The sequence below is a fragment of the Synechococcus sp. MIT S9220 genome (genome assembly GCF_014304815.1).
Lineage (GTDB): Bacteria > Cyanobacteriota > Cyanobacteriia > PCC-6307 > Cyanobiaceae > Synechococcus_C.
Map to the genome: position 1 here is coordinate 338,263 of NZ_CP047958.1, position 55,528 is coordinate 393,790.

Genomic DNA, 55,528 nt, shown 5'->3' on the forward strand with positions numbered 1-55,528 from the left:
CATCTGGCCGTCCACCTGCTTGCGGGCATAGGCGGCGGCCTTTTTGCGCAGCTTGATCGGTGTGAGCGCTTGGCGCTGATCCTGATCCATCGACTGCAGCACCTTCAGTTCGATCGGTAGGCCATGGCAGTCCCAGCCAGGGATGTAACGAACCTTGCGTCCTCGCAGGATCTGATATTTGTTGATCACATCTTTGAGAACCTTGTTCAAGGCATGGCCCATATGCAGGGGGCCATTGGCGTAAGGCGGTCCGTCGTGCAGGGTGAAGATCGGCCCTGAGTTCTGCAGGCCCAGCTTCAGGTCGATCCCGTTCTCACTCCAGAACGACTGCAGCTCTGGTTCTCGCTTCACGGCATTGGCGCGCATTCCGAAGCTGGTCTGCAGCAGGTTGAGCGTGTCCTTGTAGGAGGGACGTCCTTCGGCGTTGGCGTCGCGCGTCTCCTTGCTCACGGTTGGGCAGCTGCAGACGGAATTATCCGTCCTCGCTGGCCAAGTTGGGTGCCGTTGCTTCCTTGGGCTTCTCCAGGGTTGTTGAAAGTGCGTCCTCCGTGGTGTCTGGCTGATTGGAGTCCTCAGGGCGAACCCAGCGTTTGCCGCTGCGGCTACTGCCCTCTTCACGATTGTCAGCAGGTGGTTCGGGTTTCAGGCTGCCGATAGCAGCCTGCAGATTGGTCAGCAGTGTGGTGACCGACGTGCTGAGCTGTTGCGCGCTCGTCGCCCAACGTTCTTTTGACTGCAGTCGCTGTTGCTCCTCTTGGCTGAGTCGTTGCCAGCGTGATTGGGCCACCTCTGCGCCGAGTCGACTGATCAGCAACGCGCTGCAGATGACGGCGAGCATCGGTGCACCGCGCAGGCGGTCACTACTGGTGACCAAAACCAGGCCGAGCAGCAGCACAATGCCTCCCCAGATCCCGTCTCTGGGCCGACTCAGTTCCGTGGCGAGCAATGGCAGCAGCAGGACCGCCAGGCCCAACAGCAGACAAAGGTCTCCAGCGATTGTGGCCAGCATCAAGGAAGCAGCATGTCTGGGTGCATTCTGGTTGCCTGCCTAGAGTTGCAACCTGCCCATCTGGCGGAATTGGTAGACGCGCTGGTTTTAGGTACCAGTGGCTTCGGTCGTGGGGGTTCAAGTCCCCCGGTGGGCATCCGTTTCCCTAATTTGGTTCCACTTACTGCGGTCAGCCAATCTCCCCTCGTTGATGACACAGGCCCTCGGACAACCTGCAACGCAAGGCGCCCAGACTCGCCTGCGCTCTGTGCCGAGGGAATTCTTGGCACCACCTGCTGCGTTGAACCTCACCGTGGGGTTGTTTCTTGGTGGTTATGTGCTGGCCGCACTGACCATCTGGGGTTGGTTTGCGGCGGGATGGCCCCTACCAGTGTTGTTGGCAACCGGTTTTCTGGCTCTGCACTTAGAGGGCACCGTCATTCATGACGCCTGCCATAAATCAGCGCATCCTGTTCCCTGGATCAATCAGGCCATGGGGCATGGCTCAGCACTGTTGCTCGGCTTCAGTTTCCCTGTTTTCACCAGGGTTCATCTCGAGCATCACGCCCATGTGAATGATCCCAATAATGATCCGGATCACATCGTGAGCACCTTCGGACCTCTGTGGTTAATCGCTCCACGATTTTTCTATCACGAGTGGTTTTTCTTTCAGCGCAGATTGTGGAAGCGCTGGGAATTGATGCAGTGGGGTCTCGAGCGCAGTGTCTTTCTGGTGATTGTTGTTGCTGCGGCCAAATTTCAGTTTCTTCCCTTTGTCTTCAACTGCTGGTTTGCTCCAGCTCTCATGGTTGGAGTGACTCTGGGACTGTTTTTTGATTACTTACCCCACCGACCTTTTACATCGCGTAATCGCTGGAAGAACTCCAGGATCTATCCAGGCCGGCTCATGAATTGGTTGATCATGGGTCAGAACTATCACCTCATCCATCATCTATGGCCATCGATTCCCTGGTTTGATTACAAACCTGCCTATGAGGCAACCAAGCCTTTGTTGGATTCCAAAGGCTCCCCGCAGCGGCTGGGGATTTTTGAAACACGTCGCGATGGATATAACTTTCTCTACGACATTCTTGTTGGTGTTCGTAGCCATAAACGCCGTAGGGGAAAAATGCGCCGTGTCGCCAGATTCATGCCTTTGCGTCGGCTTCAAAGACCCTGGTTGGGATTCGTTAATGAGATTGCGATTAAAACCGAGTCAAAGCGTTCGTCCTCTTCCTCTCGCTGATCATTCGGCCAGGATTTTTGGCACTCGGAAGAAGTCTCCTTCTCTCAAAGGTGCCTGTTCCAGAAGTTCTTCTCGCACCTGGGTGGGTTCCACCTTGTCTGTTCTGGTGGCATTCACCACTTCCACCGCACGGGTGGTGGGAGGAACACCTTCGGTGTCCACGCCTTGGAGCTGATCCACATAATCGAGAATCCGCTCGAGCTGCCCTGTGTAGGTCGTGATTTTCTCCTCAGGCAGATCGAGGCGGGCCAGATGGGCCACCTTGCGCACGTCGTCGGCGGTGATCTTGCTCATGCAGCGGCGAGAAAAGTTTCCAGATCCTCGCGCAACGCCTTCGCTGCCGTGTTCAAGAGCTCCTGGCCGTGTTCTGGTCTGGCCAGAAAAGGGTCTGATCCCATGCGTCCGTCGGGGTAGCGGCGGCGGAAGTCCACAGGCCCATGAATTGATCCGCAGGGTGCTGGATCTGGCAGCGATCTCTGCTTGCTGATCAGGCTGTCGTGGAGATGCAGGGTGACGGCAATCTCGCTGGGGGTGGCGTGCTGTCCTTCGCGGTCGCCGTAGAGCTCACGGGCTCGCCTCATCACCGGACCGGCCATGAACCAGTTCGCCAGCCTGCAGCGCAAACGCGGGGCAACCTCCAGGTTGCGGCTTGCTGCGGTGCCATAGGCCTGAGCGAAGGCTGCCTTGCTTGTGGCGATGTTGCCGCCATGACCGTTCACCACAAGGATCCGCTCGAAGCCGTGGGTGGCCAGTGAGATCACAAGGTCATGCATCACAGCCAGCAAGGTTGCGGGCTGAAGGCTCATGGTGCCTGCAAATCCAAGATGGTGTTCGGCCATGCCGAAAGCTTGCACCGGTGTGACCAGGACGCCGCTCAGCCGTCCGAGCTCAAGTGCTACGGCTTCGGCGGTCAGGGCGTCGGTGCCGATGGCTCCTGTCGGGCCGTGTTGCTCAGTGGATCCAAGCGGAACAATGATTCCTTTGCAGCTCTGCAGGTACTGATCAACGTCAGGCCAGCTCTGCAGGGCCAGGCGAATGGCGTCGTTGTTAGCGGCCGGGCCGGGGAGGATGGATGGCATGCCGAACGTGGCGTTGGCTTGATGATCGATCGTGAGAGCTGGCTTTAGATCGGTTTCTCCAAGCCTGACAGCGGATTGGTGCTTGTCATCACTTGCATGCAGGGATCGTCATCGCCCCCGATCTCACTGCCGCTGTGGGGGATCTCAAGCCACTGTCTCAGTCGACCAGTGATCCAGATGAATGGCAGGGTGTCCGCTAGTGCAGCGGCCGACTTGAACAAATAGCCGCTGGCGATGAACGAGATCAGTTGCGGAGCCACCGGTTCGCCCGGACGCACGGGGAGAACGCCCGAGGCGTAATGGCTGATCAGCACCACAGCGCTGGTGTCCACCAACTGGCTCACCAGCGTGGAGCCGTTGTTGCGCAGCCACAGTGCCTTGCCTTTGCTCACCCTTTTCCAGAAATGGAACATGCGCACATCCACGAACTGAGCCGTCAGATAGGCAGCCATGGAGGCGATGACTGATCCGAAGGCCAGGCGTTGGATGTCGAAGAAGGTGGCATCAGGCGCGCCTTCCACTCCGGGCAAAACTCCTCCCAGCCAAAGGATCAGCACGACCCAGCCATTGAGCAGCAGGCCAACCCAAACCACCTGCGCGGCCCTCTTCTCGCCCCAGAGCTCACTGATCAGATCCGTGCAGAGAAAGGTGATCGGGTAAGGCAGAGCACCCACGGCCACCACAACTGGCCAGGAACCAATGTGCCCTAGTTCAAGGAAACGGGTCAGGCCAAGAATGTTGAGCATGCCCAGCGTCCCTAGAAACAGCCCGGCGAGCACCAGAAAGCAGAACTCACGCCGTTGCTGAAGCGCAGGATTCATCCGTGACATTGACCAATGCTTTCAGGCTGCCAGGTTCTGCGCGCGCTTGCTGTTGCCCTGACGTCTTGGTCGGGGGCCATCATGCTGCCAATCGCCAATTGTTTCGGAATTTTTGCAATCGGCCTAAGCACCTGAATCTCCACTGCGAAGCTGCAGGAAGCGCATTGACGCTGTTGCTCAAAGAACACTCATCGTCACTCAGCTCATTACTTCCAATTGCCCAGTGCTGCCCCAGACCTTCTTCTGCCGCCCTGCTGAGGTAGTGGGACCTGAGCTGGTGGGCTGCCGGCTGGTGAAACGTCAGGCAGATGGATGTTTGCTTTGGGGCGTGATTGTGGAAACGGAGGCGTATTCGCAGGATGAGCCTGCCTGTCACGGTTACCGCCGCCGTTCACCGCAGAACGAAACGCTGTTTGGTGAGCCTGGTCGGTTCTACGTGTACGTGAGCTATGGCATTCACCACTGCGTGAATGTGGTGACCGACCGTCCTGACTGGGCGAATGGAGTCTTGTTGAGGGCTGTGGCGCTTCCCGATGAACCCGAGCGGGTTGCGGCCGGACCGGGCCTGTTGGCCCGCCGTTTCGGAATCGATCGCCGTTGTGATGCTTTGTCGGTCTGTGGAGGCGGTGATCTCTGGTTGGCCTCTCGCCCCGCCGAGCTGAGTGAACCTGCTGTGGTCACCACCACCCGGATCGGGATCAGTCAGGGCGAAGAGCTGCCTTTGCGCTGGTACCTGCAGGCCAGTCGCAGCGTTAGCAAACGGGCTCGCGGGGATCGTTCCCCGAAACCCAGTGAAGCCTTGCGACCCAACCCACGCTGGGCAGCTGAGCTGTGCGCCTCTACGATGGGTTCCAGTGAGGTGAGGCCAGTTGAGCGCCTGGACACACCGACACATCCTTGATCTCGCGGCCTTTTCGTTAGAGGACTTCGCGACTGTTCTGGAGTTGGCCCATCGCTTCAGATCGATGCCGGCCACAGGTGCTCGTCGCCTGCCTGCGCTGCAGGGTCGCTTGGTGGCCACCCTCTTTTTTGAGCCCAGCACGCGGACCCGCAGCAGTTTCGAGCTGGCTGCCAAGCGCCTTTCTGCAGACGTCTCCAGTTTTTCGCCTTCCAGTAGTTCGCTCAGCAAGGGGGAATCACTGCTCGATACCGCCCGCACCTATGTGGCGATGGGCGCCGACATGCTGGTGGTGAGGCACCGCTGTACTGGTGTGCCTCGGCAGCTGGCTGAAGCTTTGGAGCGCACGGGTGAGCGCACCGTGATCCTCAATGCCGGTGATGGCCTGCACAGCCACCCCAGTCAAGGACTGCTGGATCTCTATACGCTTGCTCATCACTTTGATGCCAGCAATCCGCGCCCCGAGGCTTTGCGAGGTCGTCGGATTGTGATCGTGGGAGACATCCTGCACTCACGTGTGGCGCGCTCGAATCTCTGGGCTTTGACGGCTTGTGGCGCAGAGGTCGTGCTCTGCGGTCCGCCCACTTTGCTGCCAGATGCGTTCGCCGATTTCCTCGCTGAACCACCTCCAGGCCAGGCCAGCGATCCTGTTGACAAACGCGGGTCGCTGACGATCTGCCGCGACCTAGATGCCGCACTCAAGGGGGCGGATGCGGTGATGACCCTGCGCTTGCAGAAGGAACGCATGCGTCAGCACCTGCTCAGTGGGCTTGATCGTTACCACCGTGATTACGGTCTCAGCCATGAGCGATTGGCTCGATGCGGAGCCTCAATCCCGGTACTGCACCCTGGCCCGGTCAACCGGGGGGTCGAGATGAGTGGGGCCCTGCTTGATGACCTGAACGCCAACCTGGTGGAGAGTCAGGTGAGCAATGGAATCCCAATCAGGATGGCCTTGCTTTATTTGATGGCAGCGGCTGAATCCTCTGTGGACTCTCCTGCTTTGGGTTGAGGCGAAAGACCGGAAACCTGATTGGAGTAGTAGTCCATCGCTGCCCTCAGTGCTGCTCCGGGCTCTGAGATGGATGGGCCTACTCCTGGTGCCATCGGGAACGCAGCATCCGGTGCGTCCAAGCCCATGTGCTGACTAGGCATGCCCGTCAGCAACATCGAAGCTCTGGCCTGAGAGACCACCGCAAAGATCCATTTCAGGAGCAATGAGAAGCGATTCTCCTCATTGGGCATGAAGGCGAGGTGAGCAGCGGCCCAAAGCAGCCAGCCAAGACCGCCCTTGAATTTGAATCCACGCAAGTCTGCGACCGCATCGACACGATCCAGTACGGCCATGCTGCCGAAATCAAACCAGCTGAAGTTCGGCCGTGAACCTCCGGCCACAATTGCGGCGATGTCTTTGCCCACAAACCCTCCGGCCTGGGTTGCAGGTCCTGCCATTCCAGGCAGCTGATTTCCATCTCGAGTGTGCTTGTAGCAGCAGAGATCGCCCACCACCCGGATCTCGGGATGATCCTTCATGGAGAAATCTGGCTCCACAATCACGCGGCCAGCACGGTCCGTCTTGCAGCCCACGGAATCCGCCAACTTGCGGCCGAGATGAGATGGCCGTACTCCGGCGGTCCAGATCACGGTTGCTGCCTGCAGCTTGAGCTCACCATCCGGCGTTCCCACAATCACTTCACCGGGTTGCATGCTCTGCACACGCCCTTTGAACAGAAACTCCACACCGAGAGCCGACAGAGTTTTCTGTGCAGCCTGAGATAGCTCTTCCGGCATCGCTCTCAGTACGCGGTCGCCTGGGTCGACCACAACGATCCTGGTGTCTTCCAGATTCAGCTGGCGGAATTCCTTGCGCATGGCATTGCGCATCAGCTCCGAAGCGGCCCCAGCCATTTCGCAACCGGAGGGCCCTCCTCCAACGATCACGACGGTCTGCAGGAAACGACGTGCCTCAGGGTCAGGAGTCTGTTCGGCCTGCTCCATGGCCATCAGCAGACGCCGCCGAATCTCCTCGGCGTGTTCAAGAATTTTCATCGGTGGGGCAAAGGTCCGCCACTCTTCATGGCCGAAGAAGGTGCTTCCCGATCCTGTTGCCAGCACAAGGTGGTCATAGCTGTAGGCCTTGCCGCTGAAGATGATCTGCTTGTCTTCAGCCTTGATCTCAGTGACTTCACCAAGCAACACCTGCACATTGCTTTGGCGTCCAACCAGCTGCCGCAGCGGAGTCGCTACATCACCACTGGAGACCAGTCCCGTCGCAACCTGATAGAGCAGAGGTTGGAACAGATTGAAGTTGCGTTTGTCGATCAGGGTGATGCGAACGTCTGCCTTGGCCAGAGCCTTGCAGGCACGAACACCCGCAAATCCGCCGCCCACAATGACGACGTGGGGCGCGTGTCTCAGACGCTCTTCGGGTGGATCCAGCTCGAGGTAGTAATGCTCTCCAGCCATGGATACAACCTTGACAATCTGAATTCAGCGTATGGATGCCAAACAGTTTTGTCTGCGCCTTCAATCACTTGAAGCGGATTAAAGCAACTTGAATCCCTCTAGTAGGAGGCCATAAAGCAGCCCAATTCGTGTCATGTCGAGCAATTGTCGACCTAAGTGACTGCCGCGATCTTTGGCCCAGTGCCTTCTCGCTCTCACCATCAGTTCCATCAGCCCCACGGTCAGCATCGCTGCCACAGGGTCCATCAGATTGAGAGCACCAGAGACGGAAGCAACGCCGTTCCCGATCATGAAACTTCCTGTTAGCGCGATGAGCAGGAGTGATGTTCGTCTCCATGGATTCGTCGCCCACAGGTCCAGCCTGGTCGCAGCTTCTCCGAATGTTCGCTGAAGTCGAGTTGCTTGAAGACGCGCTGTCAACTTTGCAACCTCTTCAAAGAGAGGCAGGGACAACCACCGATGATCCCCATCACCCGGCCCGAACCCTGCACTTCAATGTATACACCATCTATGGGGTGTTTGCCTCTATCAACCGCTACATATTGAGGCTTTTGATGCAAAAAGCCCAAAATTGTCCGGTTGATGACCTGGTTGTTTTCGCAGAAAAGCCTGAACAGCTCTGCTTGGCAAGTGGAAACTTGAAGATTCAGTTGGATTCAGCTTTTGCTTTGCGAGAGCTTTTGCCTTCGAGTAGTTCAAGTAGCGCTTCCATTTGGGCCATGACGCCTCGCACTTCACCGGCTTCTGGCAGCAGGCCGTCTTCCATGACGCCCTGATGCATTTCGCGGAGTTCCTGGCGGATGTAGCGCAGATGGCTCACTACCTGTTCTCTTTTCGACTGAGACATCAATCGTGGCTTTCTCAGCCTCTCTTTTACCGCATGGCCTGAATGAACGCTCTCAAGTGCGTTAATCAGCGGCGGGAAAGGCCACCTGCCAAAAGAATCAGACCGTAGGTCAAAAGAGCGGAAGGTCTGACGAGCACTGAAAGACAGGCCGTGATGCTGAGCGCCAGCAGCAGTGAAGGCCTGATCGCCTGTCGATAGCCAAGCGTGGGCCTGATCATGATTCAGCGCTTCGCAAATTTCGCCCTGGCTTCGGCGTAAAACGCTGAATCGATGAAGTCGAGCTGGCACTCCTGTGCCATTGATTCAATTCTGCGGCGAACGGCTGGTCGCACAAAAAAAGGAACTTCCTTGAGCGACTGTTCCGCATCAGCACTCCAATTCAACCTTGATCTCATAAGACCTCGATGGAGAATAGGGGATTTGAACCCCTGACCTCTGCGGTGCGATCGCAGCGCTCTACCAGCTGAGCTAATTCCCCGGACAGAGCAACTTAGCGCCGGTTTTCCAACGCACTCGAAGGCAAAATGATCATCAGTGCTTCATGCCTGCATGCTGATCACTCCGGAGCGACTGGCTTCATTTGATGAGGCAGCTGTTGCGACACTGGCGCGCCGTTTGGAGTACGACGACTACCCAACCCCCTTTGAAGGTCTGAATGACTGGCATCTCTTGAGAGCCCTCGCCATTCATCGACCGGAGCTCACCGCTCCATACGTCCATTTGATCGATCAGGAACCCTTCGACGAGGACTGAGCCAATGCCGGGGCTACTCAAAGGACGACGGGTGCTGGTCGCTGCCTCTGGGAGTATTGCGGCTGTCAAGACTCCGCTGTTGGTCAGTGCGCTTGTGCAGGCCGGGGCTCAGGTCCGCTGTGTGCTCACTGAAAGTGCTGCCCGTTTGGTGAGCCCGGTGGCTCTGGCAACGCTCAGTCGTCAACCCTGCCTGCAGGACGCCGACCAGTGGGACCCTGCGTGCCCTCGCCCACTGCATATCGAACTGGCTGAATGGGCGGATCTCGTGGTGGTGGCCCCGCTCAGTGCAACATCACTGTCCCGCTGGGTGCAGGGTGATGGTGAGGGATTGCTGGCCAGCCTTCTTCTGGCTTGTGAGTGCCCAGTTGTGGCGGCGCCAGCGATGAACACAGCCATGTGGACACACCCAGCTGTGCAGCGCAACTGGGGCCTTCTGCTAGACGATCCTCGAGTGCTGCCCCTGGCGCCTGAGGGGGGTCTGCTCGCCTGTGATCGTCTGGGTACGGGCCGTATGGCTGATCCCGTCAGGATTGAACTGGCTGCCGCCAGCGCCCTCTTGCAAGCCGATGCTGAGGGCCACCTCAAATCCGACTGGCGCGGGAGACATGTGCTGGTGAGCGCCGGGCCAACTCTGGAAGCTTTGGACCGTGTCCGCGTTCTCTCTAACCGCAGCAGTGGCCGCATGGGTGTTTTGTTGGCTCAGGCCGCTCATCTGCGCGGTGCCACCGTTGATTTGGTGCATGGCCCGCTGCAAGTTCCACCGTCCTGGTTGGAAGGTCTGCAGTGTCATGCAGTGGTGGGAAGTGCCGCCATGGACGACAGGATCCAACAGCTGCAGCCGAAAGCAGATGCGGTGTTGATGTGCGCTGCTGTCGCCGATTTGCGCCGTACCAGTCCCACTGATGTTGAGAAGCTGCCGAAAGACCAGCTGATTGAGTCGCTGGAGGGTGGTTGGGAGCCAGTGCCTGATCTGCTTCAGTCACTGGTGAGCAGGCGCCCCGCGGGTCAGTCTGTGCTGGGTTTTGCCGCCCTGACAGGAACCGATGAGCAACTGCTTGAGCTCGGCCGCCGAAAGTTTCAGGCCAAGGGCTGTGATCTGTTGATGGTCAATCCTGTCGACCGAATCGGTCAGGGGCTCGACAGTGATCAGAACGCCGGCTGGCTTTTGGGTCCAGGCGATCGCCATCAGGTCTGTCCCCTCGAAGACAAGCTCGTGTTGTCTCATCGCTTGCTGGACCGACTGTCAGAGATCAAGCAGCCCTCTTGATCAAGCATCCCTCTTGACCAAGCAGCCATATCGGCGGGATCCTGCTCAAGAAGGTCGATGCATGTGCGCAGTTGCAGGCGGGCGATAGAGGGCCAGCCGCTGCTGCGATCCATCGTTTTAAGCAATGCGAACAGCTTTGGGCGGTTCCTGAAGGCTTGCCCGAAACGCATCGTCCTGGATGGTTTCACTGCCGTTGTGTTGCATGGAGAACACTTCACGTTGTTGAGACGTGCAAAAGGCAAGCCGGTGCGGCCGTTTGACACCTGTAAGATCCGCCTGTCCGGTGGACTTCGTCTACAGCCGGCGTTTCGGCTTTTCCTCCATGCGCATCCGTCCTCTGCTGGCCCTTGTGCTGGCTTTCTGTCTGACCTTCGTCACTGCCTGCAGCGGAGATGCTCAGGCAGTTGATCGCTCGAACATCACGTACGACGACATCCGTAACACCGGCAAGGCGAATGATTGCCCCACGCTGCCTGAATCCGCACGTGGTTCCATTCCGCTGACTCCCGGCAACGACTATCAGCTGACTGCGATCTGCATGCATCCCAGCCAGGTCTTCGTCAAAGGTGAGCCTGCTAATAAGCGTCAGGAAGCCCAGTTCGTTGAGGGCAAGATCCTCACCCGTTACACCTCAAGTCTTGACCAGGTCTACGGAGACCTCGTTGTCGGTCAGAACGGCCTCTCCTTCAAAGAAGAAGGCGGTATTGACTTCCAGCCCATCACCGTTCTGGTTCCCGGTGGTGAGGAGTTCCCGTTCACCTTCTCCAGCAAGAACCTCAAGGCTGAGGCTGAGGGCGCTGCCATCACCACCAGCACGGACTTCGAAGGTGAGTACCGCACACCGAGCTACCGCACCAGTAACTTCATCGATCCCAAGGGTCGTGCTCTCACAACCGGTGTGGACTATCCCCAGGGTCTGATCGGCCTCGGTGGTGATTACCAGAAGCTCGATAAGGAAAACAAGAAGCGCTACATCGACGGTCAGGGTGTGATGAGCCTGTCCATCACCAAAGTCGATCCCGAAACCGGCGAATTCGCTGGAGTGTTCTCCGCCATTCAGCCTTCCGACTCAGATATGGGTGGTCGTGAAGTTGTTGACGTGAAGATCACCGGAGAGCTTTACGGCCAGCTGGAAGAAGCCTGATTGCTTCAAAACAGTTCGCTCAGCAACGAGGGGCTTCGGCCCCTTTTTTGTTGTGACCCCTTTTCGCTGAAGTCTCAGGCTGTTGTCTGGGAGAATCGCGCCGTCTTTCCAATCCACTCCGGCCTGTCATGACTGCCAGCTCCCCTTCCTCTCAGACCGGTGTGATCGCTCCCTATGGCGGCACCCTGGTGGATTTGATGGTTCCAGAGGGTGACAAAGCTGCAGTGAAGGCCTCAGCCAGCAGCAGCATCGAATGCTCCGATCGCAATGCCTGTGACGTTGAGCTGCTGGTGGTCGGTGGCTTCTCCCCTGAAAGGGGTTTCATGCACCAGGCCGATTACGACGCCGTGGTGGCCGGGAACCGCACCACCTCGGGGTATCTCTTCGGACTGCCGATCGTGATGGACACCGACCGTGAGGACATCACGGTCGGGCAGAAGATTCTGCTCACCTACAAGGGCCAGGATCTTGCTGTGCTCACCGTTGAGGACAAGTGGGAGCCAGACAAGGTCATTGAGGCCAAGGGTTGCTACGGCACCACATCCTTGGAACATCCGGCTGTGCGCATGATCGCCACAGAGCGTCGCCGTTTCTACCTCGGTGGTCTGATTCAGGGCCTTGAACTGCCGTCGCGTGTGTTCCCCTGCAAAACCCCGGCTGAGGTCCGTGCTGGCCTCCCTGAAGGAGAGGACGTTGTGGCCTTCCAGTGTCGCAATCCCATCCACAGAGCCCATTACGAGCTGTTCACTCGGGCCCTGCATGCCAGCAACGTCAGTGAGAACGCAGTGGTGCTCGTGCATCCAACCTGCGGGCCCACCCAGCAGGATGACATTCCTGGAGCTGTTCGATTCCAGACCTACGAGCGACTTGCGGCCGAGGTGGATAACGCTCGGATCCGCTGGGCTTACCTGCCCTACGCCATGCATATGGCAGGCCCCCGTGAGGCTTTGCAGCACATGATCATTCGCCGTAATTACGGCTGCACCCACTTCATCATTGGGCGTGACATGGCCGGCTGTAAGTCTTCCCTGAGCGGTGATGACTTCTACGGTCCCTACGACGCTCAGAACTTTGCCAAGGAGTGTGCGCCTGAGCTCACCATGGAAACCGTGCCCTCTCTCAACCTCGTCTACACCGAGGAGGAGGGCTACGTCACCGCGGAACACGCCGAGGCCAGAGGGCTGCATGTCAAGAAGCTCAGCGGCACTCAGTTCCGCAAGATGCTGCGCAGCGGTGAAGAGATCCCCGAGTGGTTTGCCTTCAAGAGCGTCGTGGATGTACTCCGGTCCACCTGAGCTCTCAACTACCTATTAACATTCCTTCATCAGAGGCGGAAGACCCTTGAACAAACGTTGGCGGAACATCGGCCTTGGTGCCCTCCTCGTGCTCGCGATCGTTGTCATCGCACCGGCTTTCTTTGGTGGCGCCGGCAACCCTCAACCCGAGGCACGCTCACTTCGCTACAGCGATTTTGTGGAGAGGGTCCAGGAAGATCAGGTCAGCAGAGTGCTTCTTTCACCCGATCGTGGTACAGCTCAGGTTGTCGAGACCGATGGTCGCCGCGCTGAGGTGAATCTGGCGCCCGACAAGGACCTCCTCAAGCTGCTCACCGATCACAACGTTGATATCGCTGTTCAGCCCTCGCGCCAGCCCGGCGCTTGGCAGCAGGCCGCTTCAAGCCTGATCTTCCCCTTGCTGTTGTTGGGTGGGTTGTTTTTCCTCTTCCGTCGTGCCCAGTCCGGTGGCGGCGGTGGTAATCAGGCCATGAACTTTGGCAAAAGCAAGGCTCGTGTGCAAATGGAGCCTTCCACGCAAACCACGTTTGGTGACGTTGCGGGTGTTGAAGGTGCAAAGCTCGAACTCACTGAAGTCGTTGACTTCCTCAAGAACCCTGACCGCTTCACCGCTGTAGGAGCCACGATCCCTAAAGGTGTTCTGCTGGTCGGCCCTCCAGGTACCGGTAAGACTTTGCTTGCCAAAGCTGTGGCTGGTGAGGCCAGCGTTCCTTTCTTCTCGATCTCCGGTTCGGAGTTTGTCGAGATGTTTGTCGGCGTTGGTGCGAGCCGTGTTCGTGATCTTTTTGAACAGGCGAAGAAAAACGCACCCTGCATCATCTTCATTGACGAAATCGATGCGGTCGGTCGCCAGCGTGGAGCTGGCATGGGTGGCGGCAATGACGAGCGTGAACAGACACTGAATCAGTTGCTCACCGAAATGGATGGTTTCGAGGGCAATACCGGAATCATCATTGTTGCGGCCACCAACCGCCCTGATGTCCTCGACTCAGCTCTGATGCGTCCGGGACGTTTTGACCGTCAGGTCACGGTGGATCGACCCGACTACGCAGGTCGTCTACAGATCCTCGGAGTGCATGCTCGCGGCAAGACGTTGTCCAAAGATGTCGACCTCGACAAGGTGGCTCGCCGAACTCCTGGCTATACGGGGGCCGACCTGTCCAACCTGCTGAACGAAGCTGCAATCCTTGCTGCCAGGCGTGATCTGAGCGAAGTCAGTAATGACGAGATCAGTGATGCCATCGAGCGGGTGATGGCGGGTCCTGAGAAAAAGGACAGCGTGATGAGTGATCGCCGTAAGCGGCTCGTTGCCTATCACGAGGCCGGTCATGCTCTGGTTGGTGCCCTTATGCCTGACTACGACCCGGTTCAGAAGATTTCGATCATTCCCCGTGGAAATGCCGGTGGTCTGACCTTCTTCACTCCCAGTGAGGAGCGGATGGAGTCAGGCCTGTATTCCCGCACTTACCTGCAGAACCAGATGGCCGTTGCGCTCGGCGGTCGTGTTGCTGAAGAGATCGTCTACGGAGAAGACGAAGTCACCACAGGTGCTTCCAATGACCTCCAGCAAGTTGCTTCAACTGCAAGACAAATGATCACCCGCTTCGGGATGAGCGACAAACTCGGACCTGTAGCGCTTGGTCGTTCCCAGGGAGGCATGTTCCTCGGACGTGATATCGCGGCTGAACGTGACTTCTCGGAAGACACTGCGGCAACCATCGACGAAGAAGTTTCTGATCTTGTTGCTCTGGCCTACAAGCGTGCCACCAAGGTTCTTGTCGACAACCGCTCTGTGCTCGATGAGCTCGCAGACATGCTCGTGGACCAGGAAACTGTGGATGCAGAAGAGTTTCAGGAACTGCTGATTCGCAGTGATGTCCGTATTGCCGAATACGTCTGAAACTGATCTGGGGTTGATTCGCTCGTTGCGGATCCAACCCCTTTTGGTTGTTTTGCGTCCAGAACGCATTGATCTGGAGGCAGTTTTTTTCACCACCCGTCTCTGCCGTCAGCTCGATCAGCTGGTAGAGGCGGGTGTTCAGCATGTAGAGATCGCATGGATTGATCATCCCCGCTGGCGTGATCTTGTGATCGCAGCGAGGTCTCGTCATCCACGTCTGTCCCTTGGAGCGGCATCGATCACGCAGCAATCGGCTCTGCAGCAGGTTGCTGAGCTTGGATTCAGCTACGCCATGTCGCCGCTGTTGGATCGGGAGTTACAGCAACAAGCGAAGCAGCTTGATTTTTTGTTGGTCCCAGGTGTGATGACTCCCTCCGAGATCAGGCAAGCCTGTGATTTGGGTTGCCGTTTGGTGAAGTTGTTTCCGGCAAGCGTGGTTGGGCGCAGCTTTTATCGTCAGATCGCTGCGCCGATGGGGAATCTCCCTTTCATGATTGCTGCTGGAGGCTTGCGTGCCGGTGACCTCTACTCCTGGCTCGATGCTGGATATGACGCCATCGCGCTTGGTCGAACTGTGTTCGAAAACAATGATTTTGATCCCTCCCTTGCCGCCTGGATTGGCGCATGAGTGGTAGCGATGAGACCCATCTGCTACAGATAAGAGAGATGTTTCAGGAACAATGTCTCAGCTATCCATCAAGTTGAGCGACAAAGCTGATGCTTTGATCGCTCAGTTGCAGAAGGAAATTTTCAATCGACGTCGCAAGAAGGTCACCGCCTCCGGCGTCGTGGAGACTCTGGTCGAAAGCGGGGCTCGCTCGCAGTCCGACAAGCGTTTCTCAACCTCCTGGGTCAATCTCATTCAGGACATTGAAAAGGCCGCCAAGCTGGCCAATGCCCATGGCAGCAAACCCTCTTCACTCAGCGATGAGGAGTGGGTGATGGTGTTGAGCCATCGCAACCGCCAGTCCCCTGGTAAGCCTGCACGTCAGTCAGCTGCCAAAAAGCCTGCCGCTAAAAAGCCTGCGGCCAAGAAATCTGTGGCCAAAAAGCCCGCTGCCAAAAAGCGGGCTGCAGTGAAGGCTTCCACGGCCAAGGCTCCCGCAGCGAAAGCCGCAGTCGCCAAGACTTCCGTGAAGAAATCCGCTTCACGCAAGCCGGCCACGACGAGAGCCGCCAAAAAGACGACGACAACGTCGACAACCGTGAGCACTGCGAGCAAGCCACGCTCGGCTCGTCGTGCCCGCAAGGCCACCAAGTCATCGGCATCCGGGTCAGTGGCCGGACGCATGGCCAAGGCCGCAGCTCAGCTGGGGAGCGGAAGCGGCATTACGTCTCCGGCTCGCAGCTGAATCACCAAGTGCAGCCTCACCAGAGGCTGCACTGACCCTGTTGTCTGAGCAGGTGGTCGGCCAGAACCAGATTCACCATGGCCTCCACCATCGGCACGGCTCTGGGCAGCACACACGGGTCATGTCGACCTTTCGCGGCGAGGGTGGTGGCCTGTCCGCGATCGTTGATTGTTTGCTGCTCTTTGCGGATCGTTGCGGTGGGCTTGAAGGCCACCCGGATCACAATCGGCTCGCCGTTGCTGATGCCTCCCTGAATTCCTCCGGAATTGTTGGTGGCTGTGCGCAGCCGGCCTTCGTCGCTGGGCAGAAAGGCATCGTTGTGCTCGCTTCCTTTCAGCCGTGTGCCGGCGAAACCTGAGCCGATTTCGAACCCTTTGGTCGCGGGTAGTGACATCACCGCCTTAGCCAGATCCGCTTCCAGCTTGTCGAACACAGGCATTCCGAGGCCCACAGGAGGCCTGCGTACAACGCATTCGATCAGACCTCCACAGGAGTCGCCCTCGCGGCCGATCGCCTCAATCCGCTCGATCATCCGATCGGCCATCGCAGCATCCGGACATCGCACGATGTTGGCTTCCACGGCTTCGCGGTTCACAGCATTGATGTCCACCGTTGCTTCGAGGTCATGAATGCGCCGGACCCAGGCCACGACCTCCGTGCCATGGACCTTGCTCAGCAACTGCCTGGCAATGGCACCAGCCGCCACGCGGCCGATCGTTTCGCGCGCCGATGCCCTGCCGCCGCCGCTGCGCGCCTGAATGCCGTATTTCGCTTGATAGGTGGCATCGGCGTGGGAGGGTCGAAAGGCAACCTCCATCTCCTGGTAATCCTGGGGTCGTTGATCTTTGTTGCGCACCACCATGGCAATCGGTGTGCCCAGGGTCATGCCATCCATGACACCGCTCAGGATCTCCACCTGATCGGCTTCCTTGCGCGGTGTGGTGATTTTGCTCTGGCCTGGTTTGCGCCGGTCTAGTTCGGCCTGAATCGCTGGCACGTCGAGTTCCAGTCGTGGCGGGCAACCCTCCAGGATCACGCCGACCCCGCCGCCATGGGACTCGCCGAAGGTGCTGATGCGGAACAGGGTGCCGAAACTGCTGCCCAATGGAATGCTTTCTCTCGTTCGAGCGTAAGAGAGCTCAGATCAGCTCGCTCAGGGCCCCTGAAGGCTGTTCAGAAGCCGGTCGGTCCCGAAGCATCTCGAAGTCGTTGAAGTCGAAACCTGGTCCGACACAGCAGCTCACCAGGGAGTACTGCCCCTCCGCGCGTGCGGCCATCCAGTGGCCAGCGGGCACCACGTGAACAGGATTGTGCATCGAGAGCACATGCTGCATGGCTTGGCCTCCGTCCGGTTCAAGAGTCCAGAGACTCAAGGGTGTTCCCTGGAGATGGGTCCAGACCTCATCGGCCTGATGCACGGCATGCCAACGGCTTCTGGACCCTGCATCCAGCAGGTAGAGGATGCTGGTGATGGCTGTTCGTTGCTGGCCATCGGCACGGGTGACCCGTGAAGAGCTCCGATAGAGCTCACGGAACCAGCCACCCTCTGGATGGGGTTCGAGGCTCCAGTCCTGAATCAGTTGATGGACGACCTCCATCGGTGAGTGGCTCGAAGATGGGGTCTCCTCTGAGATTGGCTCCATCAGTTCAGGGGTTTACTGAAACGCATCAAGCCCCAGCTGAGCTTCCCTGACTGGCCACCATCAACCCAATGGCCTAGCCCGGCATCCATCCGCTCCAGATAAGCCGGCGTGATGCTGCGTTCCAAATCCTCACGGCGTCGTCGCAACTCCAGGCGGACCCTGTTGTAGTGCTCGATCAGCATCGGTGTGCGGTCATGCCATGCCGTACGCGTTAGCCCTGCCTCGGTAGCCCAGCGGTGATACCGCTCTAATGATCCGAGATCCGCAAGGTGAATGCGATCGAGAATCGCCGTCAGTGAATCAGCATTGACACCATCGGCTGCCATGGGGTCGGTCATCACCATCACGCCACCAGGTTTCAGCAAACGTGCTGCTTCCTGCATCACTGTCCGTCGGTCACCGGAGTGGAGAATCGCGTCCTGACTCCAAATCACATCGGCGCAGCCATCGGGGAGGGGAACTGCCTCGAAGGAAGCATCGTGAACGGTGATGCACTCAGAGAGACCGGCCTCTTGATTGAGCAGCCGATGTCGGTTGTTCTCAACGGCGGAGATGTTGATGGCATCCACCCGGATCCCAGGGCTGCTGCAGAGTCTCCTAGCGGCTCCCCCGTAGCCAGACCCGAAGTCCACCACCCTCAGCGTGGTCGCTTGGTTCGGGGGAAGAGGCTGGCCGATCAAGGCGATTAAGGCGTCGACAGTGCGACGGCTTGCGGTTGCGATCGGTTCCTCCGCACTCTCATAAAGGCCGATGTGAATGTCCTCGCCGCCCCAGATGCCTGCGTAAAACCGATCGGCATCATCACTGTCGTAGTAGTTGGCCGCGGTGCTGGCTGCTTCGGAATAGGTGCTCGTCATCGCTCAGATCGCTGTGATGTCGGTGTCGAACAGATATTCCTTCTCAGCGACATGCACGTAGAAGTCGGGATCATCGTGGCCGCGTTGATAGTCGCCATAGCTGGTGATCCGCTGGAAGCCCACCTCTCGCATCAGGCGCCGCACATAGCCGTGCCGCAGCGGGAACATGTTCAGGTGATAGGTGCTTCCATCGCTGAAGGCATAACGGAAACGGGCCAGTCCATCGTCAACGTGTTCCGGTCCCACTTCAACGTCTTTACCGCAATAGACATTGCTCTTGCCGCTTGTGGAGGTTCCCTCCAGCAGGCGGTCATAGTTGCGGTGATCAAGAATCAGAATGCCGTTGTGCTTCAGCACCGCGTAGTACTCGGCCAAGGCCTTTCGACGGTCTCGTTCGCGGAACAGGTGGGTGAATGAGTTACCCAGGCAGATCACGGCGTCGTACTCGCCGTGAATGTCGCGGTTCAGAAAGCGCCAGTCCGCATGAACCGTGCGCATCAGCAGATCGCGTTCCCGGGCGTTTTTGAAGGCACGGGCAAGCATGTTGGGGCTGCCATCCACGCTCACCACATCGAAGCCCTCGCGTAGCAGACGGACGGAATGGAAGCCCGTGCCTGTCGCCACATCCAGGACCGAGCGGGCGCCGTGCTCGTGCAGTAGGCGCACAAAGAAGTTGCCTTCAGCTTCTTCCCTGGCATCCCAATCAATCAGGCGATCCCAGCGGTCTGCGAATTGCTCAATGTATTCCTGCTGATAATGATCCGTTTCCCGGACGCGTTCGGGTCGCTGCCCGAAGCGTTGCGCATCACCGGATTCCGCTGAAGGGTGGCTTCTGAGTGTGGTCATGCCGGTCGGCTCCTCTACTGCGCGGGGGCGGTGCGAAGGACAGCAGCGGCGCTGTCTGACAGCTCGTTACCGACCCTCTGAGCTGTATCGACGTTGCGAAACGGGCTCAATTCGCAACCTAATCACGGCGTTTGAAGCTGTCAGCTACGCAGATGAAGGCTTTGTGGAAAACGGATGGTGACTGACCGCTGATCAGCAGGTCAGGCCACTGCTATAAGCAGCTCAGGCTTGGGCGGAGGCTCTGAAGTGCAGTCAGAGATCTCCATCGAGTCGGTCTGGAAGCTGTTTGGCAAATCCTCTTCAGAGTTGATTGAGCAGCTGCGCTCAGGTGCGGATCCTGAGGATCTTCATGCCAGTCGCGGCGTGCGGGCTGCTGTCCAGGATGTCTCGATGCAGGTTCGTGCCGGCGAGATCTTTGTGGTGATGGGTCTTTCCGGCTCAGGTAAATCCACCTTGCTGAGGATGCTGAATGGTCTGATCTCCCCCTGCGAGGGGGAGGTGACTGTCAAGGGTCGTTCGCTGAACTCGATGACGGCACCCCAGCTCGCGGAGCTGCGGCGTCATCAGATGGCGATGGTTTTTCAGTCGTTCGCGCTCTTCCCCCATCGCAACGTGCTTGAAAATGCTGCTTTTGGTCTTGAGGTTGCGGGCATGGCTCGCAAGGCGAGGACTGATCGCGCCATGCAGGCACTTGAGCGTGTAGGACTGGCCGCAGAGGCCCGTAAAAGACCACGCGAGCTGTCCGGCGGTATGCAGCAAAGGGTCGGTTTAGCTAGGGCTCTGGCCCTTGATCCGCCGATTTTGCTCATGGATGAGGCCTTCTCTGCCTTGGACCCTTTGATCCGCAAGGACATGCAGGATCTGTTGCTGGACCTGCAGGCCGAGCACCGTCGCACGGTGGTGTTCATTTCCCATGATCTTGATGAGGCGATCAGGATCGGTGACCGGATTGCCTTGATGCAGGCCGGGCGTCTATTGCAGTGCGACACCGCTCAGCGGTTGCTGCAGCATCCAGCCAATAACGAGGTCAGACGCTTTTTTCGCGACGTCGATGTGGCGTCCGTTCTGACAGTGGAAGCGATTGTGCAGCCTCCTCCTCGTCTGAGTGTTTGCGATGTGGGCGAACCTCTGCCTGATGACGGGGTCGTCACGATGTATGTGACGGATCGTCTGCAGCATTTTCGCGGTCTGATCCGACCAGGTCTCGGCTGGGTCGACATGGCTGCCATCAAGACCTTGTCGATAGGCACATCGGTGAAGGCGGCCATTGATGTGGTGGCAACCAGTTCTGAGCCAGTGCCCGTGCTGGATGACGAGCAACGGCTGCTGGGCGTGATCAGCGCGCGTCAGTTGCTGCTTGCAATGGAGGCAGGCGGTTGACGCTGATCCTTGCTGCTGCTCATCAACCCGGTTGGCTTGGTCAGGCGATCGATCTTTCTGTTGAGTGGTTGTTGGCCAACGCCCAGGGATTGTTTGATCTGATCAAGGTGTCGGTGCTGGCCCTGGTCTCTGTCACTGAAATGGTGTTGGAGTGGCCACCGGCCTGGATGTTCGCTCTGATTACCGCGGCGCTGGGGTTCTGGCGCGTCAATGGTGGGTTCGCGCTGTTCGTTCTGCTCGGCTTCAATTTGGTGCTCTCTATGGCGCTTTGGAGCGAGATGATCGCCACCCTTTCGCTGGTGATCACAGCCTCCGGTCTGGCTCTGTTGATCGGCCTGCCGCTGGGCATTCTCTCGGCACGTTCACGATTGGTCTGGAGGCTGGTGCGTCCCTGTTTGGATCTGATGCAGACGATGCCTGCTTTTGTTTATCTGATTCCAGCAGTGATGTTGTTCAGCACGGGTGCAGTTCCTTCAATTCTCGCCACTTTGATCTTCGCCATGCCGCCGGTGGTCCGGCTCACGCATCTGGGAATCATCCAGGTTCCGGATGACCTGATCGAAGCCGGTCGCTCCTTCGGCTGCAGCGATCGCCAGTTGCTCTGGAAGGTGCAGATGCCCAGTGCCATTCCCACCGTGATGACCGGGGTCAATCAGACGATCATGTTGTCTCTGTCAATGGTCGTGATCGCTTCGATGATCGGTGGCGGAGGTCTCGGTGATGTGGTGTTGCGTGGGATTCAGCAACTTGATGTGGGGATGGGGTTTGAAGGTGGGATCGCCGTGGTGATCTTGGCGGTGATCCTCGACCGTCTCAGTCAGAGCTTCGCCGGGCGACGCGGATCATCATTTCAACAACGCCTGCGCGCATGGATGGCTGTTTGGAGGTCGTCATGAGCGGTCGACAGATCCGACGACGAGCTGTCCTGCTCGGAGGCCTGGGGGTCGCGGGGATCTCCGCAGCCAGCTTGGTCAAGCTCAGTGCACCATCCTCCTCGGTGAGCTTTTCGCCCCCCGCTGGCAAGGGAGGTGTGGAGGGCTCACGCAGCTCGCTGCCCAGTTCTGCATCCGCAAGACCCACACTGCGCCTTGGTTGGTCACCCTGGGCTGACGCTGAGGTGGTGAGCCTCATTGCTCAGAGAGTGATCCAACAGGCTTACGACGTGAATGTTGAGCGCGTGCTTGCCGACATCGGTATCCAGTACGCCTCCATCGCTCGCGGTGATCTGGATCTGATGCTGATGGCATGGTTGCCGTTGACGCACCGTGACTATTACCGGCGGGTGCGCGATCGGGTCGTCGATTTCGGTTCGATGTATTCAGGCCGTCTGGGCTGGGTGGTGCCGGATTACGTACCTGCCTCGGAGCTCTCTGCGATACCTGATTTACGCGACCCTTCCCTGGCGCGGCGGTTCGACAACCGCGTGCAGGGGATTGATCCTGGCTCGGGCCTGAATCAGGCCTCGGCTGAGGCACTCAAGAACTATCGCCTCAACGATCTGGAGCTGGTTGCGTCAAGCAGTGCTGCCATGACGGCGGTGCTTGATCAGGCCATCCGCAAGCAACGGTGGGTGGTGGTCACCAGCTGGACGCCGCATTGGATGTTCGCTCGTTATAGGTTGCGTTTCCTTCAGGATCCACAACGGGTGTTTGGCGGTATCGAGTGGATTCATGCGCTCGGTCGCCCTCAGCTGGATTTAGATATGCAAGATCTGGCTGGTTTCCTCACTCGCTTCCATTTGCCCGATCAGGAGATGTCGGATTTGCTGTTTCAGGCCAATGATCAGACGGCTGAGGCTGCGGTGGATGACTACATCGCCTCCCATCCGGCACGGGTTCGGTACTGGGTCACTGGTGACATATCGGCAACTTGAGCCGTTGCATTGCTCCCTGATCTGAGAGCTCACTGACCGACCAGGCAGCCAGCAAAAAGCCCCCTCGTGAGAGGGGGCTTTCCGATTCAGTTGACCTGAATCGTTTGTTGATTCCAGATCAACCGATGGCGGGAGCTTGCAGAGCCACAGGAGTGGACTCAGCAGCAGCCAGGTCGAGGGGGAAGTTGTGAGCGTTGCGCTCGTGCATGACTTCCATGCCGAGGTTGGCGCGGTTCAGCACATCAGCCCAGGTGTTCAGGACGCGGCCCTGACCATCAAGGATGGACTGGTTGAAGTTGAAACCGTTCAGGTTGAAGGCCATGGTTGACACGCCAAGGGCGGTGAACCAGATGCCGACAACGGGCCAGGCAGCCAGGAAGAAGTGCAGGCTACGGCTGTTGTTGAACGACGCGTATTGGAAGATCAGGCGACCGAAGTAACCGTGGGCAGCCACGATGTTGTAGGTCTCTTCCTCTTGGCCGAACTTGTAGCCGTAGTTCTGGGACTCGCTCTCGGTTGTTTCACGAACCAAGGAGGAGGTCACCAGTGAACCGTGCATGGCGGAGAACAGTGAACCACCGAAGACGCCAGCCACACCAAGCATGTGGAAGGGGTGCATCAGGATGTTGTGCTCGGCCTGGAACACCAACATGAAGTTGAAGGTGCCGGAGATGCCCAGGGGCATGCCGTCAGAGAAGGAACCCTGACCGAAGGGGTAAACCAGGAACACGGCGGAGGCAGCAGCCACAGGTGCGCTGTAAGCAACGCAGATCCAGGGGCGCATGCCGAGGCGGTAGGAGAGTTCCCACTCGCGACCCATGTAGCAGAAGATGCCGATCAGGAAGTGAAAGACAACCAGCTGGTAAGGACCGCCGTTGTACAGCCACTCGTCGAGAGAAGCAGCTTCCCAGATGGGATAGAAGTGAAGGCCGATGGCATTCGAGGAGGGAACAACAGCACCAGAGATGATGTTGTTGCCATAGATCAGGGAGCCAGCAACGGGCTCACGGATGCCGTCGATGTCGACGGGGGGTGCTGCGATGAACGCAACGATGAAACAGGTGGTGGCAGCCAGCAGGGTGGGGATCATCAGCACACCGAACCAGCCCACATAGAGGCGGTTGTTGGTGGAGGTGACCCACTCGCAGAACTGCTGCCAGCCATTAGCGCCGGAGCGCTGCTGAATGGTGGTGGTCATGAGAACGGGAAAGAATGTCTCCGAGGAGACGGTTACGGAAGGGCAGGAAGCCCTGCCAAGCGTGATTGTAAAGCAACATTGCGCAAGATGTCGCTTGCTTTATGAAGCCGACGTGAAGAACCATTGAGACCTCGCTCAGGCGTTCTCAGGGACGTGGTTGTTAGCGTCCAAGCCATGCAAGGCCTTCTGCAACCGCCTGAGCTCCTGACTCAGCCCAAGCATTCCGGCGAAAGGGTGCTGCTAGTCAGGCTGCCTTGCAACCCCATTTTTCCGATTGGCCCGATCTATCTGGCTGATCACCTACACAAGTGCTTTCCAGGAATCCCCCAGCGGATTCTCGACTTGGCGGCGTTACCGGTTCTGGACGTGCACCGGGTTCTGCGCATCACGATTGACCAATTCCGCCCCACACTTTTGGTGTTTTCCTGGCGGGACATTCAGATCTATGCCCCTGTTGATGGTCGGGGTGGCAACCCACTGCAGAACTCGTTTGAAGTCTTCTACGCCCGCAATCCCCTGAAGCGTTTGCACGGTGCATTAGGTGGACTCCGCCTGATGACCAGCCATTACGGAGAGCTCTCCCGCAATCAGGCTCTGGTGCGCAGAGGGCTTCGTCAAGCAAGGCGTCATCGCCCTGAAGCCAGGGCCGTGCTTGGCGGCGGCGCCGTCAGCGTGTTCTATGAACAGCTCGGACGTTCTCTGCCCAAGGGAACGATTGTGTCCGTGGGCGAGGGCGAGCCTCTTCTGGAGAAACTGCTTCTCGGTCAATCACTGGATGGAGAGCGCTGTTTCGTGGTTGGTGACCCCCCTCGGCCGGGGCTGATCCATGAGCAACCGGAGAGTCGACCGAAAACGGCATGCGACTACGACTACATCGCCTCGATTTGGCCCCAGCTCGATTGGTACCTCGAGGCCGGTGATTTCTACGTCGGAGTGCAGACCAAACGTGGCTGTCCCCATAACTGCTGTTATTGCGTTTACACGGCTGTGGAGGGCAAGCAGGTGCGTCTGAACCCTGTTCAAGCAGTGGTTTCGGAGATGCGTCAGCTCTACGACAGAGGTGTTCGAGGCTTTTGGTTCACCGACGCTCAATTCATTCCGGCTAAGCGCTACATCGAGGACGCCAAGGAGCTGTTACGTGCCATCAAGGCTGAGGGTCTGACCGACATCCGTTGGGCTGCCTATATCAGGGCCGACAATTTGGATCCAGAACTGGCTCAGCTGATGGTGGAGACCGGGATGAGCTACTTCGAGATCGGCATCACGTCGGGGTCGCAGGAGCTCGTGCGCAAAATGCGGATGGGCTACAACCTGCGCACGGTTCTGGAAAGTTGCAGGATGCTTGCGGAAGCTGGCTTCCGTGACCATGTGTCGGTGAACTATTCGTTCAACGTGATCGACGAGCGTCCGGAGACGATCCGCCAGACCGTTGCTTATCACCGTGAGCTGGAGCGCATCTTCGGCGCAGATCTTGTTGAGCCCGCGATTTTCTTCATCGGGCTGCAGCCCCACACTCATCTTGAGCAGTATGGATTCGATCAGGGTCTGATCAAACCCGGTTACAACCCCATGAGCATGATGCCCTGGACGGCGCGCAAGCTTCTCTGGAATCCAGAGCCGATGGGAAGCACGTTCGGCAGAATCTGTTTAGAGGCTTTTGACCTTGATCCTTCCGATTTCGGCCGAACCGTGATGTCACTGCTTGAGAGGGATTACGGCGTGGCTCCTCTGCAGGAAGCACTCCGTGCACCGCTTCAGGGTCGAGCTGCTTTGGCCAAAGCCGTGAGCTGACGCCATAGCAGAACGCTCAGAGCAATGATTCCCACCAGCCCGCCCAAGGGGTTGGCATGGGCGCCACCGGGGCCGATCAGCCAGTCGGGAGCACTGGGTGAGACCTGCAGCAAGCCTGAACGCAGTGCGAACCAGCCGCCGACCAGACCTCCATGTAATCCGACACAGCCCCATAGGCAACCTCTGTCCAGGCGCCGTTGCACAGCAAGAATGAGACCAAGCAGCAACAACCCTGTCAGTAGACCGACCATTGGCAGAAAACCCTGATCAAATCGGGTGTGCGCGAGGCTGAAGATCACGGCCTGACCGATGACGGCTGTGCGGGGACCGGTCAGTGCGTTGAGCTCTCCCCAAAGCCAGCCCCTAAAGAGCAGTTCCTCAGCTAATCCGAGTCCGAAGCAGAGCAACAAGGCGTTGATCACATCACCCGTGGTGAGCTCCCCGAGCCAGCGTCCCCAGGATCCCAACAGCAACGGCAGGCAAGTCAGGGCCAGCAGACCAGCGGAGCGCAGCAGACCCTGGATCAAGCAGGATCCGGCTGATGACTCACTGCGGCGGCTGCGAACTCCAAGGGTTAGCCAGGGCTGGCGACTGTTCCAGCGTTGGCGCACCCAGCTGGGCAACACCAGGATGAACAGCACGAAGGTGATGACGGTGCCGATCAACGACAGCCGTGGAGGTGAGGACCCAGGGATCAGGTAGGCGATGGGTTGTGCCATCAACCATCCCAGTCCGTACAGCGCGGGAATCAGAATGATCGCCGTGACCCAGCGGGGTTGGTGGCTGAGCAGACCACCCCAGGCTTCGGCAATGGGTTTAACGATTATTCCTCCGGCTCGATTGTGCTGGTGAGCCCCTTGCCCTTGAGTGTTTCGCAATAGAACTCGGCCGGCTCCAGGTCGCAGACGATCACAAGCCCCACGCCTGTGTTGTGAGCTTCAAGCATGACGGCCATGCAGTCTTGTTCGCTGAGTTGGGGCACCACCTGGCGCAAGGTGGTGACCACGTACTCCATGGAGTTCACAGGGTCGTTGTGAAGCAGCACTTTGTACCGGGGAGAGCGCTTGCGCACCTTTTCCGGTGCCTTATCCAGGACGGCCGCTCCACCTGGACTGCGGCTGGGGGTATCCACCGCCATGACCATGGTTCTCAGAGACAAGGAATCTAAAGGGACTGGAAGCACAGCTGGCGAATCAGAGGGCCTTGATCCGCGCCATGGCGCTGTCGACATTGTCTCGGCTGTTGAAGGCCGAGAGGCGGAAGTAACCCTCTCCGGCTGCGCCGAAGCCACTTCCAGGGGTGCCGACCACATTCGCCTGATTGAGCAGATGGTCAAAGAAGCCCCAGGAGTCCATGCCATCCGGAGTTTTGATCCATACGTAGGGAGCGTGCTCCCCGCCATAGACGGTGAGGCCAGCGGAATTGAGTTCGCGACGGATGATCGCGGCGTTTTCCATATAAAAGGCCACCAAGCCTTTGACCTCTCGCTGGCCGGCATCGGAGTAAACGGCCTCTGCCCCACGCTGAATGATGTAGCTCACACCGTTGAACTTGGTGCTTTGTCTGCGGTTCCAAAGGCCCCAGAGTTCAACCGCTTCACCAGCGGAGGTTTTGCCTTTGAGTCCCTTGGGTACAACGGTGAGCGCACAGCGGGTGCCGGTGAAGCCTGCGTTCTTGGAGAACGAGCGGAATTCAATGGCGCAGTCGCGGGCTCCCTCGATCTCGAAGATTGAGTGGGGAAGACTCGGGTCCTGGATGAAGGCCTCGTAGGCGGCGTCGAACAGGATCAGAGAGCCGTTGGCGCGGGCGTAGTCCACCCAGGCTTTCAACTGCTCCTTCGTTGCGACGGCTCCTGTGGGGTTGTTGGGAAAGCACAGGTAGATGAGGTCCACAGGTTCGCTGGGGATCTCGGCCGTGAAGCTGTTGTCGGCACTGATGGGCAGATAAGTGAGGCCGGCATAGCGACCTTCGTCACCGGCATCGCCGGTGCGACCGGCCATCACATTGCTGTCCACATAAACGGGGTAAACAGGGTCTGTGACGGCGATCTTGTTTCCGGCCCCGAGAATGTCCAGGATGTTGCTGCTGTCGCATTTGGAGCCATCGGAAACGAAGATCTCCTCAGCGCTGATGTCACATCCGCGGGCTTGGAAGTCGTGCTTGGCGATGGCCTCCCGCAGCCAGCCGTAACCCTGTTCAGGGCCGTAGCCGTGAAAACCCTCAGCGGTGCCCATCTCATCGATGGCTGATTTCATCGCTTCGCGACAGGCCTGGGGGAGCGGTTCCGTGACATCGCCAATGCCCAGGCGAATCAACGCTGCATCGGGGTTGGCGGCAGCAAAGGCCTTCACCCGACGTCCGATTTCAGGGAACAGATAGCCCGCCTTGAGTTTGAGGTAATTGCCGTTGACCTGAACCACAGAAAGACCGATTTCTGCGGGCATCCTGCTACATACGATGAAGGAAGTCGGGTCGGAAGACCGTGACCGTCGCGTTGAATCCATCCACCGCGCCTGTGGCGTTTGACGAGTTGGTGGATGCGGGCATCAACAGGCCCGCTCGCTATATGGGCCATGAGTTGGGTGTGGAGCCCAGGGACTGGCATGCCGCCCGGGTTCGCTGGGCCCTCACCTATCCCGAGCTTTATGAGGTGGGCTCCAGCAATCTGGGGCACATCATTCTCTACTCGATTCTCAATGCCTTGCCTGGGCAGGTCTGTGATCGCTCCTACCTGCCTGCCGCCGATCTCGCCGAACGCCTCAAGCAGCGTGAGCAGGCGCTGTTCGGAGTGGAGAGCCGCTGGCCCCTCAACGCCTTCGACATCCTTGGCTTCAGCCTGAGTTATGAGCTGGGCGCCACCAACATCCTGGAGATGTTGGATCTCTGCAGGGTTCCGATCCGAGCGGCAGACCGCGGTGACTTGCCGCTGAGTGACCCTCAGGCTCCGCCGCTGATCTTTGCTGGAGGGCCAACGGCCACCAGCAACCCAGAGCCTTATGCCGCCTTTTTCGATTTCATCGCCTTGGGTGATGGTGAGGAGCTGTTGCCGGAGATCGGACTGGTGCTGGCCGAAGGCAAGCAGGCAGGACTGACGCGCTCGGCTCTGCTGCTTGATCTGGCCATGGTGCCAGGGGTTTATGTGCCGTCTCTCTATGCCCCGGGTCTGGATGGAGTCAGCCTTGAACCGCTTAAGCCAGAACTCCCCAAACGGGTGTTGAGACGGGTCGCCACGCCGATGCCCCATTACGCCATGGGTCTGGTTCCCCACGTGGAAACGGTCCATGACCGACTGACGGTGGAAATCCGACGGGGCTGCACCCGTGGCTGTCGTTTCTGCCAGCCGGGCATGCTCACGCGGCCGGCGAGGGATGTGGAGCCCGAAGCCGTGATCGAGGCCGTTGAAACGGGAATGCGGCAAACGGGTTACAGCGATTTCTCACTGCTGTCGCTCAGCTGCAGTGATTACCTCGCTCTCCCAGCAGTGGGGGTGGAGCTTCGCAATCGGCTTGCGGATCGCAATGTCACTCTTCAGCTCCCTAGCCAAAGGGTGGACCGTTTCGACCAGAACATCGCCCACATTCTCGGAGGTGCACGCAAGGCAGGACTCACCTTCGCTCCGGAAGCCGGCACGCAACGTCTGCGCGACATCGTCAACAAGGGGTTGACCGACGATGACCTGCTGCAGGGCATCCGTACGGCGATGCAGAACGGATACCGCAAGGTCAAGCTCTATTTCATGATCGGGCTTCCGGGAGAGACCGATGCCGATGTGCTCGGCATCGCCGAAACCTGTCGGATGCTTCAGGAGTGTTGCCGTGATCTGGGCCGCCTCAGCCTCAACACCACCATCAGCAACTTCACACCGAAGCCCCACACTCCTTTTCAGTGGCACAGCGTTTCCACCAGCGAGTTTCTCCGTCGTCAGCAACTGCTGCGTGATGCAGGTCGACGCCTTCGAGGTGTGCGCTTCAACTTCACGGATGTGCGCCTGTCGGCGATGGAAGATTTTGTGGGTCGCGGAGACCGGCGTCTGGCGCCTGTGATTGAAGCGGCCTGGCGTGCCGGCGCAGGCATGGATGCCTGGTTCGAGGCTCTGGATCGCACTTACAACGCCTGGACTAGTGCCATTGCCCAGGCCGGGCTTGAGGGGAGTTACCGGCAGATGGAGCTTGGTGGCTGGAGTGCAGTTTCGGCGCTGGATCGTGATGATCTTGAGGTGTTTTGCCGGCAACCCCTGCCCTGGGATCACATCGACAGCGGCATCGACAAGGGCTGGCTCGCCCAGGATCTGCAGCATGCGCTCGCCTCGAGTGTTGTGCCCGACTGCTCTTTTGAAACGTGCAGCAGCTGTGGCGTTTGCGGCCCTGATCTGGGTCACAACGTTGTGGTGGCGCCACCTGTAATTCCAGTGGCCAGGCCTCAGCAGGCGCCACCGAGTGACCGTGTCTGTCGTATTCGCTTTCGCTTCAGCAAAACTGGAGCGATGGCCTTGCTCAGCCATCTGGATCTAGTGCGTCTTCTCGAGCGAGCACTGCGCAGGACCGAGCTGCCCGTGAGCTTCACAGGTGGGTTTCATCCATTACCTCGGCTTCAGCTCGCACTGGCGCTGCCTTTGGGAGTGGAAGGGGGAGGCGAATGGATGGATCTGGAATTTGTGGAGACAGTTGACGCGTTGATGGTCAAAGAACGTTGGCAGCAGACGTTGCCACCGGGATTGCATCTGATCACGGCTGAGGAGGTGGCCGTGTCATCTCCCAGCCTGGCTCAGCAGGTGCGAACCAGCCGCTGGCGTTTTGTGCTGAGTGGCTCTGAGCTGCTGTCGCAGAGTGAATCCGTCGATTGGTCGCAGGCCATCGCGGCTCTGCTGGCACAGAACGAGCTGATCTGGGAGGACACCGACAAGAAAGGGCGTCCGCGTCGTCGTGATGTGCGTGAACTGCTCCAGGATCTGCGCCTGCTGGAGCAGCTTGAGCCCTGCTCGGAGGACATTGGCGCCAGAGCGGAGCTGGAGCTGCTTGCTGCCGTTGATTCCCAGGGCCGCAGTCTTAAGCCTTCTCAGTTGCAGTTCTGGCTCTCGCAATCTCTTGGGTTGGACTTGTCACTCTCCCGTGTTCGACGGGTGGAGCTGACTCTGCTGCAGTGCTAAATTCAATTCAGGACTTCAATCCAGAGGCTTGAGCCACGGATTCGTCCCGGCCTTCTTGTCCCAATCATTGTTTGGAACGAGAGGCCTAGGCCTCCGCTCCTGCCAGCGCCCCCGCGCTGATGTTGATCGGCCATAGGAGTGATCCACTCCGTGCCATTTCGACCCCAGGGTCTTTTCAAAGTAATTCCAATTCACCCCCGATCGATGAGCCCAGCGGCTCACTGACCGGTCACTGCCCTGACGGGCGTCGTCAGTTTCTGTTTATGCCCCAGCAAATCGTCATCGCCGAGCAGCTGCGCATCGCGGCGGTTCTGTCCGATGACCGTGTTGATGAGCTGATCGTGGCGCAAGGCCGCTATCAGATCGGTGACGTGTACCTCGGGACGGTGGAGAACGTGCTTCCGGGGATTGACGCCGCCTTTGTGAACATCGGTGAGAGTGAGAAAAACGGTTTCATCCATGTGAGCGACCTGGGCCCGCTGCGCCTTAAAAAAGGTGCTGCAGGGATCACTGAGCTGCTCGAACCGCGCCAGAAGGTGCTCGTTCAGGTGATGAAAGAGCCCACCGGCACCAAGGGCCCACGTCTCACCGGCAATTTGGCTCTTCCAGGCCGTTATCTGGTGTTGCAGCCCAGTGGCCAGGGCGTGAATATTTCCCGTCGTATTGGCGCCGAAGGGGAGCGCAATCGCCTCCGAGCTCTCGGGGTGCTGGTGAAACCGCCGGGTGCGGGTCTGCTCGTCCGCACGGAAGCAGAGGGCATCAGTGAAGACCTGCTCATCGACGATCTCGAATCCTTGCTGCGTCAGTGGGAAGCGATTCAAAAAGCAGCCGAAACCGCTTCGCCTCCCGTTCTGCTCAACCGGGATGAAGATTTCATCCATCGGATTCTCAGAGACCACACCGGCCCTGATCTGGCCCGCGTAGTGCTGGATGACGCCGCAGCTGTTGATCGAGTGACCAGCTTCCTGGGGCAGGAAGGGGCGAACGTTTCAGTGGAGGCACATACCGAATCCGACGAGCTGCTTGAGCACTTCAAGGTGAATGCGGCCATCCGTGATGCTCTGAAACCTCGGGTGGATCTTCCCTCCGGCGGTTACGTGATCATCGAGCCCACCGAGGCTCTCACGGTGATCGATGTGAACTCGGGCTCGTTCACCCGTTCCGCCAATGCCCGTGAAACAGTCCTCTGGACCAATTGCGAAGCAGCTGTCGAGATTGGACGGCAGTTGAAGCTCCGCAACATCGGAGGCGTGATCGTCGTCGACTTCATCGACATGGATTCCCGTCGCGATCAGCTGCAGTTGCTGGAGCATTTCATGACGGCGATGCGCGATGACACGGCGCGCCCTCAGATCGCCCAACTCACCGAGCTCGGCTTGGTTGAGATGACGCGCAAGCGTCAGGGACAGAACATTTATGAGTTGTTTGGTCGAGTCTCCCCTGGTTACGAGGCAGTGCTGCCTGGCAAGGATCTTCCTCAGCCTCAAGCTGCCGCCACAGGTCTGGTGAGATCGGCGACATCGGCGACATCGGCGCGTGAGGAAGTCGCGGCTCCTGCTGACTCAGGAGGCGGCCGCCGCCGACGTGGTGGCCGCGGCCGGGTGAATGGATCCACGGAGAACAAGCTGGTGGATCCGACCCTTGAGGCGACGGTGGCCGGTGAATCCACATCGGATGCCACCGAGCCCGCAGGCGCCAACCGCCGTCAGGATCCTGAACTGGTCGCTGTCCCGATGGACGATGACCAGGAAAGGGTCTTTGGCTGGTTGGGACTGAATCCAGTGCTTCTGTTGGATCCACCTCCTGAAACTGACAACCTGCTCGTACGGGTGGTGCGACCTGGAGAAGATGCCGACGCGGTCTTGGAAGATGCACGTCAGCAGCTGGCGGCCAGTTCAGGTCGCCGCCGTCGCCGTGGCTCCCGCGGAGGTCGAGGTGGAGCACGCAATGGCTCAACCGCTCCCGCACCTTCGCCTGTGTCGGCCACGGAAACTGCTGAAGAGGCGCCACTGCTGGTTGAGATCACTCCATTGGAGGTCACTCCTGCCAACGACGCTCCGACAGCGTCGCGAACGGTTGCTGCTCCTGAGTCACAGGTTCCTGAACCCGTTGCAGCAGCAGTTGCCGAGCCTGAGAAGCCGGCTGAAGAGGCCCGCCCTGGCCGTCGTCGTCGTCGCTCTTCCGCCACCGCCGAGTGATTGCTGGTGTCGATGAGGTTGGCCGTGGATGCTGGTTCGGGCCTGTCTTCGCTGCCGCGGTCTGCCTGACGGATTCTGCTGCGAATGCACTCTCCGATCTCGGCCTGACGGACAGCAAAGCCCTCTCCCCCAAGCGCAGAGCTGCGCTGGTTCCCGAGATTGAAGCTCGAGCCACCAGTTGGGCCCTGGGCCAAGCGGCTGCGCGTGATGTGGATGCGAAGGGGATCAGGGTGGCGACGGAACTCGCCATGCTCCGCGCTCTTCAAAAACTCCCCCAGGTTCCAGAGTTGGTGCTGGTGGATGGGGTATTGCCCCTACGCCCCTGGACAGGCCCTCAGCGCACCATTGTGCGTGGTGACAGCAGTGAAGCCTCGATTGCTGCCGCCAGCGTGCTGGCAAAGGAAGCTCGCGATGCCTTGATCCGTCGCCTGGCTCGACGTTTCCCTGGCTATGCCCTGGAACGCCATGCCGGATACGGTACCGCTCAACATCGAGCGGCCCTGCTGGCTTCAGGTGCCACTCCGATGCATCGTCACACCTTCCTCACCAAGGTGTTCGCCAGGGTCTGAGCGCCGATCTGAACCTGGTGTGTCCTCAGCTGGTGATTGCAGTGCCCAGTCCTGAAAATCACGCACCAGCTGTCGCCCGACCCGACCTTTGATTGTCATCAGGATGCCGTTCAGGATCGACTCGCCGGTGCTTTCCAGAACCCGTTTGGGAATCAGCTTCAGCAGTGGTGGCTGACTGACGTTCACTCCCAGTTTGGCCTCGCCCTGCAAGCCGTGATCCGTCACTTGCAGTTGTGCTTCCAGGCTCAGCTGGAAATCATCCACAAGCCCAAGCCCTTCAAGCGTGGCGTCAGTTGCCTGGATGGAGATCGTTCCATCACCCGGCTCGATTTTCAGGGATACGACAGGACAGACCTGCAGTTGAAACACCTGAAGTGTGGTGACCGTGTACCGGTAACGACCTGGACCGATCCTGTCGAGCTGACGCGCATCCAGAAGAGCTTTGATGACTCGGTCTTCCTGTTGCAGGTAGCTGCGTAGGGGCTGGGTCTGGTTGGCGACCGGCAGATCGAGATGCTGACTGGCGCGGAAGGCAAGGGTCATGCCCCTTGTGCTGACGCGGCATGATCCTATCGATGCAAGTGCTTGGATCCATGCCGATTCGGATGGCGTTTCTAGGGCCGAAAGGCACTTATGGCGAGCGAGCGGCCAAAGAGATGATCCGGCTCGAACAGATCAGTGATGCTGAGTTGGTTGCATGCACTGGGCTGCGTTCAGTGGTCGACCACGTGGCGGATGGTCGTTGTGAGGCTGCTGTGGTGCCCGTTGAGAACTCTGTGGAGGGTGGTGTCACGGCCAGTCTTGACGCTCTCTGGTCTCATCCCGATCTGTGCATTCGACGCGCTTTGGTTCTGCCGATCCGCCACGCCCTGCTCAGTAGTGGTTCGATTGAGAGCGTCACGGAGGTGCTGTCTCACCCCCAGGCACTGGCGCAATGCAGTGGCTGGCTGGCAACCCACTTGCCGCAGGCGCTGCAACTGCCGACCACATCCACTGCGGAAGCAGCGCGGATGGTGAAGGGCAGCCGTTTCAGAGCAGCGATTGCAGATCGGTCCGTTGGCGAACTGCAGGGTCTCGAGGAACTGGCGTTCCCGGTGAATGATGTTGTGGGCAACAGAACCCGCTTTCTGCTGCTCCAACGCGGCGAGCGTCTGCGCGGAGGTCAGCTCGCCAGCCTGGCGTTCTCTCTGCATCGCAATGCTCCTGGGGCCTTGATTGAAGCTCTGCAGGCGATTGCTGGCCTGGGCCTCAATATGAGCAGGATCGAGTCGAGACCGTCGAAACGTGAATTAGGTGAGTATGTGTTCTTTGTGGATGTGGAGTTGCCAACATCCGGCGCGGATGTCGTCCTGACAAAACTCCAGACCCTTTTGAGCCCTCTGTGTGAGCATCTGGCTGATTTCGGCGCTTATCCCAGTTCCGAATTCAACTAATCAGCGGCGAGGCGGAAGACTCCGAACTGCATCATCCCCCGAGTGAAGGCCCAGCGCATCAACATCATCGTGGGCGTTTCACGAAGTCCCTGGAGCAGGGCGGGTGGACCGAGTCTGAGCACCGCCACCGGGCGGCGAAATCCCTCCAGGATCGATTCGTTCCAAGACGGAAGAGTCGCCCTGGTCCAGTCGTCAGTGTCGATCAGCCCCCTGCGCTGACTGCTGCACTCAAGGTTGTGCTGGAACCCAGGGATGCTGGCAAATTCGGGATGAGCCCACTGAGTCAGCAGCTGGTGCATCACCCAGCGCTCGCGGGCATCCAGAGCACCGTCGCGAGGATCGCGACGGTTCCAATCGGCGACAGCCAGAGCTCCACCTGGTTTCAGAACCCTCAGAAGTTCGTCTGCGAACTGTTGCTTATCCGGCATGTGTGGGCCTGCTTCCACACTCCAAACTCCGTCGAATTCAGCGTCCGCAAGATTCAGGTTCAGAGCGTCCATGACCTCAAAGCGGCAGGACAGGTTGTCCGGCGTTAGATCGGTGGCCCGTTTGATCTGTGCGGGACTAATGCTGACCCCAAGCACGTTAAAGCCGTACTCCTTGGCAAGAATCCTGGCGCTGCCGCCAATCCCGCAGCCCACATCGAGCACCCGTGAGCCAGGAGGCAGACGATCCAATCCACTCCAATGCACCAACTCGTGCACGAAATCGGCTTTGGCGCGGCGGAAATCCCGTCGTTTCGGAGGATCACCGTAATGTCCGAGATGCACGTGCTCACCCCAGAGGGTCTCGAGCAGACGATCTTCAGTCCAGGCGTCATAGGCAGAAGCGACGCTTTCACTGGAGTGGTAGGTCCGACTTCGTCGAGTCCAGAGTGCGTAGGCGCCCGCAGCGGCTGCGAGCCCAATCACGGCTGGAGTCAGAACAGTGAAGAGAGACATCAACCGTTGCCGGAATCGGCGGAGGAGAGGGTGTCGCGCAGCACGGTTCGTGCTGCGAGCTGGCGACGGGTTTCATCGAGCATTTCGTACTCCTGTTCGAGCCGGATCCTGGTACTCGTGAGCTCTAGAAGTTCCTGCTGTTGATCGGCCACGGGACCACCGAGGTGAGCGCCGATCCAGAACGACAGTTCCCTCGGAAGGTCGGGCAGATCGTCGGGCAGTGCGGTGGGGGAGTCGGTGAGCTTTCCTGTCAGCTCGACCACATCTCTGAGCGCTTTGGTGACGGAATCACTGAGGGTATGGAGCTGATCGAGATCGCCTTCCGGCTCATCCTCAATCCAGCTCACCATCGCAGTGCGAAAGGGAGTCTCGCGGGTCACATTCAGCACTCTGAAACGCTGTTGACCAAGCGTCACGATGTTGCTGCGGCCGTCGTCGCCTGTCTGATGCTGGATCACTTCGGCACAACAGCCGATAGACGCCATGCTTTGGCTGCGGGGATCCCAACGAACGACACCAAAACGTTGATCGGTCTCGAGGACGCTTTGCAGCATCATCCGGTAACGCGATTCAAAAATGTGCAGCGGCAGTACGTCGCTGGGGAACAGAACGACATCCGGCAGAGGAAATAGGGGAAGCTCTCTGACGGACAGGTCAGCCACGCATGAAATTGCTGAGGAAACGAATCTTAGGCAGCTGACCGAATGAGCGTGCTCAGCTCAGAGCTTCACCTCGATATCCACGCCACTGGGTAGATCGAGCTTCATCAAAGCATCGATAGTCTTCGCGGAAGGGCTGTAGATATCAATGATGCGGCGGTGGGTGCGGGTCTCGAAATGTTCGCGTGAATCCTTGTCCACGTGCGGGGAGCGCAGCACACAGTAGATCTTGCGCTTGGTTGGAAGAGGAATGGGGCCGATGGCAGTTGCTGCGGTGTTATCGGCCGTTTCAATGATTTTGTCGCAGGACAGATCCAGCATGCGGCGGTCAAACGCCTTCAAACGGATGCGGATCTTCTGCTGGGCAATTGCAGTGGACATGAAGCGCGAAGAAATCTCCTAGGGAGATCACGAGAGGTGGATTGTCGAGGTGCTAATTGAACGTGTCTAGGCAGCGTTCAACTCATACATGAATGCTAAGGGATGGCCTGACAGCGGTCAGACCATCCTTGCAATCATCCCGGTGAGATCACTCGATGATCTTGGAGACGACGCCTGCACCGATGGTGCGACCACCCTCACGGATGGCAAAGCGCATGCCCATTTCCATGGCGACTGGGCAGATCAATTCGCCAGTCATCTGGATGTTGTCTCCGGGCATCACCATTTCCACGTTGCTGCCATCTTCAGCGGTGAATGCGGTGATCTGACCGGTCACGTCCGTTGTGCGGATGTAGAACTGCGGGCGGTAGCCAGCGAAGAACGGGGTATGGCGACCACCTTCTTCTTTTTTGAGGACGTAAACCTGACCCTCGAACTTGGTGTGAGGAGTGATTGAGCCAGGCTTCACGAGCACCATGCCGCGCTCGATGTCTTCCTTCTGAATGCCGCGGAGCAGCAGACCCACATTGTCTCCAGCCATGCCCTCATCGAGCAGCTTGCGGAACATTTCCACACCGGTAACGGTGGTTTTCCGAGGCTCTCTGATGCCGACGATTTCAACTTCTTCGCCAACCTTGACGATGCCGCGCTCAATACGGCCTGTGGCCACGGTGCCGCGACCGGTGATGGAGAAGACATCTTCAACAGCCATCAAGAAGGGCTTGTCGACTTCGCGCTCAGGCTCAGGAATGTTGGCGTCCACAGCCGCCATCAGCTCTTCAATTTTGGCTTCCCACTCAGCCTCACCTTCGATGGCCTTTAGTCCGGAGACCTGAACCACGGGGATATCGTCGCCGGGGAAGTCGTAGCTGGAGAGCAGTTCGCGGATCTCCATCTCCACCAGTTCGATGATCTCTTCGTCATCGACCATGTCGCACTTGTTCAGCGCAACCACCAGGGCGGGCACGCCCACCTGCTTGGCCAGCAGGATGTGCTCCTTGGTCTGGGCCATGGGGCCGTCGGTGGCGGCACAAACGAGGATGGCGCCGTCCATCTGAGCGGCACCGGTAATCATGTTCTTCACATAGTCCGCGTGGCCAGGGCAGTCCACGTGGGCGTAGTGGCGCGAGTCAGTCTCGTATTCGACGTGAGCGGTGTTGATCGTGATGCCGCGCTCGCGCTCCTCAGGAGCTCCGTCGATATCGGCATAGTCCTGAACTTGAGCCTGGCCCTTTTTGGCGAGCACGTTGGTGATCGCGGCGGTGAGGGTTGTCTTGCCGTGGTCAACGTGGCCGATGGTGCCGATGTTGACGTGGGGCTTGTTCCTTTCGAACTTCTCGCGTGCCATTGTTGTTAAAGAATCGAGGGTGGAATTAAAGGGGGGTAGAGATCAGGAATTGCCCTGATTCTTGGAAATGATGGCCTCGGCCACATTGCGAGGAACATCCTCATAGTGGCTGAATTCCATCGAGAAAATACCCCGACCCTGGGTCATGGATCGGAGCTCGGTGGCGTAGCCGAACATCTCGGCCAAGGGCACCTTGGCCGAGACTTTTGACGTGCCATCGTCAATTGCCTGACCTTCGACCTGGCCCCTGCGGGAGGACAGATCGCCGATGATCGAGCCGAGAAAATCCTCGGGGACCTCGACCTCGACCTTCATCATCGGCTCAAGAAGCACTGGGTTGCACTTCTTGACCGCATCTTTGAAGGCCATCGAACCGGCAATCTTGAATGCCATCTCCGACGAGTCCACATCGTGATATGAACCGTCGACCATGGTGACTTTGACGTCGATCATCGGGAATCCAGCAATCACGCCGGACTCACAGGTCTCCTTCATGCCCATTTCGGAAGGCTTGATGAATTCCTTGGGAACGACACCACCAACGATTTTGTTGATGAATTCAAAGCCGGATTCAGGTTCGCCCGGCTCCATTTCGATCACCACGTGGCCGTATTGACCCTTACCACCGGTCTGACGGGAGAACTTGCCCTCGCCTCGTGATGAGGCGCGAATGGTTTCGCGGTAGGAGACCTGAGGAGCGCCGATGTTGGCTTCCACTTTGAATTCGCGAAGCATCCGGTCGACCAGGATCTCCAGGTGGAGCTCTCCCATTCCGGCAATCACGGTCTGGCCAGTTTCTGAATCAGTTCTGACCCGGAAGGTGGGATCCTCTTCAGCCAGTGCGACAAGAGCTTTGGAGAGTTTCTCCATGTCGCCCTTCGTCTTGGGCTCGACTGCCACGGAGATGACCGGTTCCGGAACAAACAGAGTCTCAAGAACAATCGGATCTTCCACGGAACACAGGGTGTCACCGGTGGTTGTGTTCTTCAGACCCAGAACAGCACCCAGATCGCCGGCGCGCAGTGCATCGACTTCTTCACGATCGTCGGCCTTCAGCACCACCAATCTGGAGATGCGCTCTTTGCTGTCTTTGGTGGAGTTGAGCACATAACTGCCCTTCTCGAGCACACCGGAGTACATCCGCACAAATGTGAGCTTGCCGTAGGGATCAGCCATGACCTTGAAGGCCAAAGCACTGAAGGGGGCTTTGTCGTCGGACGGACGAACGGCTTCCTTGCCGTCTGGCAGCACACCCTGAATGGGGGGGACGTCAACAGGGGCGGGAAGGTAGTCGACAACTGCATCGAGAACAAGCTGCACACCCTTGTTCTTGAAGGCGGAGCCACAAAGCACAGGCACCAGACCATGCTTCAGAACGCCTTCACGAATGCCATTTTTCAGTTCATCAATCGAGAGCTCACCGGTTTCCAGGAATTTCTCAATCAGGTTTTCGTCGTTCTCGGCAACGGTTTCCATCAGGACGTTGCGCCATTCATCCACCTGATCCTTCATGTCAGCAGGAACATCGGTGACTTCGATGTTCTGACCGAGGTCATCTTTATAGATGTGTGCCTGGTTGGCCACGAGATCAATGATGCCGCTCAGCTCGCCTTCAGCGCCGATGGGCAGCTGAATCGGAACAGCATTGGCTTTGAGGCGATCCTTGATCTGACCGTGGACCTTGAGGAAGTCTGCACCGGTGCGGTCCATCTTATTGACGAACACCATCCGGGGAACGGAATAGCGATCGGCCTGTCGCCAGACGGTTTCTGACTGAGGTTGGACGCCTCCAACGGCGCAGAACACAGCGATCACACCATCGAGAACACGCATCGAGCGCTCCACCTCGATGGTGAAGTCCACGTGACCAGGGGTATCAATGATGTTGATCCGGTGGTCTTTCCAGCTGGTGGAAATGGCCGCAGCCGTGATCGTGATGCCCCGCTCGCGCTCCTGGGCCATCCAGTCGGTCACCGCTGCACCATCGTGCACTTCACCGATCTTGTGAACCACACCTGAATAGAACAGGATGCGCTCTGTCGTGGTGGTTTTGCCCGCATCAATGTGGGCAGCGATACCAATATTTCTGACGCGTTCCAGGGGAAAGGCGCGAGCCACAGGAAACTCCGGGGTGGGGCGTAAAAAGGCGGTGAGATCCTACAGGTCCGCCCTGAGCAAACGAGGCTTCAGAGCGGTGTTGGATCAGTAGCGGTAGTGAGCGAAAGCCTTGTTGGCTTCGGCCATCTTGTGGGTTTCTTCGCGCTTGCGAACGGCACTGCCGGCTTCATTGGCAGCGTCCATGAGTTCACCAGCAAGCTTCTGAGCCATGCTGCGGCCGTTGCGAGCACGGGAGAAGCTCACAAGCCAGCGCAGAGCCATGGCTGTGCCGCGCTCCTGGCGGACTTCCATGGGCACCTGATAGGTGGCACCGCCGACGCGTCGGGCACGCACTTCGACAAGGGGAGTCGCGTTTTTTACGGCCGTCTCGAAGAGTTCGATGGGATCGCCACCGGTGCGGTCGCCGATCAGGCTGAAGGCGTCGGACAGGATTCGCTGTGCCGTGGACTTCTTCCCATGCTTCATCAGCCGAGCCACAAGCATGGTGGCGAGTCGATTGTTGAACTGGGGATCGGGGAGGACCGGGCGCTTGACGGCGGCGTTACGGCGTGACATGGACTGTCAAATGAAAAAGGAACGGAGAAGGGTGAAGGTGACGGGCAGATCACGATCCTGAAGGCGGATCGTTAACGATCAATCCTTCGGAGACTTGGCGCCGTACTTGGAACGGGACTGACGACGGTCCTTGACTCCTGCGGTGTCAAGGGTTCCGCGAATGATGTGGTAGCGAACTCCAGGCAGATCCTTGACGCGACCGCCACGGATCAGCACAACCGAGTGTTCCTGCAGGTTGTGGCCGATGCCGCCGATGTAGGCGGTGACCTCGAATCCGGAGGTGAGGCGCACACGGGCCACTTTGCGCAAAGCCGAATTGGGCTTTTTGGGAGTGGACGTGTACACACGGGTGCATACACCACGGCGTTCGGGGCAGGCTTTCAGAGCTGGCGATTTGGTTTTCGCCTTTGAGCTCTGACGCTCGGTCCGGATCAGTTGCTGAATGGTTGGCATCGACGGTCGCGTAGCGGCCGGAGATCCGACCTGTTCGACAATCCATCACAATACCGGTTCGACCTGCCCGATCTGATCAAAGGCGGCTGAAAGCGCTGCCGCAGGCGCAGCAACGCACTGCATCGCTGCTCAGGATCAGAAAGCCTCCGCCACTGATGTCGCTTCGATAGTCCAGTGTCAGCCCCTCCAGCAATGCCTGCTGGGCATCGGGAACATGCAGGGTCACGCCCTCGGCCCGAGCGGCGGGTGTTCCATTGAGGCTGCCTGGCTGCAGACGGATGACATTGCGCTCACAGTGCCCCGCCGTGAGATCCAGATGCATCACTCCGGGGGTGCCTGCCACAGCGGCCTGTCGCCCCAGTTCGGCGGCTGCAGTTGCGGTGATTTGCAGCGTGGAGCCCATGGACCGATGCTCGGGAACGCGTCCAGTGTGCCAGCTGTTGTTCAGTGGCGAACGAGCCCAAGACCGTTCTGAACCCTGGGCGTCACGCCGCGTCCGGTCATCACCGTTCGATTCGCTGCTAACAGCGTCGTAGAGCTCCCACCGTCAAGGTTGAGGGCATCGAGCATGCCCAGTTGCTGAAGAGCCAGCGTCGTTTCCAGCAGCGTGGGGTCACTGCCTGAAGTGCCCTTGAGTGTCATCAGCCATACACGACTGCGGTCCTGGGCGACGACCGTTCGCGGAGCGGCAAGGGATAGGAATCCGGCACTGAAACCTTCCTGACGACCGCGCAGCACAACTTGACCATCTTTCATCAGAAGTGGTCCTCCAGCCAGGACTTGCGGTTGCTCTCCGACTGGATTGGATGGCTGCAGGCTGATGCTGACCCGATCACCGGGTTGAGCGGGAAGCGGTGTTCCAGCGCGCGACACGATCAGGGACGCTCCGGGTGTCAGAGGAACCCCCCGGCTCAATTCGGCGCGATTGTGGAGGTTGATGGTGACGCCATCCTTCACGGTGATGGCCTTCTCCTCGCCGCTCAGGGCCTTGTAGACCGGCCCCCATGCCCGGGTGTAGCGACTCAAGCCTCGTTGCACATAGCCACTGTTGAGAAACCCCAGGCCCCAGCGACGGCCTCCATTGATCTGCATGGACTGGTCGAGGCGCAGACGGTTGAACAGAAGCTTTTGTCCTGCTGTCCAGCCGATCGCTCCCCGGTTGAGAATGGGTCCTGAAAGCCACGTTCCATCGACACGCAGAGCGCCCAGGGGAAGCTGACGAACCCGATTGAAGAACCCCCCATTCACGGCCAACAAAGCCTGTTCAGGCTGGGCCAGTTGGCTGAGAAATCGAATCCCGGTTTGTGCGCCACGAGCAGCGAGTGGTCGCAGTTCGAGCGATTTGCTGTTGAAGGGAACACCTGCCCTGAAAATTGTCACCGGTTTTACCCCCACACGAAACGTGCGGGCTTCCAGCACAAGCCCGTTGCGGCGTGCCACTTGGATCTCTGGGTTGAGCAGAGCCGACTGCAATCCATTCCTCGACGAACGAGCTCGGGTGGTGCGGGAGCTGCTCAATCCATCAATCACAATCCGCCAGGGTGTTGCAAGAGTGAGCGTCGGACGATCGCCTCGTCCCTCGATTCGCAGAGCTCGCCTTTCGCGTTTGGTCTTCAGGCCCATTGCACGCAACTTGGCGTCCTGGGCGGCAGTGATCGACACCCCGAGTAATAGGTCGTCGTTCTGCCGTTGCATCAGCGCAGGTCCGCTGAGATCGAGGACCAGTCGCCCCGCTGTGCTGCCGCGGCCCTGACGCAGCTTTTGAACCCTGGGTGCTTCCAGTGAAATCGACAGGACACCCTGTCGATGGCTGGTGGCGACATTCAATCGCTTAAACCAAGGTGCTGCGTCAATCGCGACCTCATCGTCCAGAGAGCGCTTGATCAGCGTTTGTAGAGGGACGCGTTGACTAAACCACTCCAGTGCTTCCCCTTCTTCACTACGAACCCGCTGGAAGCCGAGTCGACCGATCAGCACATCCAGAGGGATCCAGAGCTGGATTGGTGAGCGTTGGTCGTTTCCGACCCACTGCCATGCCCCCTTGGATGCAAGGCCTGCCACCTTCACTTCGCTGCCGTTCACACGGTCGGCTGTGCGCACTTCGGCAACCGGGACTGGAGGAGGAGGCGACAGGAACATTCGCTGACGCTAGCCGGGGTGGCCAATCCTTAGGATCGAATTTGCACCGTGATGGATGTTGCATCCAAAACGGGATCAGCCCGACTCTTATCCAGGTCATGACACACCTCACCGGCTCCTCCTGGCCTTACAGCGACAGCGCTGCGCCCCAGGCAGTGGCCGGTGAGAAGGACGCCTGTGGAGTGGGGTTTTTAGCGCAGATGCAGGGGCATCCCAGCCATTGGGTGCTGGAGCAGGCCTTGCGTGGCCTCGGTTGCATGGAACACCGCGGTGGTTGCGGGGGTGACTCTGACTCCGGAGATGGTGCGGGAGTTTTGTGTGAAATCCCATGGAGCTATCTCCGGGCAATCTGGCCAAAAGCCGCTGACGCAAAAGGGCTTGGGATGATGTTCCTGCCCACAGACGCTGAACGTCGCCAGCAGGCTCGCCAGTTCTTTGAAGCGGAAGCTATTGCACTTGGTCTGCAGTTCGCCGGTTGGCGCGAGGTGCCTGTCGATGCAGCAGTGCTTGGGCCTCTGGCCCGTGAAACGGCCCCGGTGATTGAGCAGTGGTTAGTGAAGGGGGATGCTGAAGGTGATGCCTTTGAGGCGCTTCTTCTGCGTCTCCGGCGCCGTGTTGGAGCCAGGGCCAGGGAAGCGTGGGGGTTCGAGGGCTCACGCGATTTTTATGTGGCTTCTCTGAGCAGCCGAACGGTTGTTTACAAGGGAATGGTGCGATCGGAAGTGCTTGCTCAGTACTACTCCGATCTGCGGGACTCCCGCTTTGAAGTGAGCTTCGCGGTGTATCACCGGCGCTTCAGCACGAATACCCTCCCCCGCTGGCCCCTGGCCCAGCCGATGCGGTTGTTGGGGCATAACGGTGAGATCAACACCCTGCTGGGCAATCTCAATTGGGCGAAGGCCTCTGAAGCCAGCCTCGCTGGTGTCTGGGGAGAAGCTGCGGACGACCTCAACCCCGTTGTGAATCCAGCTTTCAGCGATTCAGCCAACCTCGACGCCACCCTTGAGCTGATGGTGCGCAGTGGTCGTTCCGTCACCGATAGCCTGATCACCCTGGTCCCTGAAGCATTCCGCAACCAGCCGGACCTCGACAGCCGTCCTGATGTGACGGCCATGTATGAATTCAACGCTGGTATCCAGGAGCCCTGGGACGGCCCGGCTCTGTTGGTGTTCGCTGACGGCAAGCGTGTTGGAGCAACCCTCGATCGCAACGGCCTGCGTCCAGCACGCTGGTGCTCTACGGAGGATGGCTTCGTGATCATGGGATCCGAGACCGGTGTGGTCGATCTCAGCGGCAAGACCGTGGTCCAGAAAGGTCGGCTCGGTCCAGGTCAGATGCTCGCGGTGGATCTGCAGACCGGCCAACTCCTTGATAACTGGTTGGTCAAGGAAGACGCCGCTGGACGTTTCCCTTATGGCGATTGGTTGGAGCAACACCGCCGCAATGTACGTCCGCAAGCCTGGACTCAGTCTCAGCAGGTCGGAGAACTCGATCTGCTGAGACTGCAGACCGCCATGGGCTTCACCGCAGAGGATTTCGACCTGATCATCGGCGATATGGCGTCCTTAGGGAAGGAGCCCACCTTCTGCATGGGGGATGACATCCCACTGGCGGTGCTCTCAGACAAGCCCCATTTGCTCTACGACTATTTCAAACAGCGTTTCGCGCAGGTCACGAATCCACCGATCGATCCCCTGCGGGAGCAACTGGTGATGAGCCTGGAGATGCATCTCGGTGAGCGTCGTCCGGCCTTGAAACCTCAGGCGGAAGCTGCTTCGGTGATTCATCTCGATACCCCGGTTCTCAATGAGGCCGAGCTGGAAGAGATCAGCCAGCAAGGTCTCCCGGTTCAGTTCTTGTCCACCCAGGTGGCGGTTGAATCCTGCACCGGTGGATTTCAAGATGTTCTTGATGCCCTATGCCAGGCAGCTGAGCAAGCCGTGCACGCTGGGGCTCAGGTTTTGGTGCTCTCCGACCGCGTTGATGCCAACGCTGAGCCCACACCACTGACGGCCACCACGGTGGCGATGCCGGCACTGCTCGCCGTTGGCTCCGTCCACCACCATCTGTTGCGCCGCAAGTTGAGACTGCGCTGCTCCCTTGTGGTGGACACCGCTCAGTGCTGGAGCACCCATCACATGGCCTGCCTGATCGGCTATGGGGCCAGTGCCGTTTGTCCGTGGTTGACCTGGGAGACCACCCGCCACTGGCTCCAACACCCCAAAACCAGAAAACGGATTGAGCAGGGAAAGCTTCCCGACCTCAGTGCTGATCAGGTTCAGGCCAATGTGCGTGTCTCTCTGGAAAACGGCCTCAGAAAAATTCTGTCCAAGATCGGCATTTCACTTCTGGCCAGTTATCACGGTGCTCAGATCTTCGAGGCGATCGGGCTCGGTGCCGATGTGATCGAGACCGCTTTCAGCGGCACGACCAGCCGGGTTGCCGGCATGACCCTTGCGGAACTGGCGAACGAAACACTCTCGATGCATGCCAAGGCCTTCCCCGAGCTGAACCGCAGCAAGCTCGAGTTCATGGGTTTCGTGCAATACCGCAACGGTGCGGAGTATCACCGCAACAACCCTGAACTCTCCAAGGCCCTGCACAAGGCTTTGGCCCAGGGTCCAGGCTATGACCATTTCTCCACGTACAAGAGCTTGCTGGAGAACCGTCCGGTGATGGCGCTGCGTGACCTGCTGGAGTTCAAGGTCGCGTCCACGCCGTTGCCCCTGGATCAGGTGGAGAGCGTTGAAAGCATCTGCACCCGTTTCTGTACCGGCGGTATGAGCCTCGGAGCTCTATCTCGTGAAGCGCACGAGGTGCTGGCGGTGGCCATGAACCGGATTGGCGGTAAGAGCAACAGCGGCGAAGGTGGTGAAGATCCTGCTCGCTTCCAGGTGCTGAGCGATGTGGATGGCGACGGCCGGTCCGTTGCTTTCCCCAGCATCGGCGGGCTTCAGAACGGCGATACCGCCTGTTCTGCGATCAAGCAGATCGCCTCAGGACGCTTCGGTGTGACGGCTGAATATCTCAGGAGCGGGAAACAGCTGGAAATCAAGGTGGCTCAGGGTGCCAAGCCTGGAGAAGGTGGCCAGCTCCCCGGGCCGAAAGTGGACAAGTACATCGCCTGGCTTCGCAACAGCAAGCCTGGTGTCGCTTTGATTTCACCGCCACCTCATCACGACATCTATTCGATTGAAGATCTGGCCCAGCTGATCCATGACCTGCACCAGGTGCATCCTTCGGCGCCCGTCAGCGTCAAACTGGTCGCCGAGATCGGTATCGGCACGATCGCTGCCGGGGTGGCCAAGGCCAACGCGGACGTGATCCAAATCTCCGGCCACGACGGAGGCACAGGTGCTTCTCCGCTGAGTTCGATCAAGCACGCGGGTGGACCCTGGGAGTTGGGCCTCACAGAAGTGCATCGCGCTCTGCTCGAGAACGGCCTTCGTGACAGAGTTCTGCTCAGAGCAGATGGTGGTCTCAAGACCGGCTGGGATGTGGTGATCGCTGCTCTGCTTGGTGCTGAGGAATATGGCTTTGGTTCGATCGCCATGATCGCCGAAGGCTGCGTGATGGCTCGTGTTTGCCACCTCAATAGCTGCCCGGTTGGAGTGGCGACACAGAAAGAGAACCTGCGTCAGCGCTTTACGGGAGTGCCTGAGCACGTCGTGAATTTTTTCTGGTACGTCGCCGAAGAGGTGCGCCAGCTGATGAGTCTGCTTGGTGTGGCCCGACTGGAGGATCTCATTGGTCGCAGCGACCTCCTCAAGCCCAGAGGCGTTTCGCTGGCCAAAACCAAGTGCGTGGATCTTTCCAGCCTTCTGGCACCGATCAGTGGTTCTGAAGATCGTTCATGGCTGACCCACAGTGCTGAAGCCCACGGCAATGGGCCGATTCTCGAAGACCAACTGTTGGCCGACTCCGAGCTGATGGCGGCCATTGACAGTCAGCGATCCATTCGCCGCACGGTTGAGATCATCAACACCGACCGGAGTGTCTGCGCTCGTCTGGCCGGTGAGATTGCCCAGCGCTACGGCAATCGTGGCTTCTTGGGCCAGCTTGATCTCACCTTCCGTGGAGCTGCTGGTCAAAGCTTCGGGGCCTTTCTCGTTCAGGGCATGAATGTGCGCCTTGAAGGGGAAGCCAATGACTATGTCGGCAAGGGCATGAACAGCGGTCGCATTACGCTTGTGCCATCGGATTCCACTGCGAATCCGGGTGACCAGGTGATTCTTGGCAACACCTGTCTGTATGGAGCAACCGGTGGTGAGCTCTTCGCTCATGGGCGCGCTGGTGAGCGATTCGGTGTGCGTAACAGCGGAGCCCGCACGGTGGTTGAGGGTGCCGGCGACCACTGCTGTGAATACATGACTGGTGGCGTTGTGGTGGTGCTTGGCAGCACTGGCCGCAATGTTGGCGCTGGGATGACCGGCGGCGTGACGTTCCTTCTGGATGAAGGTGACCGGGTCACTCCACGCGTGAACCCGGAGATCGTGGAGGTGTGCCCCATCACTACATCTGAGCAGGAGGCCACGCTCAAGGGTCTGCTTGAGCTTCACGTCGCGGCCACCGGCAGTGAGAAAGCTTCGGATCTTCTGTCTGACTGGTCTGCCGCAAGGAGCCGTTTCAAGGTTCTGGTCCCCCCCAGCGAACGGGCTGCCATGGGGCTTGCCGACAAACAGGCGGTTGCGGCCTGATCGTTCTTCCGCACCGTGCCCTGGTTCATCAAGACCGAAATGTTCACCCCGGAGACGGCCGCTCTGCCCATTGAGCAGAAGCGGCCTCATCTTGAGGCTCATCGCCAATGGGTGATGTCCCATGGCAACAGCGGACGTCGCATCCACAGTGGTTATCTGGTGGATGGTGAGCAGCGGCCAGGCGGCGGTGGACTCTTGATCTTTGAAGCCAGCAGCTTTGAAGACGCTCACCGCTGGGTTCAAGACGATCCGATGATTCAGGCCGGACTGGTGAACTGGCAGTTGCAGCAATGGATCCAGATCGGTGGTGATGAGCTCTGATCGTCAGCGTGGGTGGCTGATCATCAGCCGCTGTACTTCGCCGGCGTGATAGCTGCTGCGTGTGAGTGGACTGCTCACCACCTGCAGGCAACCCAGCTCTTGTTCACCAATGCGCCGGTAACGGTCGAACTGCTCCGGAGTCACAAAGCGGTTCACAGGTAAGTGTCTTGGGCCGGGAGAGAGGTACTGGCCAATGGTCACAATGTCGACGCGGTGGGCGCGCAAGTCGCGCAACACTTCGATCACCTCCTCATCGTTTTCTCCCAGGCCCACCATCAGACCTGATTTGCTGTATGACCTGGGCCATCCATCTCTCACCCGTTTCAGCAGCTCCAGAGAGCGTTCGTAATTGCCCTGAGGTCTGGCTCGTCTGTAAAGGCGTGGAACGGTTTCGATGTTGTGGTTGAGCACATGCGGCGCGGCGTCCATCACCGTTTCCAGTGCGTCCCAGTTGCCGCAAAGGTCGGGGATCAGCAGTTCGATTGTGGTGAAGGGAGAGCGTCGTTTCACCTGCTCAATGCAGGCAACGAACTGGCTCGCTCCTCCATCGCTCAGATCGTCGCGATTTACCGAGGTGATCACCACATGCTTGAGTTTCAGCCGCGACACCGCTTCGCCAAGACGCTCCGGTTCGGTGGGGTCCAGCGCTCGAACGCTCTTGTCGAAGTCGATATCGCAGTAGGGGCAAGCTCGCGTGCAGCCCGGCCCCATGATCAGAAATGTGGCGGTTCCCCCAGCGAAGCATTCACCGATATTTGGACAACTTGCTTCCTGGCAGACCGTGTTGAGCTTGAGGTCAAGAAGCAGGTCGGCAACAGCTCCGATGCGTTCCCGCTGAGGGGCTTTGACGCGCAACCAGTCAGGTTTCAGAACTGAGGTCATCTTCTACAGTCGGGCCATCGGGATGTGGCGCAGCTTGGTAGCGCACTTCGTTCGGGACGAAGGGGCCGCAGGTTCGAATCCTGTCATCCCGACTGCACTAGGTCGTCATCAATTCAGAGTGGCACCTGGGTAACCCCTGGGGGTCACCATGCGGCCGTCCTGGACTCGGCTGCTGCTGTTTCCAATCACCAACACCGTAAGCATGTCTACGTCTTCAGGCCGCAGCTTGCCCAGGCTGTGAAGACTGACTTGCTCGTCACTGCGTCCAAGCTGGCGAGCCATCACCACAGGAGTCGTCTCCGGACGCGCGCAGAGCAGAATCTCCTTGGCCCTTGTCAGCTGCCAGTTGCGCTCCCTGGAGCGTGGGTTGTAGATCGCAACCACAAAGTCGCCGGAGGCAGCTGCCTCGATGCGTCGTTCGATCACATCCCAGGGCGTGAGCCGGTCGCTCAGAGAGATGGTGCAGAAGTCGTGCATCAGTGGTGCCCCTGCCCTGGCGGCAGCCAGTTGCAGTGCGGAGAGGCCAGGATGCACCTGGAAGCGAGGACGTTCTGTTTCAGGCAGGTCCATCCAAAGCTCCAGCGCCAGCCCAGCCATGCCGTAGATGCCGCTGTCTCCTGAGGAGATCAGTGCCACACGGGCGCCCTGACGGGCCAAATCCAGTGCTTGCCAGCAGCGATCCCGTTCACGGGTGAGTTGTCCGTCCAATCGGACTTGATCACAACGACGCAGCGGTTCAAGCAGATCCAGGTAAAGGCCATATCCCACCCAGAGGACGCAGCGGCTGAGCGCTGTGCGGGCGTCAGCAGTGAGCAGTTGCAGTGACCCTGGCCCACTGCCAACCAGATGCAGCTCTCCTTTGCTGGCTGCCAAGGGATGAGCAGCCTCTGCGATCGCCACCGTCACGGCACCCTGTTCGCCGCCCTCGGCATGGAAGATCCGCTTGGACTGCAACAGCTGTGCGCCATCTCCTGATGCCAGAAGTGCAGAGGCTTCCGCAACGGATGCTGTGCCCATCTCCGCCTTCACGACTTCAGAGGGCGTGGGCACGGCGACATCGGCGAGGGCAGCGGCGCCGAACAGTCGTAACGGCCAATTTTGATGCTCACAGAACTCCAGCAGAGCCGGCTCGTCACCCTTGGCCTCGATGCTGCTGATGCCTGCCACGGCCTCCTTGGCCAGTCCTGCGGACTGAAGAGAGCGATCCACAGCTCGTTGAATCAAGGCAAGGCTGCTCAAGCGTTCGCAGCCGATGCCGATCCAGAGCGTGGCTGGGTGCCAGCGACAGGGAGCTCCGTCGGAGCGCGGACCGATGGCGAGCGCAATCCCGTGTTCGGAGTCAGCGCTAACGCCGAAGTGTTGACCGGCAGTACTACTGCGCCAGAGGTCCGTTCCTGTTTGCTGAACAACATTGAGGTTTGGTCCAGAGGCCTGGGAGAGCATGAGGTCATGCCAGGCTTTCGGCGTGCCGCCACGCACCCATCCCCAGGCTTCTCCGAAGGCGTCGAGAGCCAGTCGCTCCTGGCTCGCTGCATCACCGGTCAGCACCACTTGCCCGCCTAGTGCCGCAGCCAGTGCATGGGCCAGCTGTTCTGCTCCTGCCGCATGACCACCAATCAGGGGCACGATGTTTTGACCGTGAGCATCCATCACCACCACGGCAGGATCGTTCTGCTTACCGCTCAGCAACGGTGCGATCAGTCGTGTGACGGCACCCATGGCTCCGATCACGATTGTGGGCTCACCCCTACGCCACTGGTCGCTCAGAAATTCCGCAGCCGGTGCGACCAACAAGTCGCTGGGAGTGGTTTGCAGTGCTGCGGCGGCTAGAGGTGTTAATCCCACCCGATCCGCCTGTCCCGCCTGTTGCAGCTGCTGAAGCAGGGGCCAGGCACTCACGGATAGGCCCAGTGCGAGTGGCGCTTCCATCGGCTGGATGGAGGTGGTGTCGACAGCGTTCAGTGCTAGTGGCCTCAGGGAATCAGCGCTGGGTGCCATCCTCGTTCAACAGCTCCCTGGCTGATCCTCCCAGGCTGCTGGTGATCCGTAGCTTCTCTGGCTCGGCTGTCGGTTCTGTTGTCCTGATGCTTCGCTCGGGAGCAGCCTTGTCGGCTTTGCTGGTCTCCAGCGGTTCTTCGCTGGCGGCTGCTGACTGATCAGGCAGCACTGGCAGCTCATCGTCAGCCGTGATGGCCGGAGGCGAGGAGTCGATCTGCTGCGGGCTTGGATCCATGGCTTGTTGTTCCATGGTTGGCTCCCCAATGGTTGATTCCTCAACTGTTGGTTCCTCAGCTTTTGGTGCGGCCGGTGTGTTGATCGGTGCTGAAGGGTCGTCTTGGATGGACTTCTCAGTCTCAGTTTTGGTTTCAGAGTCAGGATTGAGCGCAGTCTGTGGCGGTGTTGCGTCTCTCTCAGGTGACTGTTCTGTTTCAGGAATGGCGTCGCCAAGCAGACGCACCATCTGCTCATCGCTCAGCTTCGACTGCATCCAGATCGGACGGAGGCCGGGACGCGCTGAGGTGGCTCGTAATTGATTGTTGAAGACCGGAGTGATCGGATCACCAAGACCATCCAGCAGTTCCATCTGCACGCTGCCATTCCCGTTGCCTGAGGCTTTCAGCCAAAGAGCCTCCTGGCGGTCAACCAAAAAACTGTCGCCATTCACGCTGATCCTCAGCCTCCAGCGGCCATCTCCCTCCCGTAGGTTCTGCAGCGGGGCGTTCCAGATCAGCCAGTCGATCAGCAAAGGATCACCGTTGCTGAGGTCTGAGGGGCTGACCACGGCAAGCCAGGGAGCATCCTGATTCGGCTGCGTTCCTGAAAGCTGCTGCAGGAGATCCAGTCGCCACTGGAGGCTGGCTCCCTGAGATTTCACGGCTTCACCCCAGGGCATGGCCGCATAGGCCGTAAAGCGATGACTCCCCGGGCTGAGACCGGGAAGCGTGATCTGCAGTCGATCGTTTTCGGCGTGCCCGAAACGCAGTGGTGGATCGTCGTCGATCTGCAGGGCCACATGGGCTCCAAGGCCCAGTTGTGGATCCTCAGCCAACGGCCAATCCTGGATCCGCAACGTGACTTGCACCTCACCGGTTTTCAGCAGAGCGCCATCGGAGGGTCTGATCAGTTCAAGTCGGGGGGTATGGCTGCTGAGCGCTGCTTGTAGCTGCTGCACAGCGCCCGGGGGACTGACTTCCTGCAGTCGCCCGGAAGGTGAAGACACACTGATGATCTCTGCAGAGCGCTCTCCATCGCCTGAGCTGTCTGCTCCCCAGGGCCAGGCCTGCGCGGTTGCGGCGGGGACCACCATGATCCACAGGGCAAGCAGAGTCTGCAGCCAGTGATGAAGGTGGACCGTCCGGCCTGATGCCGCCATAGGGCAAAGCTTGATTCGACCCATTCTGGGCACCGATGGGAAGGACGCACTATTGGGAATGATTTGCATTAAATAGATCGATATGTGTCGCCTGTTTGTGTTGCTCAACGCGCCTAATCGGGGTCTCCTCGCTGATGCTCGAGCTGATGCAGATTCCAGGTCTGGACAGGCCCGCGACCGGATTGAACCTTTGTAACTCCCTGTCGTGTGATGACTGCTCCCCCTCCTATGATTCCCGGAGCGGTCCCCTCTTTGGGGCCCTAGCTCCAGTGAGAGTCAGGGTTCATTGCTCTGAACGCCACTGGCGCCCGGCCACGGTGAAGCTTGCTGATCCGCGCCCGGGGCCCCGGTAATCCCATTGATTTCCGGAGGGGTGTCCCACCACCTCGATCCCGTCCCTCGAGGAACGACTCGATGACCATCAGCCCACCAGAGCGTGGGAGCACCGCGAAGACTCAAGTCGAGAAGGTCGACAATCCAGCGACCTTCGAATTGTTCGGAAAGCCCGGACATTTCGACCGAGCCCTCGCGAAAGGTCCCAAAACCACCACCTGGGTTTGGAACCTCCACGCCAACGCTCACGATTTCGACAGCCACACGAGTGACCTTGAGGAGGTTTCTCGGAAGATCTTTAGTGCTCACTTCGGCCATCTGGCCGTGATCTTCATCTGGCTGAGTGGTGCCTTTTTCCATGGCGCCCACTTCTCCAATTTCTCCGGCTGGCTTGCCGATCCCACCCATGTGAAGCCAAGCGCTCAGGTGGTTTGGTCGGTTTTCGGCCAGGAAATCCTCAACGGCGATATGGGTGCCGGCCACCAAGGCATCCAGATCACCTCCGGTCTCTTCCATGTCTGGAGGGCCTGGGGCATCACCAATGAGACGCAGTTGATGTCTCTCGCCATTGGCGCTCTGGTGATGGCCGGCCTGATGCTGAATGCAGGCGTTTTTCACTATCACAAGGCAGCTCCGAAGCTTGAGTGGTTCCAGAACGTTGAGTCGATGCTCAACCACCACTTGGCTGGTCTGCTGGGCCTGGGCTCACTGTCCTGGACCGGTCACTTGCTGCATGTGTCTCTGCCCACCACGAAGTTGATGGATGCCATCGACGCCGGCCAGCCGCTGGTGTTGAACGGCAAGACCATTGCTTCCGTGGCAGACATTCCTCTTCCCCACGAATTCTTCAATCAGGATCTGCTGGCTCAGCTCTATCCAGGATTCAGTGCCGGCATCGGTGCTTTTTTCAATGGCAACTGGGCTGCATACAGCGATTTCCTCACCTTCAAGGGTGGAATCAATCCTGTGACCGGAAGCATGTGGATGACCGATATCGCTCATCACCATCTGGCGATCGCGGTGCTGTTCATCGTGGCCGGACACATGTACCGGACCAACTGGGGAATCGGTCACTCCATGAAGGAGATCCTCGAGGGCCAGAAAGGCGATCCTCTGCTTTTCCCTGCAACGAAGGGCCATGACGGCCTGTTCGAGTTCATGATCAACAGCTGGCATGCCCAGCTGGCTCTGAACCTTGCAATGCTCGGCTCCCTGAGCATCATCGTTGCCCAGCACATGTACGCGATGCCTCCCTATCCGTACATGTCGATTGACTATCCGACTCAGATCGGTTTGTTCACCCATCACATGTGGATTGGTGGCTTCCTGATCGTCGGTGCTTCAGCTCACGCCGCCATCGCGATGATTCGCGATTACGACCCTGCCAAGCACGTGGACAACGTCTTGGACAGAGTGCTCAAGGCCCGTGACGCTCTGATCAGCCACCTCAACTGGGTGTGCATCTGGCTTGGCTTCCACAGCTTCGGCCTGTACATCCACAACGACACCATGCGTGCACTGGGTCGTCCCCAGGACATGTTCAGTGATTCCGCGATCCAACTGAAGCCCGTCTTCGCTCAGTGGATTCAGGGTCTGCACGCCGCAGCTGCCGGCAGCACCGCTCCTAACGCTCTCGCTGGCGTCAGTGAAGTGTTCAACGGTTCCGTCGTCGCCGTCGGCGGCAAGGTCGCGGCGGCTCCAATTCCGCTGGGCACGGCGGACTTCATGGTCCACCACATCCACGCCTTCACGATTCACGTGACGGTGTTGATCCTGCTCAAGGGTGTTCTTTACGCCCGTAATTCCCGTCTGATTCCAGACAAAGCCAACCTTGGTTTCCGCTTCTCCTGCGATGGCCCTGGTCGCGGCGGCACCTGCCAGGTGTCTGCTTGGGACCATGTCTTCCTGGGTCTGTTCTGGATGTACAACTCCCTGTCGGTCGTCATTTTCCACTTCTCCTGGAAAATGCAGAGCGATGTGTGGGGTGCGGTGAGGCCTGATGGCTCAGTCCAATACCTCACCAATGGCAATTTCGCCAACAGCGCCATCACCATCAACGGTTGGTTGCGTGATTTCCTGTGGGCTCAGGCCGTTCAGGTGATCAACAGCTACGGCTCCAACACAGCCGGCTACGGAATCATGTTCCTTGGTGGTCACTTCATCTGGGCTTTCAGCCTGATGTTCCTCTTCAGTGGCCGCGGCTACTGGCAGGAGCTGATTGAGTCCATCGTCTGGGCTCATAACAAGCTGAAGGTGGCCCCTGGCATCCAGCCTCGTGCGCTGTCCATCATCCAGGGCCGTGCTGTCGGTGTTGCTCACTATCTTTTGGGCGGCATCA

Annotated in this window: 53 protein-coding genes and 3 tRNA genes (2 of these 56 running past the window's edge); 24 read left to right on the forward strand and 32 right to left on the reverse strand. The window is 59.0% G+C overall.

Annotated features, from left to right (window positions below):
• Window positions 1-450: the 5' portion of an isoleucine--tRNA ligase gene (ileS, locus tag SynMITS9220_RS01600; protein WP_186990303.1), read on the reverse strand. The gene continues 2,460 nt to the left of window position 1, outside the view; the window shows 450 of its 2,910 coding nt (coding positions 1-450); its start codon is at window positions 448-450; its stop codon lies beyond the left edge, outside the window.
• A gap of 22 nt (window positions 451-472) precedes the next feature.
• Complete coding sequence (locus SynMITS9220_RS01605; protein ID WP_186990305.1) at window positions 473-1,009, reverse strand: Ycf66 family protein; 537 nt, start codon at window positions 1,007-1,009, stop codon at window positions 473-475.
• Between the two features lie 54 nt (window positions 1,010-1,063).
• Between SynMITS9220_RS01605 and SynMITS9220_RS01610 the strand changes: the two genes are divergently transcribed.
• Window positions 1,064-1,145 (forward strand) — tRNA-Leu (locus tag SynMITS9220_RS01610).
• Window positions 1,146-1,199: 54 nt separating this feature from the next.
• Complete coding sequence (gene crtR / locus SynMITS9220_RS01615) at window positions 1,200-2,234, forward strand: beta-carotene hydroxylase (protein WP_186990307.1); 1,035 nt, start codon at window positions 1,200-1,202, stop codon at window positions 2,232-2,234.
• On the opposite strand, the gene gatC is transcribed toward crtR, so the two are convergent.
• From gatC to SynMITS9220_RS01630, 3 genes are read right to left on the reverse strand one after another with little or no spacing between them, the layout of a single operon-like run.
• Window positions 2,235-2,528: an Asp-tRNA(Asn)/Glu-tRNA(Gln) amidotransferase subunit GatC gene (gene gatC / locus SynMITS9220_RS01620; protein WP_115126893.1), complete on the reverse strand. Its 294-nt coding sequence runs from the start codon at window positions 2,526-2,528 to the stop codon at window positions 2,235-2,237.
• The gene (locus SynMITS9220_RS01625) at window positions 2,525-3,313 is read right to left on the reverse strand and encodes a creatininase family protein (protein ID WP_186990309.1); all 789 of its coding nucleotides are present in this window, start codon (window positions 3,311-3,313) and stop codon (window positions 2,525-2,527) included. The genes gatC and SynMITS9220_RS01625 overlap by 4 nt, the downstream gene beginning before the upstream one ends.
• 44 nt (window positions 3,314-3,357) lie before the next feature.
• Window positions 3,358-4,134, reverse strand: coding sequence for a queuosine precursor transporter (locus SynMITS9220_RS01630; protein WP_186991725.1), 777 nt, complete (start codon window positions 4,132-4,134; stop codon window positions 3,358-3,360).
• Window positions 4,135-4,357: 223 nt separating this feature from the next.
• Between SynMITS9220_RS01630 and SynMITS9220_RS01635 the strand changes: the two genes are divergently transcribed.
• Window positions 4,358-5,035: a DNA-3-methyladenine glycosylase gene (locus SynMITS9220_RS01635; RefSeq protein WP_255483178.1), complete on the forward strand. Its 678-nt coding sequence runs from the start codon at window positions 4,358-4,360 to the stop codon at window positions 5,033-5,035.
• Window positions 5,004-6,044, forward strand: a complete 1,041-nt coding sequence (locus SynMITS9220_RS01640; RefSeq protein ID WP_186990311.1) for an aspartate carbamoyltransferase catalytic subunit — start codon at window positions 5,004-5,006, stop codon at window positions 6,042-6,044. The genes SynMITS9220_RS01635 and SynMITS9220_RS01640 overlap by 32 nt, the downstream gene beginning before the upstream one ends.
• On the opposite strand, the gene SynMITS9220_RS01645 is transcribed toward SynMITS9220_RS01640, so the two are convergent.
• From SynMITS9220_RS01645 to SynMITS9220_RS01670, 6 genes are all read right to left on the reverse strand, one after another.
• Window positions 5,993-7,498: an NAD(P)/FAD-dependent oxidoreductase gene (locus SynMITS9220_RS01645; protein WP_186990313.1), complete on the reverse strand. Its 1,506-nt coding sequence runs from the start codon at window positions 7,496-7,498 to the stop codon at window positions 5,993-5,995. The genes SynMITS9220_RS01640 and SynMITS9220_RS01645 overlap by 52 nt on opposite strands.
• Window positions 7,499-7,576: 78 nt before the next feature.
• Window positions 7,577-7,789 carry a DUF565 domain-containing protein gene (locus tag SynMITS9220_RS13490; protein ID WP_369818483.1) on the reverse strand — a complete coding sequence of 71 codons (213 nt, stop codon included), beginning with the start codon at window positions 7,787-7,789 and terminating at the stop codon, window positions 7,577-7,579.
• Between the two features lie 355 nt (window positions 7,790-8,144).
• Window positions 8,145-8,345 carry a hypothetical protein gene (locus SynMITS9220_RS01655; RefSeq protein ID WP_186990315.1) on the reverse strand — a complete coding sequence of 67 codons (201 nt, stop codon included), beginning with the start codon at window positions 8,343-8,345 and terminating at the stop codon, window positions 8,145-8,147.
• A 65-nt stretch (window positions 8,346-8,410) separates the two neighbouring features.
• Window positions 8,411-8,563, reverse strand: coding sequence for a hypothetical protein (locus tag SynMITS9220_RS01660; protein WP_170951895.1), 153 nt, complete (start codon window positions 8,561-8,563; stop codon window positions 8,411-8,413).
• A 3-nt stretch (window positions 8,564-8,566) separates the two neighbouring features.
• Entirely contained in the window at window positions 8,567-8,728 is a 162-nt protein-coding gene (locus tag SynMITS9220_RS01665; RefSeq protein ID WP_186990317.1) for a PCP reductase family protein, read from the reverse strand.
• Window positions 8,729-8,750: 22 nt separating this feature from the next.
• Window positions 8,751-8,823: transfer RNA gene (locus tag SynMITS9220_RS01670), tRNA-Ala, on the reverse strand.
• Window positions 8,824-8,894: 71 nt separating this feature from the next.
• Here SynMITS9220_RS01670 and SynMITS9220_RS01675 point away from each other — a divergent pair.
• The 7 genes from SynMITS9220_RS01675 (at window position 8,895) to SynMITS9220_RS01705 (ending at window position 16,056) form a co-directional block, all read left to right on the forward strand.
• Entirely contained in the window at window positions 8,895-9,098 is a 204-nt protein-coding gene (locus tag SynMITS9220_RS01675; protein ID WP_186990318.1) for a DUF2555 domain-containing protein, read from the forward strand.
• Window positions 9,099-9,102: 4 nt separating this feature from the next.
• On the forward strand, window positions 9,103-10,365 hold the full coding sequence (gene coaBC / locus SynMITS9220_RS01680) for a bifunctional phosphopantothenoylcysteine decarboxylase/phosphopantothenate--cysteine ligase CoaBC (RefSeq protein ID WP_186990320.1): 1,263 nt from the start codon (window positions 9,103-9,105) through the stop codon (window positions 10,363-10,365).
• Between the two features lie 322 nt (window positions 10,366-10,687).
• Window positions 10,688-11,509 carry a photosystem II manganese-stabilizing polypeptide gene (gene psbO / locus SynMITS9220_RS01685; protein WP_115126883.1) on the forward strand — a complete coding sequence of 274 codons (822 nt, stop codon included), beginning with the start codon at window positions 10,688-10,690 and terminating at the stop codon, window positions 11,507-11,509.
• 128 nt (window positions 11,510-11,637) lie between these two features.
• Window positions 11,638-12,804, forward strand: a complete 1,167-nt coding sequence (gene sat, locus SynMITS9220_RS01690; RefSeq protein ID WP_186990323.1) for a sulfate adenylyltransferase — start codon at window positions 11,638-11,640, stop codon at window positions 12,802-12,804.
• Window positions 12,805-12,850: 46 nt separating this feature from the next.
• Window positions 12,851-14,704, forward strand: a complete 1,854-nt coding sequence (gene ftsH / locus SynMITS9220_RS01695) for an ATP-dependent zinc metalloprotease FtsH (protein WP_115126881.1) — start codon at window positions 12,851-12,853, stop codon at window positions 14,702-14,704.
• Window positions 14,679-15,332, forward strand: a complete 654-nt coding sequence (locus SynMITS9220_RS01700) for a bifunctional 4-hydroxy-2-oxoglutarate aldolase/2-dehydro-3-deoxy-phosphogluconate aldolase (protein ID WP_186990324.1) — start codon at window positions 14,679-14,681, stop codon at window positions 15,330-15,332. Before ftsH ends, SynMITS9220_RS01700 begins: the two co-directional genes overlap by 26 nt.
• Window positions 15,333-15,384: 52 nt before the next feature.
• Window positions 15,385-16,056: a hypothetical protein gene (locus SynMITS9220_RS01705; RefSeq protein WP_186990326.1), complete on the forward strand. Its 672-nt coding sequence runs from the start codon at window positions 15,385-15,387 to the stop codon at window positions 16,054-16,056.
• Window positions 16,057-16,072: 16 nt separating this feature from the next.
• Here SynMITS9220_RS01705 and aroC read toward each other — a convergent pair whose 3' ends face one another.
• Genes aroC through SynMITS9220_RS01725 form a run of 4 tightly spaced genes read right to left on the reverse strand, consistent with a single transcriptional unit; the run spans window position 16,073 to window position 19,402 of the window.
• Entirely contained in the window at window positions 16,073-17,161 is a 1,089-nt protein-coding gene (gene aroC / locus SynMITS9220_RS01710; protein WP_186990329.1) for a chorismate synthase, read from the reverse strand.
• Window positions 17,162-17,195: 34 nt separating this feature from the next.
• Window positions 17,196-17,654: a cupin domain-containing protein gene (locus SynMITS9220_RS01715; RefSeq protein WP_186990332.1), complete on the reverse strand. Its 459-nt coding sequence runs from the start codon at window positions 17,652-17,654 to the stop codon at window positions 17,196-17,198.
• A gap of 44 nt (window positions 17,655-17,698) precedes the next feature.
• Window positions 17,699-18,556, reverse strand: a complete 858-nt coding sequence (locus SynMITS9220_RS01720) for a cyclopropane-fatty-acyl-phospholipid synthase family protein (RefSeq protein WP_186990334.1) — start codon at window positions 18,554-18,556, stop codon at window positions 17,699-17,701.
• Between the two features lie 3 nt (window positions 18,557-18,559).
• Window positions 18,560-19,402, reverse strand: coding sequence for a class I SAM-dependent methyltransferase (locus tag SynMITS9220_RS01725; protein WP_067098624.1), 843 nt, complete (start codon window positions 19,400-19,402; stop codon window positions 18,560-18,562).
• Here SynMITS9220_RS01725 and SynMITS9220_RS01730 point away from each other — a divergent pair.
• The 4 genes from SynMITS9220_RS01730 to SynMITS9220_RS01745 all read left to right on the forward strand — a co-directional run bounded on the left by SynMITS9220_RS01730 (window position 19,401) and on the right by SynMITS9220_RS01745 (window position 22,655).
• Window positions 19,401-19,583, forward strand: coding sequence for a hypothetical protein (locus SynMITS9220_RS01730; RefSeq protein WP_186990336.1), 183 nt, complete (start codon window positions 19,401-19,403; stop codon window positions 19,581-19,583). The genes SynMITS9220_RS01725 and SynMITS9220_RS01730 overlap by 2 nt on opposite strands.
• A gap of 65 nt (window positions 19,584-19,648) precedes the next feature.
• A complete protein-coding gene (locus tag SynMITS9220_RS01735) occupies window positions 19,649-20,782 on the forward strand; it encodes a glycine betaine/L-proline ABC transporter ATP-binding protein (protein ID WP_186991730.1) in 1,134 nt (377 codons plus the stop codon).
• A complete protein-coding gene (locus SynMITS9220_RS01740) occupies window positions 20,779-21,678 on the forward strand; it encodes a proline/glycine betaine ABC transporter permease (RefSeq protein ID WP_222930441.1) in 900 nt (299 codons plus the stop codon). The genes SynMITS9220_RS01735 and SynMITS9220_RS01740 overlap by 4 nt, the downstream gene beginning before the upstream one ends.
• Entirely contained in the window at window positions 21,651-22,655 is a 1,005-nt protein-coding gene (locus tag SynMITS9220_RS01745) for a glycine betaine ABC transporter substrate-binding protein (protein WP_255483180.1), read from the forward strand. The genes SynMITS9220_RS01740 and SynMITS9220_RS01745 overlap by 28 nt, the downstream gene beginning before the upstream one ends.
• A gap of 118 nt (window positions 22,656-22,773) precedes the next feature.
• Here SynMITS9220_RS01745 and psbA read toward each other — a convergent pair whose 3' ends face one another.
• The gene (gene psbA, locus SynMITS9220_RS01750; protein ID WP_186490358.1) at window positions 22,774-23,853 is read right to left on the reverse strand and encodes a photosystem II q(b) protein; all 1,080 of its coding nucleotides are present in this window, start codon (window positions 23,851-23,853) and stop codon (window positions 22,774-22,776) included.
• Window positions 23,854-24,027: 174 nt separating this feature from the next.
• On the opposite strand from psbA, the gene SynMITS9220_RS01755 reads away from it, so the two are divergent.
• Window positions 24,028-25,644 (forward strand): photosystem II high light acclimation radical SAM protein, encoded by a 1,617-nt coding sequence (locus SynMITS9220_RS01755; RefSeq protein ID WP_186990338.1) that lies wholly within the window; start codon window positions 24,028-24,030, stop codon window positions 25,642-25,644.
• Here the strand turns inward: SynMITS9220_RS01755 and SynMITS9220_RS01760 are convergent.
• From SynMITS9220_RS01760 to SynMITS9220_RS01770, 3 genes are all read right to left on the reverse strand, one after another.
• Window positions 25,608-26,363: a CPBP family intramembrane glutamic endopeptidase gene (locus SynMITS9220_RS01760; protein ID WP_186991736.1), complete on the reverse strand. Its 756-nt coding sequence runs from the start codon at window positions 26,361-26,363 to the stop codon at window positions 25,608-25,610. The genes SynMITS9220_RS01755 and SynMITS9220_RS01760 overlap by 37 nt on opposite strands.
• Before the next feature lie 104 nt (window positions 26,364-26,467).
• Window positions 26,468-26,788 carry an ATP-dependent Clp protease adapter ClpS gene (clpS, locus tag SynMITS9220_RS01765; protein WP_115124922.1) on the reverse strand — a complete coding sequence of 107 codons (321 nt, stop codon included), beginning with the start codon at window positions 26,786-26,788 and terminating at the stop codon, window positions 26,468-26,470.
• Window positions 26,789-26,837: 49 nt separating this feature from the next.
• Window positions 26,838-28,064 (reverse strand): LL-diaminopimelate aminotransferase, encoded by a 1,227-nt coding sequence (locus SynMITS9220_RS01770; protein ID WP_115124945.1) that lies wholly within the window; start codon window positions 28,062-28,064, stop codon window positions 26,838-26,840.
• Between the two features lie 146 nt (window positions 28,065-28,210).
• On the opposite strand from SynMITS9220_RS01770, the gene SynMITS9220_RS01775 reads away from it, so the two are divergent.
• From SynMITS9220_RS01775 to SynMITS9220_RS01785, 3 genes are all read left to right on the forward strand, one after another.
• Window positions 28,211-30,790 (forward strand): TIGR03960 family B12-binding radical SAM protein, encoded by a 2,580-nt coding sequence (locus SynMITS9220_RS01775; protein WP_370594385.1) that lies wholly within the window; start codon window positions 28,211-28,213, stop codon window positions 30,788-30,790.
• A gap of 263 nt (window positions 30,791-31,053) precedes the next feature.
• On the forward strand, window positions 31,054-32,988 hold the full coding sequence (locus SynMITS9220_RS01780) for an Rne/Rng family ribonuclease (RefSeq protein WP_186990339.1): 1,935 nt from the start codon (window positions 31,054-31,056) through the stop codon (window positions 32,986-32,988).
• Window positions 32,985-33,557: a ribonuclease HII gene (locus tag SynMITS9220_RS01785; RefSeq protein WP_186990341.1), complete on the forward strand. Its 573-nt coding sequence runs from the start codon at window positions 32,985-32,987 to the stop codon at window positions 33,555-33,557. The genes SynMITS9220_RS01780 and SynMITS9220_RS01785 overlap by 4 nt, the downstream gene beginning before the upstream one ends.
• Here SynMITS9220_RS01785 and SynMITS9220_RS01790 read toward each other — a convergent pair.
• Window positions 33,498-34,100: a DUF1997 domain-containing protein gene (locus SynMITS9220_RS01790; protein ID WP_186990343.1), complete on the reverse strand. Its 603-nt coding sequence runs from the start codon at window positions 34,098-34,100 to the stop codon at window positions 33,498-33,500. The two genes, SynMITS9220_RS01785 and SynMITS9220_RS01790, sit on opposite strands and share 60 nt — an antisense overlap.
• Window positions 34,101-34,150: 50 nt before the next feature.
• Between SynMITS9220_RS01790 and pheA the strand changes: the two genes are divergently transcribed.
• Window positions 34,151-34,990: a prephenate dehydratase gene (gene pheA / locus SynMITS9220_RS01795; protein WP_186990345.1), complete on the forward strand. Its 840-nt coding sequence runs from the start codon at window positions 34,151-34,153 to the stop codon at window positions 34,988-34,990.
• Here the strand turns inward: pheA and SynMITS9220_RS01800 are convergent.
• The 9 genes from SynMITS9220_RS01800 to SynMITS9220_RS01840 all read right to left on the reverse strand — a co-directional run bounded on the left by SynMITS9220_RS01800 (window position 34,987) and on the right by SynMITS9220_RS01840 (window position 43,584).
• The gene (locus tag SynMITS9220_RS01800; protein WP_186990347.1) at window positions 34,987-35,931 is read right to left on the reverse strand and encodes a methyltransferase domain-containing protein; all 945 of its coding nucleotides are present in this window, start codon (window positions 35,929-35,931) and stop codon (window positions 34,987-34,989) included. The two genes, pheA and SynMITS9220_RS01800, sit on opposite strands and share 4 nt — an antisense overlap.
• Complete coding sequence (locus tag SynMITS9220_RS01805; protein ID WP_115124917.1) at window positions 35,931-36,593, reverse strand: LON peptidase substrate-binding domain-containing protein; 663 nt, start codon at window positions 36,591-36,593, stop codon at window positions 35,931-35,933. Before SynMITS9220_RS01805 ends, SynMITS9220_RS01800 begins: the two co-directional genes overlap by 1 nt.
• 57 nt (window positions 36,594-36,650) lie before the next feature.
• Window positions 36,651-36,971, reverse strand: a complete 321-nt coding sequence (rpsJ, locus tag SynMITS9220_RS01810) for a 30S ribosomal protein S10 (RefSeq protein ID WP_006042265.1) — start codon at window positions 36,969-36,971, stop codon at window positions 36,651-36,653.
• Between the two features lie 148 nt (window positions 36,972-37,119).
• Complete coding sequence (gene tuf / locus SynMITS9220_RS01815) at window positions 37,120-38,319, reverse strand: elongation factor Tu (protein ID WP_186990349.1); 1,200 nt, start codon at window positions 38,317-38,319, stop codon at window positions 37,120-37,122.
• Window positions 38,320-38,361: 42 nt separating this feature from the next.
• Window positions 38,362-40,437, reverse strand: coding sequence for an elongation factor G (gene fusA / locus SynMITS9220_RS01820; RefSeq protein WP_186990351.1), 2,076 nt, complete (start codon window positions 40,435-40,437; stop codon window positions 38,362-38,364).
• Between the two features lie 84 nt (window positions 40,438-40,521).
• On the reverse strand, window positions 40,522-40,992 hold the full coding sequence (gene rpsG, locus SynMITS9220_RS01825) for a 30S ribosomal protein S7 (protein ID WP_066904590.1): 471 nt from the start codon (window positions 40,990-40,992) through the stop codon (window positions 40,522-40,524).
• 78 nt (window positions 40,993-41,070) lie between these two features.
• Window positions 41,071-41,445, reverse strand: a complete 375-nt coding sequence (gene rpsL / locus SynMITS9220_RS01830) for a 30S ribosomal protein S12 (protein ID WP_186990353.1) — start codon at window positions 41,443-41,445, stop codon at window positions 41,071-41,073.
• A 76-nt stretch (window positions 41,446-41,521) separates the two neighbouring features.
• Window positions 41,522-41,848, reverse strand: a complete 327-nt coding sequence (locus tag SynMITS9220_RS01835; RefSeq protein WP_186990355.1) for an AIR synthase — start codon at window positions 41,846-41,848, stop codon at window positions 41,522-41,524.
• Between the two features lie 41 nt (window positions 41,849-41,889).
• On the reverse strand, window positions 41,890-43,584 hold the full coding sequence (locus SynMITS9220_RS01840) for a phosphodiester glycosidase family protein (protein ID WP_186990357.1): 1,695 nt from the start codon (window positions 43,582-43,584) through the stop codon (window positions 41,890-41,892).
• A 98-nt stretch (window positions 43,585-43,682) separates the two neighbouring features.
• Here SynMITS9220_RS01840 and gltB point away from each other — a divergent pair, with 98 nt between their 5' ends.
• Complete coding sequence (gene gltB / locus SynMITS9220_RS01845) at window positions 43,683-48,281, forward strand: glutamate synthase large subunit (protein ID WP_186990359.1); 4,599 nt, start codon at window positions 43,683-43,685, stop codon at window positions 48,279-48,281.
• 15 nt (window positions 48,282-48,296) lie between these two features.
• On the forward strand, window positions 48,297-48,602 hold the full coding sequence (locus SynMITS9220_RS01850) for a YciI family protein (protein ID WP_186990361.1): 306 nt from the start codon (window positions 48,297-48,299) through the stop codon (window positions 48,600-48,602).
• A gap of 3 nt (window positions 48,603-48,605) precedes the next feature.
• Here SynMITS9220_RS01850 and lipA read toward each other — a convergent pair whose 3' ends face one another.
• Window positions 48,606-49,484, reverse strand: coding sequence for a lipoyl synthase (gene lipA, locus SynMITS9220_RS01855; RefSeq protein ID WP_186990363.1), 879 nt, complete (start codon window positions 49,482-49,484; stop codon window positions 48,606-48,608).
• A gap of 18 nt (window positions 49,485-49,502) precedes the next feature.
• On the opposite strand from lipA, the gene SynMITS9220_RS01860 reads away from it, so the two are divergent.
• Window positions 49,503-49,576: transfer RNA gene (locus tag SynMITS9220_RS01860), tRNA-Pro, on the forward strand.
• A 16-nt stretch (window positions 49,577-49,592) separates the two neighbouring features.
• On the opposite strand, the gene cobJ is transcribed toward SynMITS9220_RS01860, so the two are convergent.
• Complete coding sequence (cobJ, locus tag SynMITS9220_RS01865) at window positions 49,593-51,413, reverse strand: precorrin-3B C(17)-methyltransferase (protein ID WP_186991741.1); 1,821 nt, start codon at window positions 51,411-51,413, stop codon at window positions 49,593-49,595.
• 52 nt (window positions 51,414-51,465) lie between these two features.
• Window positions 51,466-52,857, reverse strand: a complete 1,392-nt coding sequence (locus SynMITS9220_RS01870) for a hypothetical protein (RefSeq protein ID WP_186990365.1) — start codon at window positions 52,855-52,857, stop codon at window positions 51,466-51,468.
• Window positions 52,858-53,271: 414 nt separating this feature from the next.
• Between SynMITS9220_RS01870 and psaA the strand changes: the two genes are divergently transcribed.
• Window positions 53,272-55,528, forward strand: the 5' portion of a protein-coding gene (gene psaA / locus SynMITS9220_RS01875; RefSeq protein ID WP_186990367.1) for a photosystem I core protein PsaA. The gene runs 50 nt beyond the window's last position; only the first 2,257 of its 2,307 coding nucleotides appear in the window; the start codon lies at window positions 53,272-53,274; its stop codon lies beyond the right edge, outside the window.

Bases quoted from the DNA above. Each gene is read 5' to 3' on its own strand.
- SynMITS9220_RS01605 (WP_186990305.1), bottom strand. From the start codon at position 1,009: ATGCTGGCCACAATCGCTGGAGACCTTTGTCTGCTGTTGGGCCTGGCG.
- crtR (WP_186990307.1), top strand. From the start codon at position 1,200: ATGACACAGGCCCTCGGACAACCTGCAACGCAAGGCGCCCAGACTCGC.
- gatC (WP_115126893.1), bottom strand. From the start codon at position 2,528: ATGAGCAAGATCACCGCCGACGACGTGCGCAAGGTGGCCCATCTGGCC.
- SynMITS9220_RS01625 (WP_186990309.1), bottom strand. From the start codon at position 3,313: ATGCCATCCATCCTCCCCGGCCCGGCCGCTAACAACGACGCCATTCGC.
- SynMITS9220_RS01630 (WP_186991725.1), bottom strand. From the start codon at position 4,134: ATGAATCCTGCGCTTCAGCAACGGCGTGAGTTCTGCTTTCTGGTGCTC.
- SynMITS9220_RS01645 (WP_186990313.1), bottom strand. From the start codon at position 7,498: ATGGCTGGAGAGCATTACTACCTCGAGCTGGATCCACCCGAAGAGCGT.
- SynMITS9220_RS13490 (WP_369818483.1), bottom strand. From the start codon at position 7,789: ATGATCGGGAACGGCGTTGCTTCCGTCTCTGGTGCTCTCAATCTGATG.
- SynMITS9220_RS01655 (WP_186990315.1), bottom strand. From the start codon at position 8,345: ATGTCTCAGTCGAAAAGAGAACAGGTAGTGAGCCATCTGCGCTACATC.
- SynMITS9220_RS01660 (WP_170951895.1), bottom strand. From the start codon at position 8,563: ATGATCAGGCCCACGCTTGGCTATCGACAGGCGATCAGGCCTTCACTG.
- SynMITS9220_RS01675 (WP_186990318.1), top strand. From the start codon at position 8,895: ATGCTGATCACTCCGGAGCGACTGGCTTCATTTGATGAGGCAGCTGTT.
- coaBC (WP_186990320.1), top strand. From the start codon at position 9,103: ATGCCGGGGCTACTCAAAGGACGACGGGTGCTGGTCGCTGCCTCTGGG.
- psbO (WP_115126883.1), top strand. From the start codon at position 10,688: ATGCGCATCCGTCCTCTGCTGGCCCTTGTGCTGGCTTTCTGTCTGACC.
- sat (WP_186990323.1), top strand. From the start codon at position 11,638: ATGACTGCCAGCTCCCCTTCCTCTCAGACCGGTGTGATCGCTCCCTAT.
- SynMITS9220_RS01700 (WP_186990324.1), top strand. From the start codon at position 14,679: ATGTCCGTATTGCCGAATACGTCTGAAACTGATCTGGGGTTGATTCGC.
- SynMITS9220_RS01705 (WP_186990326.1), top strand. From the start codon at position 15,385: ATGTCTCAGCTATCCATCAAGTTGAGCGACAAAGCTGATGCTTTGATC.
- SynMITS9220_RS01715 (WP_186990332.1), bottom strand. From the start codon at position 17,654: ATGGAGGTCGTCCATCAACTGATTCAGGACTGGAGCCTCGAACCCCAT.
- SynMITS9220_RS01720 (WP_186990334.1), bottom strand. From the start codon at position 18,556: ATGACGAGCACCTATTCCGAAGCAGCCAGCACCGCGGCCAACTACTAC.
- SynMITS9220_RS01730 (WP_186990336.1), top strand. From the start codon at position 19,401: ATGCCGGTCGGCTCCTCTACTGCGCGGGGGCGGTGCGAAGGACAGCAG.
- SynMITS9220_RS01725 (WP_067098624.1), bottom strand. From the start codon at position 19,402: ATGACCACACTCAGAAGCCACCCTTCAGCGGAATCCGGTGATGCGCAA.
- SynMITS9220_RS01745 (WP_255483180.1), top strand. From the start codon at position 21,651: ATGGATGGCTGTTTGGAGGTCGTCATGAGCGGTCGACAGATCCGACGA.
- psbA (WP_186490358.1), bottom strand. From the start codon at position 23,853: ATGACCACCACCATTCAGCAGCGCTCCGGCGCTAATGGCTGGCAGCAG.
- SynMITS9220_RS01755 (WP_186990338.1), top strand. From the start codon at position 24,028: ATGCAAGGCCTTCTGCAACCGCCTGAGCTCCTGACTCAGCCCAAGCAT.
- SynMITS9220_RS01760 (WP_186991736.1), bottom strand. From the start codon at position 26,363: ATGGCACAACCCATCGCCTACCTGATCCCTGGGTCCTCACCTCCACGG.
- clpS (WP_115124922.1), bottom strand. From the start codon at position 26,788: ATGGTCATGGCGGTGGATACCCCCAGCCGCAGTCCAGGTGGAGCGGCC.
- SynMITS9220_RS01775 (WP_370594385.1), top strand. From the start codon at position 28,211: ATGGGCCATGAGTTGGGTGTGGAGCCCAGGGACTGGCATGCCGCCCGG.
- SynMITS9220_RS01780 (WP_186990339.1), top strand. From the start codon at position 31,054: ATGCCCCAGCAAATCGTCATCGCCGAGCAGCTGCGCATCGCGGCGGTT.
- SynMITS9220_RS01790 (WP_186990343.1), bottom strand. From the start codon at position 34,100: ATGACCCTTGCCTTCCGCGCCAGTCAGCATCTCGATCTGCCGGTCGCC.
- pheA (WP_186990345.1), top strand. From the start codon at position 34,151: ATGCCGATTCGGATGGCGTTTCTAGGGCCGAAAGGCACTTATGGCGAG.
- SynMITS9220_RS01800 (WP_186990347.1), bottom strand. From the start codon at position 35,931: ATGTCTCTCTTCACTGTTCTGACTCCAGCCGTGATTGGGCTCGCAGCC.
- rpsJ (WP_006042265.1), bottom strand. From the start codon at position 36,971: ATGTCCACTGCAATTGCCCAGCAGAAGATCCGCATCCGTTTGAAGGCG.
- tuf (WP_186990349.1), bottom strand. From the start codon at position 38,319: ATGGCACGCGAGAAGTTCGAAAGGAACAAGCCCCACGTCAACATCGGC.
- rpsG (WP_066904590.1), bottom strand. From the start codon at position 40,992: ATGTCACGCCGTAACGCCGCCGTCAAGCGCCCGGTCCTCCCCGATCCC.
- rpsL (WP_186990353.1), bottom strand. From the start codon at position 41,445: ATGCCAACCATTCAGCAACTGATCCGGACCGAGCGTCAGAGCTCAAAG.
- SynMITS9220_RS01835 (WP_186990355.1), bottom strand. From the start codon at position 41,848: ATGGGCTCCACGCTGCAAATCACCGCAACTGCAGCCGCCGAACTGGGG.
- SynMITS9220_RS01840 (WP_186990357.1), bottom strand. From the start codon at position 43,584: ATGTTCCTGTCGCCTCCTCCTCCAGTCCCGGTTGCCGAAGTGCGCACA.
- gltB (WP_186990359.1), top strand. From the start codon at position 43,683: ATGACACACCTCACCGGCTCCTCCTGGCCTTACAGCGACAGCGCTGCG.
- lipA (WP_186990363.1), bottom strand. From the start codon at position 49,484: ATGACCTCAGTTCTGAAACCTGACTGGTTGCGCGTCAAAGCCCCTCAG.
- cobJ (WP_186991741.1), bottom strand. From the start codon at position 51,413: ATGGAAGCGCCACTCGCACTGGGCCTATCCGTGAGTGCCTGGCCCCTG.
- SynMITS9220_RS01870 (WP_186990365.1), bottom strand. From the start codon at position 52,857: ATGGCGGCATCAGGCCGGACGGTCCACCTTCATCACTGGCTGCAGACT.